At 65.6% G+C, this 56,661-nt stretch carries 53 protein-coding genes and 1 riboswitch (1 of these 54 only partly in view); of the genes, 26 read left to right on the top strand and 27 right to left on the bottom strand.

Features of this window, described 5'->3' with window-relative positions; genetic code table 11:
• A protein-coding gene (locus tag ACP15I_RS05000; protein WP_424974167.1) for a CRTAC1 family protein crosses the window boundary here: on the top strand, positions 1–147 show its 3' portion. The gene continues 1,347 nt to the left of window position 1, outside the view; the window shows 147 of its 1,494 coding nt (coding positions 1,348–1,494); its start codon lies beyond the left edge, outside the window; the stop codon is at positions 145–147.
• 12 nt (positions 148–159) lie between these two features.
• Here ACP15I_RS05000 and ACP15I_RS04995 read toward each other — a convergent pair whose 3' ends face one another.
• On the bottom strand, positions 160–1,482 hold the full coding sequence (locus ACP15I_RS04995; RefSeq protein WP_424974166.1) for a cytochrome-c peroxidase: 1,323 nt from the start codon (positions 1,480–1,482) through the stop codon (positions 160–162).
• A gap of 202 nt (positions 1,483–1,684) precedes the next feature.
• On the opposite strand from ACP15I_RS04995, the gene ACP15I_RS04990 reads away from it, so the two are divergent.
• Positions 1,685–1,948, top strand: a complete 264-nt coding sequence (locus ACP15I_RS04990; RefSeq protein ID WP_424968318.1) for a spike base protein, RCAP_Rcc01079 family — start codon at positions 1,685–1,687, stop codon at positions 1,946–1,948.
• Positions 1,949–2,037: 89 nt separating this feature from the next.
• Here the strand turns inward: ACP15I_RS04990 and ACP15I_RS04985 are convergent, their stop codons facing one another.
• The 6 genes from ACP15I_RS04985 to ACP15I_RS04960 all read right to left on the bottom strand — a co-directional run bounded on the left by ACP15I_RS04985 (position 2,038) and on the right by ACP15I_RS04960 (position 8,110).
• Complete coding sequence (locus tag ACP15I_RS04985; protein WP_424974165.1) at positions 2,038–2,922, bottom strand: MBL fold metallo-hydrolase; 885 nt, start codon at positions 2,920–2,922, stop codon at positions 2,038–2,040.
• Between the two features lie 25 nt (positions 2,923–2,947).
• The gene (locus ACP15I_RS04980) at positions 2,948–3,394 is read right to left on the bottom strand and encodes a DUF6691 family protein (RefSeq protein WP_424974164.1); all 447 of its coding nucleotides are present in this window, start codon (positions 3,392–3,394) and stop codon (positions 2,948–2,950) included.
• 3 nt (positions 3,395–3,397) lie between these two features.
• Complete coding sequence (locus ACP15I_RS04975; protein ID WP_424974163.1) at positions 3,398–3,829, bottom strand: YeeE/YedE family protein; 432 nt, start codon at positions 3,827–3,829, stop codon at positions 3,398–3,400.
• A 131-nt stretch (positions 3,830–3,960) separates the two neighbouring features.
• Positions 3,961–4,617: a VPLPA-CTERM sorting domain-containing protein gene (locus ACP15I_RS04970; protein WP_424974162.1), complete on the bottom strand. Its 657-nt coding sequence runs from the start codon at positions 4,615–4,617 to the stop codon at positions 3,961–3,963.
• A 156-nt stretch (positions 4,618–4,773) separates the two neighbouring features.
• Complete coding sequence (locus ACP15I_RS04965; protein ID WP_424974161.1) at positions 4,774–6,381, bottom strand: FMN-binding glutamate synthase family protein; 1,608 nt, start codon at positions 6,379–6,381, stop codon at positions 4,774–4,776.
• Between the two features lie 97 nt (positions 6,382–6,478).
• Positions 6,479–8,110 carry an alpha-D-glucose phosphate-specific phosphoglucomutase gene (locus tag ACP15I_RS04960; RefSeq protein WP_424974160.1) on the bottom strand — a complete coding sequence of 544 codons (1,632 nt, stop codon included), beginning with the start codon at positions 8,108–8,110 and terminating at the stop codon, positions 6,479–6,481.
• A gap of 224 nt (positions 8,111–8,334) precedes the next feature.
• Between ACP15I_RS04960 and ACP15I_RS04955 the strand changes: the two genes are divergently transcribed.
• Entirely contained in the window at positions 8,335–9,363 is a 1,029-nt protein-coding gene (locus ACP15I_RS04955) for an extracellular solute-binding protein (RefSeq protein ID WP_424974159.1), read from the top strand.
• 82 nt (positions 9,364–9,445) lie between these two features.
• Positions 9,446–9,859: a hypothetical protein gene (locus ACP15I_RS04950; RefSeq protein ID WP_424974158.1), complete on the top strand. Its 414-nt coding sequence runs from the start codon at positions 9,446–9,448 to the stop codon at positions 9,857–9,859.
• On the opposite strand, the gene ACP15I_RS04945 is transcribed toward ACP15I_RS04950, so the two are convergent.
• Positions 9,856–11,535 carry an ABC transporter permease gene (locus ACP15I_RS04945; RefSeq protein WP_424974157.1) on the bottom strand — a complete coding sequence of 560 codons (1,680 nt, stop codon included), beginning with the start codon at positions 11,533–11,535 and terminating at the stop codon, positions 9,856–9,858. The two genes, ACP15I_RS04950 and ACP15I_RS04945, sit on opposite strands and share 4 nt — an antisense overlap.
• A gap of 241 nt (positions 11,536–11,776) precedes the next feature.
• On the opposite strand from ACP15I_RS04945, the gene ACP15I_RS04940 reads away from it, so the two are divergent.
• The 3 genes from ACP15I_RS04940 to ACP15I_RS04930 are packed head-to-tail and all read left to right on the top strand — an operon-like array spanning position 11,777 to position 14,610.
• Positions 11,777–12,769, top strand: coding sequence for a TRAP transporter substrate-binding protein (locus tag ACP15I_RS04940; protein WP_424974155.1), 993 nt, complete (start codon positions 11,777–11,779; stop codon positions 12,767–12,769).
• Positions 12,766–13,296 (top strand): TRAP transporter small permease, encoded by a 531-nt coding sequence (locus tag ACP15I_RS04935; protein ID WP_424974154.1) that lies wholly within the window; start codon positions 12,766–12,768, stop codon positions 13,294–13,296. The genes ACP15I_RS04940 and ACP15I_RS04935 overlap by 4 nt, the downstream gene beginning before the upstream one ends.
• Before the next feature lie 9 nt (positions 13,297–13,305).
• Positions 13,306–14,610 carry a TRAP transporter large permease gene (locus tag ACP15I_RS04930; protein ID WP_424974153.1) on the top strand — a complete coding sequence of 435 codons (1,305 nt, stop codon included), beginning with the start codon at positions 13,306–13,308 and terminating at the stop codon, positions 14,608–14,610.
• Here the strand turns inward: ACP15I_RS04930 and ACP15I_RS04925 are convergent.
• The 12 genes from ACP15I_RS04925 to ACP15I_RS04870 form a co-directional block, all read right to left on the bottom strand.
• Positions 14,607–15,350, bottom strand: coding sequence for a TSUP family transporter (locus ACP15I_RS04925; protein ID WP_424974152.1), 744 nt, complete (start codon positions 15,348–15,350; stop codon positions 14,607–14,609). The two genes, ACP15I_RS04930 and ACP15I_RS04925, sit on opposite strands and share 4 nt — an antisense overlap.
• Positions 15,351–15,364: 14 nt before the next feature.
• The gene (locus ACP15I_RS04920; RefSeq protein ID WP_424968301.1) at positions 15,365–16,057 is read right to left on the bottom strand and encodes a D-lyxose/D-mannose family sugar isomerase; all 693 of its coding nucleotides are present in this window, start codon (positions 16,055–16,057) and stop codon (positions 15,365–15,367) included.
• 72 nt (positions 16,058–16,129) lie between these two features.
• Positions 16,130–16,900: a LamB/YcsF family protein gene (locus ACP15I_RS04915; protein ID WP_424974151.1), complete on the bottom strand. Its 771-nt coding sequence runs from the start codon at positions 16,898–16,900 to the stop codon at positions 16,130–16,132.
• Positions 16,897–17,907 carry a biotin-dependent carboxyltransferase family protein gene (locus ACP15I_RS04910; RefSeq protein WP_424974150.1) on the bottom strand — a complete coding sequence of 337 codons (1,011 nt, stop codon included), beginning with the start codon at positions 17,905–17,907 and terminating at the stop codon, positions 16,897–16,899. Before ACP15I_RS04910 ends, ACP15I_RS04915 begins: the two co-directional genes overlap by 4 nt.
• The gene (locus tag ACP15I_RS04905) at positions 17,904–18,641 is read right to left on the bottom strand and encodes a 5-oxoprolinase subunit B family protein (protein ID WP_424974149.1); all 738 of its coding nucleotides are present in this window, start codon (positions 18,639–18,641) and stop codon (positions 17,904–17,906) included. Before ACP15I_RS04905 ends, ACP15I_RS04910 begins: the two co-directional genes overlap by 4 nt.
• Positions 18,638–20,833, bottom strand: a complete 2,196-nt coding sequence (locus ACP15I_RS04900) for a thiamine pyrophosphate-dependent enzyme (RefSeq protein WP_424974148.1) — start codon at positions 20,831–20,833, stop codon at positions 18,638–18,640. The genes ACP15I_RS04905 and ACP15I_RS04900 overlap by 4 nt, the downstream gene beginning before the upstream one ends.
• An 85-nt stretch (positions 20,834–20,918) precedes the next feature.
• On the bottom strand, positions 20,919–21,419 hold the full coding sequence (locus ACP15I_RS04895) for a hypothetical protein (RefSeq protein WP_424974147.1): 501 nt from the start codon (positions 21,417–21,419) through the stop codon (positions 20,919–20,921).
• A complete protein-coding gene (locus ACP15I_RS04890) occupies positions 21,409–22,653 on the bottom strand; it encodes an agmatinase family protein (RefSeq protein WP_424968295.1) in 1,245 nt (414 codons plus the stop codon). Before ACP15I_RS04890 ends, ACP15I_RS04895 begins: the two co-directional genes overlap by 11 nt.
• A 43-nt stretch (positions 22,654–22,696) precedes the next feature.
• On the bottom strand, positions 22,697–23,524 hold the full coding sequence (locus tag ACP15I_RS04885; protein ID WP_424968294.1) for an ABC transporter ATP-binding protein: 828 nt from the start codon (positions 23,522–23,524) through the stop codon (positions 22,697–22,699).
• Positions 23,521–24,333 (bottom strand): ABC transporter permease, encoded by an 813-nt coding sequence (locus tag ACP15I_RS04880; protein WP_424974146.1) that lies wholly within the window; start codon positions 24,331–24,333, stop codon positions 23,521–23,523. The genes ACP15I_RS04885 and ACP15I_RS04880 overlap by 4 nt, the downstream gene beginning before the upstream one ends.
• A gap of 60 nt (positions 24,334–24,393) precedes the next feature.
• Complete coding sequence (locus tag ACP15I_RS04875) at positions 24,394–25,458, bottom strand: putative urea ABC transporter substrate-binding protein (RefSeq protein ID WP_424974145.1); 1,065 nt, start codon at positions 25,456–25,458, stop codon at positions 24,394–24,396.
• A gap of 87 nt (positions 25,459–25,545) precedes the next feature.
• Positions 25,546–25,659, bottom strand: a riboswitch (guanidine-I (ykkC/yxkD leader).
• 273 nt (positions 25,660–25,932) lie between these two features.
• Complete coding sequence (locus tag ACP15I_RS04870) at positions 25,933–26,988, bottom strand: LacI family DNA-binding transcriptional regulator (RefSeq protein WP_424968291.1); 1,056 nt, start codon at positions 26,986–26,988, stop codon at positions 25,933–25,935.
• Positions 26,989–27,167: 179 nt separating this feature from the next.
• Between ACP15I_RS04870 and ACP15I_RS04865 the strand changes: the two genes are divergently transcribed.
• The 15 genes from ACP15I_RS04865 (at position 27,168) to ACP15I_RS04795 (ending at position 41,419) form a co-directional block, all read left to right on the top strand.
• Complete coding sequence (locus tag ACP15I_RS04865) at positions 27,168–27,359, top strand: hypothetical protein (protein ID WP_424968290.1); 192 nt, start codon at positions 27,168–27,170, stop codon at positions 27,357–27,359.
• A gap of 12 nt (positions 27,360–27,371) precedes the next feature.
• Complete coding sequence (locus ACP15I_RS04860) at positions 27,372–28,520, top strand: TRAP transporter substrate-binding protein (protein ID WP_424974144.1); 1,149 nt, start codon at positions 27,372–27,374, stop codon at positions 28,518–28,520.
• A gap of 117 nt (positions 28,521–28,637) precedes the next feature.
• A complete protein-coding gene (locus ACP15I_RS04855; RefSeq protein ID WP_424974143.1) occupies positions 28,638–29,153 on the top strand; it encodes a TRAP transporter small permease in 516 nt (171 codons plus the stop codon).
• A 13-nt stretch (positions 29,154–29,166) separates the two neighbouring features.
• Positions 29,167–30,495, top strand: coding sequence for a TRAP transporter large permease (locus ACP15I_RS04850; protein WP_424974141.1), 1,329 nt, complete (start codon positions 29,167–29,169; stop codon positions 30,493–30,495).
• A gap of 9 nt (positions 30,496–30,504) precedes the next feature.
• The gene (gene hisD / locus ACP15I_RS04845; RefSeq protein WP_424974140.1) at positions 30,505–31,812 is read left to right on the top strand and encodes a histidinol dehydrogenase; all 1,308 of its coding nucleotides are present in this window, start codon (positions 30,505–30,507) and stop codon (positions 31,810–31,812) included.
• A complete protein-coding gene (locus ACP15I_RS04840; protein WP_424974139.1) occupies positions 31,805–32,572 on the top strand; it encodes an SDR family NAD(P)-dependent oxidoreductase in 768 nt (255 codons plus the stop codon). Before hisD ends, ACP15I_RS04840 begins: the two co-directional genes overlap by 8 nt.
• Positions 32,569–33,552 (top strand): alcohol dehydrogenase catalytic domain-containing protein, encoded by a 984-nt coding sequence (locus ACP15I_RS04835; protein WP_424974138.1) that lies wholly within the window; start codon positions 32,569–32,571, stop codon positions 33,550–33,552. Before ACP15I_RS04840 ends, ACP15I_RS04835 begins: the two co-directional genes overlap by 4 nt.
• A gap of 15 nt (positions 33,553–33,567) precedes the next feature.
• A complete protein-coding gene (locus tag ACP15I_RS04830; protein WP_424968283.1) occupies positions 33,568–33,858 on the top strand; it encodes a UxaA family hydrolase in 291 nt (96 codons plus the stop codon).
• 12 nt (positions 33,859–33,870) lie between these two features.
• Positions 33,871–35,052, top strand: coding sequence for a UxaA family hydrolase (locus ACP15I_RS04825; RefSeq protein ID WP_424968281.1), 1,182 nt, complete (start codon positions 33,871–33,873; stop codon positions 35,050–35,052).
• Between the two features lie 91 nt (positions 35,053–35,143).
• Positions 35,144–36,157: an Ldh family oxidoreductase gene (locus tag ACP15I_RS04820; protein WP_424974137.1), complete on the top strand. Its 1,014-nt coding sequence runs from the start codon at positions 35,144–35,146 to the stop codon at positions 36,155–36,157.
• Positions 36,154–37,197, top strand: a complete 1,044-nt coding sequence (locus ACP15I_RS04815) for a YeiH family protein (protein WP_424974136.1) — start codon at positions 36,154–36,156, stop codon at positions 37,195–37,197. The genes ACP15I_RS04820 and ACP15I_RS04815 overlap by 4 nt, the downstream gene beginning before the upstream one ends.
• Before the next feature lie 39 nt (positions 37,198–37,236).
• Positions 37,237–37,656 (top strand): universal stress protein, encoded by a 420-nt coding sequence (locus tag ACP15I_RS04810; RefSeq protein ID WP_424968278.1) that lies wholly within the window; start codon positions 37,237–37,239, stop codon positions 37,654–37,656.
• Positions 37,657–37,757: 101 nt separating this feature from the next.
• A complete protein-coding gene (locus ACP15I_RS04805; RefSeq protein WP_424968277.1) occupies positions 37,758–38,714 on the top strand; it encodes a glycine betaine ABC transporter substrate-binding protein in 957 nt (318 codons plus the stop codon).
• Positions 38,715–38,799: 85 nt separating this feature from the next.
• Positions 38,800–39,837 carry a quaternary amine ABC transporter ATP-binding protein gene (locus ACP15I_RS04800; protein WP_424974135.1) on the top strand — a complete coding sequence of 346 codons (1,038 nt, stop codon included), beginning with the start codon at positions 38,800–38,802 and terminating at the stop codon, positions 39,835–39,837.
• 13 nt (positions 39,838–39,850) lie between these two features.
• Positions 39,851–41,419: an ABC transporter permease gene (locus tag ACP15I_RS04795; RefSeq protein ID WP_424974134.1), complete on the top strand. Its 1,569-nt coding sequence runs from the start codon at positions 39,851–39,853 to the stop codon at positions 41,417–41,419.
• A 221-nt stretch (positions 41,420–41,640) separates the two neighbouring features.
• On the opposite strand, the gene ACP15I_RS04790 is transcribed toward ACP15I_RS04795, so the two are convergent.
• Together ACP15I_RS04790 and ACP15I_RS04785 are read right to left on the bottom strand one after the other, a co-directional pair.
• The gene (locus ACP15I_RS04790) at positions 41,641–44,085 is read right to left on the bottom strand and encodes a GcvT family protein (RefSeq protein WP_424974133.1); all 2,445 of its coding nucleotides are present in this window, start codon (positions 44,083–44,085) and stop codon (positions 41,641–41,643) included.
• Between the two features lie 11 nt (positions 44,086–44,096).
• The gene (locus ACP15I_RS04785; protein WP_424968273.1) at positions 44,097–45,482 is read right to left on the bottom strand and encodes an aspartate aminotransferase family protein; all 1,386 of its coding nucleotides are present in this window, start codon (positions 45,480–45,482) and stop codon (positions 44,097–44,099) included.
• A gap of 195 nt (positions 45,483–45,677) precedes the next feature.
• Between ACP15I_RS04785 and ACP15I_RS04780 the strand changes: the two genes are divergently transcribed.
• The 3 genes from ACP15I_RS04780 (at position 45,678) to ACP15I_RS04770 (ending at position 50,191) form a co-directional block, all read left to right on the top strand.
• Complete coding sequence (locus ACP15I_RS04780; RefSeq protein ID WP_424974132.1) at positions 45,678–47,144, top strand: PLP-dependent aminotransferase family protein; 1,467 nt, start codon at positions 45,678–45,680, stop codon at positions 47,142–47,144.
• A 98-nt stretch (positions 47,145–47,242) separates the two neighbouring features.
• Complete coding sequence (gene xsc / locus ACP15I_RS04775) at positions 47,243–49,021, top strand: sulfoacetaldehyde acetyltransferase (protein WP_424974131.1); 1,779 nt, start codon at positions 47,243–47,245, stop codon at positions 49,019–49,021.
• A 3-nt stretch (positions 49,022–49,024) separates the two neighbouring features.
• Positions 49,025–50,191, top strand: coding sequence for an acetate/propionate family kinase (locus tag ACP15I_RS04770; protein WP_424974130.1), 1,167 nt, complete (start codon positions 49,025–49,027; stop codon positions 50,189–50,191).
• Here ACP15I_RS04770 and ACP15I_RS04765 read toward each other — a convergent pair.
• The 5 genes from ACP15I_RS04765 to ACP15I_RS04745 form a co-directional block, all read right to left on the bottom strand.
• Positions 50,188–50,814: an ABC-type transport auxiliary lipoprotein family protein gene (locus ACP15I_RS04765; RefSeq protein WP_424974129.1), complete on the bottom strand. Its 627-nt coding sequence runs from the start codon at positions 50,812–50,814 to the stop codon at positions 50,188–50,190. The two genes, ACP15I_RS04770 and ACP15I_RS04765, sit on opposite strands and share 4 nt — an antisense overlap.
• Positions 50,815–50,816: 2 nt before the next feature.
• Positions 50,817–52,556 (bottom strand): MlaD family protein, encoded by a 1,740-nt coding sequence (locus ACP15I_RS04760; protein ID WP_424974128.1) that lies wholly within the window; start codon positions 52,554–52,556, stop codon positions 50,817–50,819.
• A gap of 2 nt (positions 52,557–52,558) precedes the next feature.
• On the bottom strand, positions 52,559–53,365 hold the full coding sequence (locus ACP15I_RS04755; protein WP_424974127.1) for an ABC transporter ATP-binding protein: 807 nt from the start codon (positions 53,363–53,365) through the stop codon (positions 52,559–52,561).
• 2 nt (positions 53,366–53,367) lie between these two features.
• The gene (locus tag ACP15I_RS04750) at positions 53,368–54,468 is read right to left on the bottom strand and encodes an ABC transporter permease (RefSeq protein ID WP_424974126.1); all 1,101 of its coding nucleotides are present in this window, start codon (positions 54,466–54,468) and stop codon (positions 53,368–53,370) included.
• A gap of 150 nt (positions 54,469–54,618) precedes the next feature.
• The gene (locus tag ACP15I_RS04745; protein ID WP_424974125.1) at positions 54,619–55,563 is read right to left on the bottom strand and encodes a GAF domain-containing protein; all 945 of its coding nucleotides are present in this window, start codon (positions 55,561–55,563) and stop codon (positions 54,619–54,621) included.
• 577 nt (positions 55,564–56,140) lie between these two features.
• Here ACP15I_RS04745 and ACP15I_RS04740 point away from each other — a divergent pair.
• Positions 56,141–56,608, top strand: coding sequence for a hypothetical protein (locus ACP15I_RS04740; RefSeq protein ID WP_424974124.1), 468 nt, complete (start codon positions 56,141–56,143; stop codon positions 56,606–56,608).
• The last annotated feature ends 53 nt before the right edge of the window (positions 56,609–56,661 follow it).

Below are 56,661 nucleotides of genomic sequence, written 5' to 3'. Positions count from 1 at the left end.
CATGCGGGCGGTAGCGCCCTGCCCCTGCATTTCGGACTTGGCCCGGCCACGCGCGCCCTGGTCGAGATCCGGGACGCCACGGGCAGGCTGCGCGCCCGGCGCGACGTAACCGCGAACCAGAGCCTGCAAATCCCCCTCGCGCCCTAGGCCGCGGAACTTTCAGGGCGCGGCCACCGGCAGCCCGCTGGGCACCGTCTCCGGCACGCCGAGCCGCCCGGTGATGGCGACGGGGTCCTCCAGCGCGGCGAGAAAGGCCAGAAGTGCTGCAAGCTCCGCATCACTGAGCGCCACACCGGGCGCACGGCGCGCGGCGCGGATCTCGGCGAGGTCCCCCCCCACCGCAAAGGCCCGGAAATCCGCAACCTCGAGCAGCGGCAGGGTCACGCCCGTCTGGTCATAGGTCCCGAGGCCACCCTCGGGTGACACGTGATCGCGCAGAAACGCGTCCAGATCGCGGTGCCCCCCCGCATGGCCATAGGGCCCGGTGAGGGTCACATTGCGCAAGGAGGGCGTACGGAACGCATAGGCATCCTCGCTCCGCCCTGTCACCCGCATCCGCCCCTCATCCCGGGCATGGCTTTCAAACCGCGCGGCCTTGCCCGGGCCAATCTGCGGTGCGGCCATGGCGTGGAAACCGTGGTCGGTCTGAAACGGGCCGGTATGGCAGGCCGCACAGCCCGCCGCCCCATAGAACAGCCCCATCCCTTCGGCTTGCGCAGGCGCAAGGCCCGCACCACTGCGCAGGTAGGTGTCAAAAGGGCTCGTATCCGAGCGCCACTCGAAGGCCATGAAGGCCGCAATCGCGTTCGAGATATCCGTGAACCCGATCTGCTCCGGCCTGTCGATTGTGGGATAGACCGCGACAAACGCCTCGGCATAGGCCGGGATCGCCGCCACGCGCCGCGAGATCAGATCCCAGGCACCGCCCTCGCCGGTCAGACGGCCTTGCCGGACGGCCTTGCTGATCTCGTTCTCGCCGTAATGCCCCGCCATCTCGTCCGGGCTGAGCACCGGGAACATGGTCTGCGCCGAGAGCAGCGAGGCAAAGCCCGCGACCATATCCTCGTCCAGCGGGGTGCGCAGTCCACCGGGGCGGTCGGGATCGACCTCGATCCGGCCATCATGAAAGAGCACGGTGAATTCATGGGCGCCGAGGTTGAACAGGGCGGGCGCATTGCGGGGAATACGCTGCTCGGGCGGGTTCTCGGGGTCGGCACGCCGCTTGGGTCCAAGGCCGATCCCGCCATCGCCGATCCCCAGCGACAAACCGTCCGACGTTCCATGCACCGGGTGATGGCAGGTCGCGCAGGACACCTCGCGATTGCCCGACAGGATCGGGTCGTAAAACAACAGCTGCCCCAGGCGCGCTTCTGCCGGGTCGACCGGGGCGTAATCCGCATCCGTCACCGCGGGCGGAAGGTCCAGAGCCGCCGCCGCGCTGCCATAGAAGGCGAGGCTCAGGGCGAGACAGGCTGCCTGCATGGGGTTCAAACCGTATCCTCCCGTTCCGGTTGCGCCCACACCCTGCCGCGCGCGCGCTGCAAGAACAAGCGGTTATGGACGGCTACCCCCCGCGCACAAGCGCCCGCGCCGTTGCGCGATGTGTGCAGGAGCGCGCGCAGGTCTCGGCAGATCTTCAGACTTCTCTGCGCCTATAGGCAGAAGTTTTCCTTGGAGCAGACACATGATCGACGACTACAAAGGCCACCAAAGCAGCCTGACCGGCCCGGCCACGGCCGGCGAAGCCATCACGCCCAGCAATTCCAACAACCTGCCCTTTGCCACGCGCGCCATCTATGTCGGCGAAGCCGGCGACATTTCCGTGGAACTGATCTCGGGCAATATCGTGAAACTGACCAACGTCGCCGCCGGGGTCATCTACCCTCTGCGCGTCAAGCGGGTGCGCTCGTCCGGCACCACGGCGGGCGGTTTGGTCGGCCTGCGTTAAGGCGCGATGCGCCTTTGGCTCCGTCCGGAGCCCGCGACCACGGCTTGACCCACGGGCCGTGGTCGGCCCCACCGCCGGGGCTTTTGCGTTCAAATCCCGCGCAACGGGACCTTGAGCATCGGGCGTCCGCTGGGATCCTTGGGAATCTCACCGGCCCGCATATTCACCTGCAATGACGGCAGGAGCAGCCTCGGCGCCGCCAGCGTCGCATCCCGCGCGGTCCGCAGCGCGACAAAGGCCTCGCGCGACTGGTCCTGCCCCACATGGATGTTGCGCTGCTTTTCTTCGGCGACCGTGGTCTCCCACTGGATCTCGCGCCCTTCCGGTCCGTAGTCGTGACACATGAACAACCGCATCTCGTCCGGCAGCGACAGCACCCGCCAGATGGAATCGTAGAGCTGCCCGGCATCGCCCCCGGGGAAATCCGCGCGGGCCGAGCCTCCATCCGGCATGAAGATAGTATCCCCCACGAAGGCCGCATTGCCGATGACATGGGTCATGCAGGCCGGAGTATGCCCGGGCGTCGAAAGCGCGAATGCCGGGATCTTGCCAACCTCATAGGTCTCGCCATCCTGAAACAACCGGTCGAACTGGCTGCCGTCGCGCTGAAACTCGGTGCCCTCGTTGAAAACCTTGCCGAAGGTGTCCTGCACCGTGAGGATCTCGGCTCCGATCCCGATACGCCCCCCGAGACACGCTTGAATATAGGGTGCCGCCGACAGGTGATCCGCATGGACATGGGTTTCGATGATCCAGTCCACACGGAGCCCCTCGGCGCGGATAAAGGCGATCATCCTGTCCGCATGGGCGTAGGTGATCCGGCCTGCGGCGTAGTCGAGATCCAGAACGCTGTCGATGACCGCGCAGATCCTGGTGGCCGGATCGGCAACCACATAGCTGATCGTATGGGTGGCCGGGTCGAAAAACGCGGTCACGTCCGGTGTGGCGTCAAGGCGTACGGGAAACTCGGTCATTGGTCCTCCTCCGCATCCGCTGGGTCTAGCGCGACCCGGGGGCGAGCCCGCGCGGGCCCGCACGCCGGTCCAATGTGAGACGGGTCAACAGGATCCCCGTGATCAGGGCGGCCACGAATACGGCGACCTCGACCCGCCCAGTGCCCAGAGCGGGCAAAGCCCCACCGGGACAGAAGCCGGCAATGCCCCAGCCCACCCCGAAGATCGCCGCCCCGGACAGAAGACTGGGATCGAGCCCAGTCCGGCTGGGAACTTGGAAGCGCAGGGCCAGCACCGGCGTCGCGCGGCGCAGGGCCAGTCGATAGCCCAGACCCGTCACGACCAGGGCACCGCCCATCACGAAAGCAAGGCTCGGGTCCCAGGCCCCGGCAATGTCAAAGAAGTTGAGGACCTTGGCCGGGTTGGCCATGCCTGACAGGGAAATCCCGACGCCGAAGACGAGACCGATGAGATAGAAGCTGAGCATCCGCATGGCTTATCCTCCGATCCCGTGACGGATCAGAAAGACCGTCACGCCGCAGGTTGTCATGAAGACCAGTGTCGCCGCAATCGACCGGGGCGACAAGCGCGCCATTCCGCAGACGCCGTGCCCCGATGTGCAGCCAGAGCCAAGCGTGACGCCGATCCCGACCAGCACACCGCCTATCAACAGCGCCGGGAGGCTCACCGGAACCTGAACCTCGGGCATGGACCCGCTCAGGATCCAGACCAGCACCGGCCCCGAGATCATTCCCGCCAACAGCGCGAGACGCCATCCGCGGTCTTGCGGGTCAGAGGGCAGAAGCGCGCCAGCCAGGATCCCGGTCGCGCCAAAGATGCGCCCGTGCAGCGCCATGAGCGCCACCGCCGCAAGGCCGATCAGCGCGCCACCGGCGAGTGACATCCAGGGTGTGAAAACGGTTTCCATCCGATCCTCCTGCAACCGTGGTGTCGGGACAGACTATCCCGACACCACAGAAGATACATTCGGAAACCGGAATGGATCAGTGACCAAGTCACAGAACCCTGCGGCGCAAACCCGCGCCGCAGGCCGCGGGCTCAGGCGCGGCGGCGACGGCGGCGGGAGACCAGCACAAGTGCCCCGAGGCCCGCACCAAGCAGGGGGACCGAGGCCGGCAGGGGGATCGGCGCGACCGAGGATCCGGCAAAGAACGCCATGTCAAACCCATCGGCGGCGGGCCCGGCGATATTCACGACCTGCGTCACAGGAGCGGCGAATTCATACAAGACCCACGTGGCCGCATTCGCCGTGGTGATCGAATACCCTGTACCGGTAGGCAAAAGGACGCCCTGCGCGTCGGCGGCCGCGAACTGCAGATCCAGCAGGACCCCATTGAGCGTGTTGTTGTTGTCGTTCTCGACAACGAAGAGCAGCTCATCAATCGCCTCGTCAAAGGTGATCGTGAACCCGTGGACATGCACATGCTCGTAGCTCTGTGCCGGGACCGTCCCGAAGCCCGAGAAACTCTGCGTGCTGGTCAGATCGCTCAGGGGAGAGAAGGCGTTCACGCTCCAGCCCACTGTGTCCCCCGGCGCAAAACCCGAGATACCCGTATAGGTCGAGACATCACTCGAAACGACGGTTTCAGTTTGAATATCGAAAGTCAGATCGGAGATCGCAAGCGAGGCGATCGAGCTGGCCTGTGCGCCTGTGGCACATGCGAGGGCCGCGGCGAAAACAACATGTTTGAGCATAAAGCACCTTTGTCCAAATCGTGAAAAACTGGAAAAAGGTTAACACGGGAGGCGGCAATTCGCCAAATACCCACCCGTTCGCGATTGGATTTCGGAAACAAACCCGGCGCGCTGGCGGGATTGCCAGCCGCCGGTTTGCCCGCGTCGCGCGCCGCGTCAGGTGCCCTTGCGCATATCCGTCGGCGCAAAGCTGCTGGCATCGGCCCGACGCCAGCGCCGCAGATAGCCGAACTCATCCGCCTCTTCGTCGAGAAGAAATCCTTCGGGCAGGTAAGGATAGACCTCATCCCCGGTCATCATCCCGCGATCCGTCTCGCGGACGATCAGGTGATAGGGAAGGAAATCGCGCGGATGTTCGAGCCCCGCCGCCCCGGTCATCTCGGCCAGAGATTTGAGCGTGTTGCGATGGAATTTCGCCACCCGCACGGATTTGCTGTCCACATTGAGCGCATGGGCGCGCAGCGGATCCTGCGTTGCCACGCCGACCGGGCACTGGTTCGTGTGGCAGGCCTGGGCCTGAATGCATCCGATAGCAAACATGAATCCGCGCGCCGAATTGGCCCAATCCGCGCCCAGTGCCAGCACCTTGGCCAGATCGAATGCCGTCACGATCTTGCCGGATGCGCCGATCTTGATCTGATCGCGCAGCCCCGCACCGCGCAGGGTGTTATGAGCAAAGGTCAATCCCTCGACCAGCGGCATGCCCATATGATCGGCAAATTCCAGGGGTGCGGCGCCGGTCCCGCCCTCCTTGCCGTCAATCACGATGAAGTCCGGCACGATCCCGGTCTCGAGCATTGCCTTGACGATGCACATGAATTCCCGCCGGTGACCGATGCACATCTTGAAACCCACAGGCTTGCCGCCCGAGAGCTCGCGCAGATCACCAAGGAATGTCATCATCTCGACCGGTGTCGAAAACGCGCCATGGGCCGCCGGGGACACGCAATCGCGCCCCATGGGCACGCCCCGCGCCTCGGCAATCTCGGGCGTGATCTTCGAGGCTGGCAACACGCCCCCATGCCCCGGTTTCGCCCCCTGAGACAGCTTCACCTCGATCATCCGGATCTGCGGGTTCTTGGCGGTTTCCCGGAATTTCTCCGGGTCGAACACGCCGTCCTCGGTCCGGCAGCCGAAATAGCCCGAGCCCACCTGATAGATCAGATCGCCACCGCCCTTGCGGTGATGCACACTCACACCGCCCTCGCCGGTGTCATGGGCAAAGCCGCCCTCCTTGGCACCGGTATTCAGGGCCCGGATCGCATTGCCCGAGAGCGCGCCGAAACTCATGGCCGAGATGTTGTAGATCGAGGCGTCATAGGGCTGGGCGCAGTCGGGTCCGCCGATCCGCACCCGGAAATCCGGATCCTCGATATGAATGGGCCGGACGGAATGGGTCAGCCACTGGTAGCCGGAATCGTAGACCCGCATCCGGGTGCCGAAGGGGCGTTTATCCTCCACCCCCTTGGCGCGCTGATAGATGATGGAGCGGGTGTCGCGCGAAAACGGCTCTTCGTCCTGATCGCTTTCGATCAGGTATTGCCGGATCTCCGGGCGGATCCCCTCAAACAAAAAGCGCATATGCCCGATTACCGGGTAGTTGCGCAGGATCGAGTGGCGCTGTTGCAGCAGGTCATACACCCCGAGCGCGGACAAGGCCCCGAACACCCCGAGCGGTATGAGGAACCAGATGCTCCACGCCAAGGCGATGAGCGACGCAACCGTCGCCCAGGCCACTATGAAAAAGATCGCGTAACGGCTCATGCGGGACCTCCCAATTTCGGCAGCATGCGCCGCCGTCCCTTGAGAAACCCTAAACTCCGAAATGCCTTTCTGTGAACCGCCTGTCTGAGCTTTCCGCTCAGGTGATCACATCCGGGGCCGCCCGGCCCGTGCGCGTGACGATCCCGGCCAGCCCATCGGCAGCGGCGATGACATCGGCCAGCGCGTCCTGCGGATCCCGGTCGAGCCCGTCGGGGCCCGGCGCGTAGCCCTCGAGATAGACCCGCAAGGTCGCCCCCACAGTGCCCGTCCCCGACAGTCGGATCACGATGCGCGCGCCACTTTCGAACCCGATGCGCAGGCCCTGCCCGGCGCTGTGGGAGTTGTCCACCGGATCGTCATAGCTGAACTCATCGGCGAAATTCACGATCTGGCCCGCGACCTCGGTCCCCGGCAGGTCCGCGAGACGACCGCGCAGGTCCTCCATCAGAGCGTTCGCGGCGGCCGCATCCACGGCCTCGTAATCATGGCGCGAGTAGTAGTTCCGGCCGTAGCGCGCCCAGTGATCCGCCATCAGGTCGGCCACGGAGCTGCGCGTTTCGGCCAGAATGTTCAGCCAGAACAGCACCGCCCAGAGACCATCCTTCTCGCGCACATGGTCCGAGCCGGTCCCGGCGCTTTCCTCACCGCAAAGCGTCGCGCGCCCCGCATCCAGAAGGTTGCCGAAGAATTTCCACCCCGTAGGCGTCTCGTAGCAATCGATGCCCAGCGCCTCGGCCACGCGGTCCAGCGCCTTGGAGGTCGGCATGGAGCGCGCAACACCTGCAAGCCCGCCCGCATAGGCCGGCACCCGGGTCGCGTTGGCGGCAAGGGCCGCCAGACTGTCGGAGGGGGTCACGTAGATCCCGCGCCCCATGATCATGTTGCGATCGCCATCCCCATCGGAGGCCGCACCGAAATCCGGCGCATCCTCGCCCATCATCGCGTCGACCAGTTCCTTGGCCCAGATCGGGTTCGGGTCCGGATGGCCGCCGCCGAAATCGGGGCTGGGCACACCATTGACGACACTGCCCTTGGGCGCGCCCAGCGTGTCCTCGAGGATCGCCGTGGCATAGGGCCCGGTGATCGCATGCATCGCGTCGAAATGGATGCGGAAGCCGCTGGCAAAAAGCGCGCGAATCCCGTCGAAATCAAAGATCTCGGCCATCAGCGCCGCGTAATCGGAGACCGGATCGACCACCTCGACCACCATATCGCCCATGACCGTCTCGCCCAGGGCCGAGAGATCCACGTCCTGCGCATCGAGGATCTGGTACTCGGTCAGGGTCTTGGTTGCCGCAAAGATCTTGTCCGTCACCTCCTCGGTGGCGGGGCCGCCATTGGGGCCGTTATACTTCACGCCGAAATCGCCCTTGGGGCCGCCGGGATTGTGGCTGGCCGAGAGGATGATGCCGCCATCGGTGCCACGCAGCCGGATCAGGTGCGACGCCGCCGGGGTCGAGAGCAACGCGCCCTGCCCCACGATCACCCGCGCCGCGCCACCGGCGGCTGCCATGCGCAGCACGACCTGTGCCGCCTCGGCGTTGAAATAGCGGCCATCCCCGCCCAGCACGAGCGTCTTGCCCGCAACACCGCCGATGCCATTCCAGATGGCCTGAATGTAGTTTTCCAGAAAATGCGGTTCCTGAAAGGTGGGTGTGGTCTTGCGCAGGCCAGAGGTCCCGGGCTTTTGACCGTCAATGGGCTGCGTCTGGACCGTATGGATGGACATGGCGCGCTCCTGATCTGTTGAAAGGCTTGACCCGTTGTTTCGGAAGCGCGCCTGCGCCGCAAGAGGCTTGGAGCGCAGCGCGTGTGTCTGTGGCTCCGGGGAAACGGCGGGCGCGCGACGGACCGCCGGTTTCCGACAAAAAGAGTCAAAAAAGACTTGATGCCACCGGCGAGACTGGTATCTGATTAATTCTATCGGGAATAGATAATCCTTCAGGAGTGACCATGCCGACGAAATTTACCCTGTCCGTAAGCGCCATGACCGCAGCTGCAACGCTGCTTGGATCGGCGGCCTATGCGGCTGGCGAGCTAAACCTGTATTCTTCGCGTCATTACGACACTGACGAGCGCCTCTACTCCGATTTCGAGGACATGACCGGGATCACGATCAACCGCATCGAAGGCAATGCCGACGAGCTGATCGCGCGGATGGAGGCCGAGGGCGTGAACTCCCCCGCCGATATCCTGCTGACAGTGGACACCTCGCGTCTCGAGCGTGCGAAGGCTGCGGGCGTGCTGCAATCGGTGGACAGCGCCGTGCTCGAAGCCCGCATCCCCGGCTATCTGCAGGATGCGGACAACCAGTGGTTCGGTTTCTCGCAGCGCGCGCGGATCATCTTCTACGACAAGGCCGACGTGGCCGAGCCGCCGATGTCCTATGTCGCGCTGGCCGATCCGAAATACAAAGGGCAGGTCTGCCACCGGTCCTCGACCAACGTGTATTCCCAGACGCTGCTGTCTGCGATCATCGAGAACCACGGCGAAGAAGCCGCCAAAGAGTGGGCCGCTGGCTTCGTCGAGAACTTCGCGCGTGAGCCCCAAGGCGGTGACACCGACCAGCTGCGCGGTCTGGTTTCGGGCGAGTGTGATATCTCGATCTCGAACACCTACTACTTCGCCCGCGCGCTGCGCAAAGACGTGAGCGGCCTTGGCGATGACGATCTGGGCAATATCGGCTGGGTCTTCCCCTCGCAGGATGCCGAAGGCGCGCATATGAACCTGTCGGGCGGTGGCATCGCCGCCAATGCGCCGAACCTCGAGAACGCCGTGAAATTCATGGAATACCTCGCCTCCGATCAGGCGCAGCAGTATTTCTCGGCAGGCAATGACGAGTATCCGGCCGTGCCGGGCGTCGGCCTGAGCCCCTCTGTCGCCGCTCTGGGCATGTTCAAGCCCGACGATGTGGACCTCTCCGCTGTCGCCAAGAACGTGCCCGTCGCGCAGAAGATCTTCAACGAAGCCGGTTGGAAATAAGGCCCCGGCCACTCACGACCTTTAAAGGGGCGCCAATGGTGCCCCTTTTTTTGTGACCTGTCCCAAGCCCGGAGGATTTGAAATGCGACGGCATGCACTGGCCTGTGGCCTCGCTCTCTGCCTGCCTGCATCAGCGGCCCTTGCGGAGTTCGACCTCGCCCTCGGCGAGATCGGGCAGCGGGAATACTACTGCACCGCCGAGATGACCCTGACCAATACCGGTCCGGATCCGGTGATGGAGGTGAGCGGGCATTTCTTTCTCTATGTGGGCGCGGACCGCGTGGGGCGCAGCAAGGGCACATGGTTCATGAACATCGCGCCCGGGGCCAGCGTCACGACCGTCTTCGAGACGCCGAACGCCCCGTGCACCGACGTGGATCGCTATGAGTTCGTGGTGGGCGCCTGCCGTATGGCCGGGCCCGGCTTTGATCCCGTGGACGCCTGCAGCACCCGGATCAACGGGACGGGCCCGGTGGAGGTCGCGCCCGGCTCCTAGCGCCGGCTGACCCGGCGGCAGAGCAGCAGCACCGGCAGAAAGCCCACCGCCACGATCACGAGGCTGGGCACGGCGGCCCCATCCAGCCGCTCATCCGCCGCAAGCCGGTGCGCCTGCACCGCCAGCGTGTCGAAGTTGAACGGACGCATGATCAGCGTCGCGGGCAGTTCCTTCATCACGTCGACAAAGACGATCAATAGCGCCGTCAGCAGGCTGGGCGTCAGGATCGGCAGATGCACCCGGCGCAGGGTGCCATAAGCGCTCTGGCCCAGCACGCGGGAGGCGAAGTCGAGATTGGTGTTGATGGTCGCCTGCCCGCCCTCATAGGCCCCAAGCGCTGCGGCGAGAAAGCGGATCATATAGGCCGCGACCAGCAGCCAGATCGACCCGGTCAGCAACAGCCCCGTTGAGATGTCGAACGTGGCCCGCATCCAGGCATCCAGCGTGTTGTCAAAAAGCGCGAAGGGCACCAGCAGCCCCACCGCGATCACCCCGCCCGGCACCGCATAGCCCAGCCGCGCGATATAGAGCGCCGCAGTGGCCGTATTGCCCGGGCGCACCCGGTGGAAATAGCCCAGCACGATGGCGGCCAGAACCGTCAGAACCGCAGCCGTGCCCGCCAACGTCAGGGAATTGCTCAGAAACCGCAGGTAACGACGGCTGAGCAGGTTCTGCTCGGACCCGACGCCCATCACCACCAGCGCCACGATGGGCAGGATCACACCGAACACGACCGGCGCGGCACAGAGCGCGGTCGCCCCCCATTTCGCCGCACCGCGCAGGGGCATGCGGGCCATGCCCTCCTGCCGCTTGCCGCCATGGTATTTCGCCTCGCCCCGGGTCGTCCGCTCCAGAAAGGCCAGAAGCAGGGCAAAGACCAGGAGGCCCATGGCCAGCTGCGCCGCCGCGACCCGGTCGGCCATGTTGAACCAGCTGGTATAGATGCCCGTGGCGAAGGTCTGCACCCCGAAATAGGACACCGTGCCGAAATCCGCGATCGTCTCCATGGTGGCGAGCAGCACGCCTGCGGCAATGGCCGGGCGGGCCATGGGCAGCGACACCTCGCGGAAGGCATGGAACGGCGTCCGGCCCAAGGCACGGGCCGCGAAGAAGGTCGTCGCACTCTGCTGCAGGAAGGCCGCGCGCGCCAAGAGGTAGACATAGGGATAGAGCACCAGCGTCAGCATCGCCGCCGCCCCGCCTAGCGAGCGGATCTCGGGGAACCAGTAGTCCCGCGGCCCCCAGCCCGTCACATCCCGCAACAGCGTCTGCACGATCCCCGGATGGTCCAGCACATGGGTATAGGCATAAGCCAGCACATAGGCAGGAAAGGCGAGCGGCAGCACGAGCACGATCTCGAGCCAGCGTCGCCCGGGGAACTCGGTCATTGACACGAGCCACGCCGCGCCGGTCCCGATGGCAAAGGTGCCCGCCGCCACGATCGCAACCAGCGCAACGGTCGTGCCCATATAACGCGGCAGCACCGTGTCCCAGAGATGGGACAGCGTCTCGACCCCGCCCGAGAGCGAGGTGATCAGCACCGCCACCATGGGCAGCAGACACAGCAGCGCCAGACCCAGCGCGCCCGTCCCCATGAGGCGGGCTTCGCGCCCGGCGGGCTTGGCCTTGCGCGGCTGCGCGCCGGCGCCGGATGTGGGATCGGTCAGGCTGCTCATGGGGGCATCTAGCGTTGGTTGCGAACCGGTGGCAAGGCGTCAGCCTTTCGCAGCCCGCCGATCGCGATGTGACGGGTCATCCTGACACAGCCGTGATCCAGCGCCCGCGCGAAAAAATCCCGCCGGGGGTTCAAAACTGTCCTGATCCTGCGCAAGCTGACCCAAGGGGGAGCGCGCCGCCGGACCAGAGGATCCCAAGATCCCGACCGCAGAGCGCTCTGGACATCAGGGAGGATGCACCGTGAAATCACTATTCGCTCTGGCCGCGACGGCGGCCCTGTCCCTTGGCGCGCAAAGTGCGACTGCCAAGGATCTCGCACTGGCCTATTTCATGGGGCCGACCCATCCGATGAACAAGGCGGTCTTCACGCCCTTTGCCGAGAAGCTCGCCGAGGTGTCGGGCGGGGCGCTCACGGTTTCGATGTTCCCGGGCGGCGCGCTGAACTCGGCCCCGCCCAAGCAGTACGCGATCCTGCTCGACGGGATCGCGGATGTCGCCTTTCACCTGCCGGGCTACACAGCACAGCTGTTCCCTGTGGCGACCTCGGTGACAACGCCGGGCATGTGCGCCGATGCGGTGGAATGCACCGAGGCCATGTGGCGCGCCTATGACCTGATCGAGAAGGAGTTCGACGCCAAGATCCTCGCGCTCTGGGCCAATGATCCGCAGGTGCTTTATACGCGGGACGCACCGGTCCGCACGCTGGAGGATATGAACGGGCTGGTGGTCCGCGTGACCTCGGCCCAGGACATTCCCTTCACCGAGGCGCTGGGGGCGAGTGCCGTCTCGCAGCCCGTGAGCGTGATCAACCAGAACCTTGCCAACGGGGTGGTGGATGCGGTCTCGATCGATCCTTCGGCCACCATGTCTTTCAAGATGCATGAGCCCGCGAATTACATGACCACGAACATCCCAGGCGCGGGCTCAGCCTTTGTGCTTTTGATGAACAAGACCGTCTATGGCGCTCTTTCCGAAGAAGAAAAAGGCTGGGTCGACGAGGCCTCGGGCAAGTGGCTGAGCCTTGAGGGCGGCAAGATGTACAAGGCCATTGCCCAGCGCGGCATCGATGTGGCCCGCGAGAACGGCGTCGAGATCATCGAGCTCAGCGACGACGAGCGCGCCCGCTGGGACGCCACCATCCAGCCCGCCATGGATGCCTGGCTTGCCAGCGAGGTCGGCCAGGGCAAGACCGGCGCCGAGATCACCGCGATCATGAAGGGCGATGACGGGTGAGCCCGCTTCCGGCCCCGCTCGGCACGGTTGAGCGGGGTCTGCAATGGGTCGCGGGGCTCTTTGCCCTGGCCGGGGGGCTGGCGCTGGCGGTGCTGGGCGCGGTCACGGGGGTGTCGGTCTTCTGGCGTTATGTGCTGCGCGATCCGATCTTCGGGATCGAGGATATCTCGACCATGGCCCTGACCGTGGTGGTGGCCGGAGCCGTGGCCTATGGCGCGGTGCACCAGTCCCATGTCAGCGTGAACGTCATCAAATATGCCGGTGGGCGCGGGCTGACGCGAGTGACGGATGTGGCCGCCCGGCTGGGCGGGATCGCGATCTGCAGCTTCGCGGCCTATGGCCTCGTAACCAAGGGGAGCTGCGGGATGCCCTGCGGGGCGATGACCTCCAATCTCGGGATCATCCACACGCCGTTTTATTACGGGCTGGCGGCGGCCATGGGGTTCTATGCGGTCCTTCTGGTGCTCCACCTGATCATCGGCCTGCTGCACTGGTCCGGCGCGGATCCGAACGAGATGCTGGACTAGGGCCGCCCCATGGACACGACCACCATCGCTCTTCTCGGCTTTCTCGCCCTGTTTGGCCTCCTGTTCATCCGGATGCCTGTGGGCACGGCGATGATGCTGGTCGGCGCGGGCGGGATCTATGCGATCCGGCCCCAAGCGAGCCTGCCGGTGGTCGCCGGAGAGATCTTTTCCGAGGCGTCGAATTACCCCCTGACCATCCTACCCCTCTTTATCCTGATGGGGAACCTCGCAGGGGTCTCGGGCATGTCGCGCGACCTCTATACGGCGGCTCATAGCTGGCTCGGGCATATGCGGGGCGGGCTGGCCTCGGCCACGATCGTGGGCTGCGCGGGATTCTCGGCGCTGTCGGGCTCGTCTCTGGCCGCCGCGGTTACCATGGGCCGCGTGAGCCTGCCCGAGATGCAGCGCTATCGCTACGATAACGGGCTGGCCACCGGCGCGATTGCCGCTGGTGGCACTCTGGGCATCCTGATCCCGCCCTCGGCGGGCTTTGTCGTCTATGCGATCCTGACCGAGGAAAGCATCGGGCGGCTCTTCATGGCCGGGGTGCTGCCGGGGCTGATGCTGACCGGGCTCTTCATCCTCGCGATCTGGCTCGTTGTGCTGCGCGACCCGAGCAAGGCCCCGCAAGCGACCGGCGCCGAGACCATGGCGGTCCGCCTCGCCGCCCTTGGGCGCGCGAGCTGGATCGTCGGGATAATCCTTCTGACCATTGGCGGGATCTATACCGGGGCTTTTTCTGCCGTCGAGGCCGCGGGGATCGGCGCGCTGCTGGCGCTGGGGGTGACGGTGCTACGCGGGCAACTGACCTGGCCCAACCTGCGCGAGGTGGTCACCAACACGCTGAAATCCACGGGCACGGTGTTCCTGATCCTGTTCGGCGCCTTTGTGTTCAAAACCTTCGTGGGCTTCACCGGCGTCACCTATGCCCTGACCCAATGGGTCGGCGCGCAGGGCTTCACGGCGATGCAGGTGGTGGTCGCGATCCTGCTGGCCTTTATCGTGCTGGGCACCTTCCTTGAGGGCTTCGCGATCCTCGTGCTGACCATTCCGCTGGTGCAGCCGATCCTGCAGAGCCTCGGCGTCGACCTGATCTGGTTCGGGGTCCTGATGGTGATCGTGCTGGAAATGGCGCTGATCTCGCCGCCAGTGGGGATCAATGTCTTCGTGGTCAAGGGCATCGCGCGGGAGGTGCCGCTGGGCACGATCTTTCGCGGGATCTGGCCCTTCTGGTTCGCCATGCTGGCGGCGGTCATCCTCGTGCTGCTGATCCCGGATCTCGCACTCCTGCTGCCGGACACGATGTTCGGCTAGCCGGTGAAGGCCACGTAGAACAGCCGCAGCGCCACCGCCCCCAGCATCAAGAGCACCAGCCGGTCGAACCCCGCAGGCGTGAGCGCGCGCGCGAGCCACGCGCCCAGCGGCATGAAGCCGAGGATCGGCAGCAAAGCAAAAATGCTCACCCCGAGAAGCGGCCAGCTCAGCAGCCCCGTGGCAAAGAGCATGGGCAACTGCACCGCCGCCATGGCGATGAAACAGGCCGAGATCGTCGCGATGAAGGCCGGGCGCGCCAGCCGCATGGCGTTGAGATAGCTCACCGAGACGGGCGCCGAGATCCCCGCCGCGCCCTGCAGCACCCCCGAGACCAGCGAGACCGGCCAGACGATCCGCTCTGCCGTCGCGAAGGCCAGCCGGAATTCGGGCCGCAAGAGGCGCAGGCCGATATAGGCCGCCACGCAGAGCGCCACGGTCAGCACCAGCCAACGCTCCGGCAGGCTCGCCAGCAAGAGCGTGCCGCCAATGCAGCCCAGCGCCGCCCCGCCGGCAAAGATCCACGGGAAGCTGCCCGGCAGGCGATGGGCCCGGAACTGCCAGAGCTGCCAGCAATTGGACAAAAGGTTCGGTGCGGCCATGACCATCACCGCAAGACGCACATCAAAGAAGGCGGCAATCACCGGGATGGCGGCCACGGGCGCGCCTGCGCCGGTAGCCCCCTTGACGATCCCGCCCATGGCCAGCGCGGTGAAGATGGCCAGAATGGCCAGCGGGTCCACCGCACCCATTGGGATCAGGCGGCCCCGAAGCGCGCGGCGTAGTCGCTCACCAGCAGATGGGTCGGGGCCTCATCCTCGTCGATCTCGGCAAAGCGCCCGATGGGCTCGCGAAAGATGTTGTCGGTCTCGTCATCATTGACCGTCGAGACCTCGCCGATCAGCACATCGCCCCCCTCGCCCCAGAAGGCATGCCAGTCCCCGGGCATCAGGGTCACGCTCTCGCCCGGCGCGAGCTTCAGCTTCTCGCCCGGGGCAAAGCTGCGTGTAACGCCGTCGCAGGCCACCTGCCCCCCGCGATCCTCGGCAAATCCGCCCGCATCATCCGACCCGAAAAGCTCCACCACCAGAGTGGCACCACCGCGATTGATGATATCCTCGGCCTTGAGCACATGGGTATGCATGGGCGACAGCTGATCCTGCCGCGAAATCAGAAGCTTCTCGGCATAGCACATGCCGCCCCCGCGCTGCAGGTCCGCCAGACGGCCATTGCGCAGGGTGAACAGGAACAGCCCCATCTCGTCAAAGCGCCCCGCGCCATAATCGGTGATATCCCAGCCGCAGCGCGCGTCGATCACATGGGCCGCGTCGCTGGCATTGGCCGCGAAGGCCTCAGGGGTCCAATAGGCGAAGGGCGGCAGGACGAAGCCATGCCGCCGGATGAAGGCATCGGCCTCTGCCATGATCTCGTTGATGCGCGACCGTTTCATGGGCTCCTCCGTCAAGCTGCCTTCGGCGTTCTCGGGCGGACCATGCGCGGGCCTGCGCGGGGTGTAAAGGGCTCAGCGCCGTCCCGGAAAGACCCCGAGCGTAATGCCCGCCGCCTCGAGCGCTGCGCGGGTGGCCCGGGCGATCCCAACGGCCTCGGCGGTGTCCCCATGCAGGCAGATGGTGTCGATCGGCGTGGGGATCTGCGCGCCACTGGCGGTGATGATCGCGCCCGCCTGCACCATCTCGACCATGCGTGCGCCTGCCTCAGCGGGGTCGTGGATCACCGCGCCGGGCAGACGGCGGTCGACCAGCGTGGCGTCGTCATTATAGGCCCGGTCGGCAAAGATCTCGGCCGCCCAGCGACAGCCCAGCGTCTGCACGGCCTCCTGCTGCGCGGTGGCGGCGAGCACCATGATGATCACATCCGGGTCTACCGCCAGCGCCCCCTCGTAGCAGGCTTGCGCCATGGCCGCGTCCTCGGAGGCCATATTGGCCAGCGCGCCGTGGAGCTTCACATGGCGCACGGTGCCGCCCACGCGCTGCGCCATGCCACGCGCCGCGCCCACCTGATAGGCCACGAGGTTGCGCAGGCTGTCATGGGGCATCTGCATCCGCCGCCGCCCGAAGCCCTGCAGGTCCGGAAAGCCCGGATGCGCCCCGATCCCGACCCCGCGTTCGGTCGCAAGCGCCATGGTCCGGGCCATCACATCCCAATCCCCCGCATGGGCGCCGCAGGCGATATTGGCCGATGTGATCGTTTCCAGCAGGGCGGCATCCTCGCCCATGGGCCAGGGGCCGAACCCCTCCCCCATATCGGCGTTGAGATCGACAGTCTGGGTCATGGGACCTCCCCGGCGGTGACGCCGCTAATGAGCTGGTAGGACAGAAGTTCCGCGATATCCGCCGGGTCGCGCAGGATCGGGCGCAGGCCGCGGGACAGGTCGCGCAGGCGCAGGGCCTCGGCGCGCTCGATGGCGATGGCCTCGGCGCGCGGGATCAGGGTCAGACGCAGGGGCGCACCGGGCGGGGCCTGCATCGCGCGCGGCAGATCCGCTGGGATCACGGTGGCGATCCGGGGATAGCCGCCGGTGGTCTGGGATTCGACGCCGAGGATATAGGGCGCGCCCTCGCCCGTGACCTGAATGTCGCCGGGCACGACGATCTCGGACAGGGCTGTCAGCCCGCCTTGGGCGAAAAAGCCCGGGCCCTTGTGGTCCAGCCGCACGCCCATGCGGTTGCCGCGCATGTCGCGGGTGAAGGCGGTCTGCGACAGGCGCAGCAGATCCGCCTCGGCAAAACGGTCGGATTGAAAGCTGCGCACGATCCGCAAACGGCCTCCGGCAAAGCGCTCCGGATCCGGCAGAACCTGTCCAACCGCCCCGCCCCCATCCGCGCCGAGCGGCAGCGTGTCCCCGGCGACCAGAAGCCTCCCGAGCCCCGCGACCAGATGGGTCGCACGCGAGCCGAGCCGTTGCGGCGTGTCGAACCCGCCGCCCACATGCAGGTAGCCATACACCCCCATCCGCGCGGCCCGGATGCTCAGCTCGGCCCCGGCGGGCAGGCGGTGACTGGCATTCCAGAGGATCGGCACCCCGTCCATTGTCGCCTGCATGGGCGCGCCGGTCAGCGCGATGCGGCAGTCCCGCGTGGCGCGAAACCGCCCGCCCCGCCCGGCCATCTCAAGCGCGGCGCGGCGCGGATCCTGCCCCAGCAAAACGCCCCCTTCGGCCAGCGCCCTCGGGTCGGCGGCCCCACCGGGCGAGAGCCCCTGCCCGATATAGCCGCGCCAGCCCGCATCCTGCAGGCTGAGCCCCGGGCCGGCCTCGAGGATCTCGAATTGCGCGATCATGACAGCGGCTCGCTGGTTGCGCCGCCAAGCCCGCTGGGATCGGCGTCGCACCGGTCCAGATAGGTCGCCTCATCCACCACCGGAAAGACCACCTCGTCGCCCGGGCGCAGGGCAAAGGGCTGCTCGGCCTCGGGCCGGTAGCCGCGAAAGGCCGTCTGGCCCACATGCCGCCAGCCCGTGGGGGCCGAGGTCGCAAAGAGCACGAATTGCCGGATCGCGAGGACCAGTGCGCCCACCGGCACGCGCGGCGTGAGCCCGGTCTGGCGCGGCAGGTCCCAAGCCTCGGGCAGCGTGCCGAGATAGGGCTGGCCCGGCGCAAACCCCAAGGTGAGCACCCGCACCCGCGCCGTGCTGAGCATCGCGACCGCCTCGTCCGGGGACAGGCCCGCCTGCACTGCAGCCTCCTCCAGCTGCGGAGCACGCGGCCCGCCGAACACACAAGGGATCTGCCAGAGCCTGCGCCCCTCCGGCGGGGCGGCGGCGTACCAGTCCCGCGCCGCCAGAAGCGCGCTCAGCCGCGCCTCCAGCGCGTCCGCATCCGCCGTCACCGGGTCAAACCGCACGAAACACGAAGCCAGCGTGCTGGAGGTTTCGGCCACCTCCGCCCAGCGCTCGGCCTCGAGGCTCGCGCGAAAGGCAAGTGCGGCGCGATTGGCGCGCTCGGTCAGGGTATCGCCAAAACTCACCAGCCAGCCGGTCACGCCCACGGGGCGAATGCAGGGCCAGTCGCTCACGCGGGCCTCCCGAGCAGGGCGCGCGCGGCGGCGAGGATGCTCTCGCGGCTGGGCAGGGTCGCGGCATAGGCGCGCCCGGTGGCAATGAAGCAATCCGTGGCGGTGTCGCGCGCGAGCCGCGCATCGGTCCGCTCGGCAAAGAGCGCCATAAGCCCCTCGGCCTGCCCGCCCGTGCGGCGGCATTCATCCACGATCAGGATGTGGGCGCAGTCCGCCACGGCCTCCAGCAGTGCGGCTTCGGGCAACGGCGCGAGCCAGCGCAGGTCGATGACCCGTGTGGCGATCCCGGCGGCCTCCAGCTCCGGCAGGGCCTGGCGGGACAGGTAATGCCCGTTGCCATAGGTGACGATCGCCAGATCGCGCCCGGTCCCGGTCACACCGATCTCCCCCAGGGCGATCCGCGCTCCGAGCTCCGGATAGGCGCGCATCCAGCCGCCATCCCCGGGGCTGTGCAGATCGCGCATCGGATAGAGCGCGATGGGCTCAACAAAGACCACCACGCGCTGCTCTTCGCGCGCCAGCCGCACGCATTCGCGCAACATCCGCGCCGCGTCATCGCCGGTCGACGGACAGGCGATCACCAGCCCCGGAATATCGCGCAGCACCGCCAGCGAGTTGTCGTTGTGGAAATGCCCGCCGAAACCTTTCTGATAGCCCAGCCCGGCGATGCGCAGCACCATCGGGTTCGTAAACTGGCCCTGGCTGAAGAAAGACAGCGTTGCCGCCTCGCCGCGCAGCTGGTCCTCGGCATTGTGCAGATAGGCGAGGAACTGGATCTCGGGGATCGGGGTGAAGCCGGTTTGTCCCAGCCCGATGGCCAGCCCGAGGATCGATTGCTCGTCAAGCAGCGTGTCGATCACCCGGTCCGCGCCAAACCGCGCCTGCAGCTTTTGCGTGACGCCATAGACCCCACCCTTGCGGCCCACATCCTCGCCCATCACGAGGGTTTCGGGATGGGCCAACATCAGATCCGTGAGCGCCCAGCTGATCAGCCGCGACATGGGCTGAGGGCTGTCCTGCCCCTTGAGGTCGCCCGCGAAACAGGCCGCCCGCGCCTCGGCGGACGGGGCGGCATGATCCGGCGCGGCCCGGCGCGGCGGCAGGAGCGAGGCGGCCACCGCCCCGGCATCGCCGAGGCTGGGTGCCTGCGCGGCCCGCCCGCTGAGCGCAGCGACCTCTGTGGTCACCTCGTCATACCGGGCCAGCGCCTCGGACGGCGCCAAGGCGCCCGCCCCCTGCAAGAGCCGCACGGAATGGAGCAGCGGATCATCCGCCTCCTCCCGCTCGACCTGCGCCTGCGGCAGATAGGTGGTGGGCAGATCCGCCCCCGCATGGCCATAGAGCCGCACCATGGTCAGGTGCAGGATCGCCGGTTTGCGCGTGCGCCGGACCCAGTCGGCGGCCTCGGCGGCCCTGGCGGCGGTCTCGCACAGATCCAGCCCATTGGCCGTGAAGTACCGCAGGCCGGGCCGCGCCGAGAGGCTCGCGGCGATCCAGCCCTTGGGCGTCGGGGTCGAGATCCCGATCCCGTTATCCTCGCAGACGAACAACAGCGGCAGCGGCACCGATTGGATCGCGGCCCAGCCGGCCGTGTTCAGCGCGCCTTGCGCCGTCGAATGGTTCACCGAGGCATCGCCGAAGGAACACATGGCAATCGCCGTATCGGGCACCAGCGGCCAGCCCGGCGCACGCCGCCGCGACAAGCCGATGCCATAGGCCGCCCCCACCGCCTTGGGCAGGTGGCTCGCAATGGTCGAGGTCTGTGGCGGGATCATCAGGGGGCGAGAGCCCAGCACCTTGTGTCGCCCGCCGCTGATCGGGTCCTCGGCGGCACAGGCAAAGCTGAGAAGCATATCCCGCGCGATCTCGTCCAGCGCCATGCCCGCCTGTTGCCCGCGCGCGATCTGGAAGGCCGCGTCGCGGTAGTGGAGAAAGGCGATATCATCCGCGCGCAGGGCATGGGCCACCGCCGCCATCCCCTCATGCCCGGAGGAGCCGATGGTGTAGAACCCCTGCCCCGCCTTCTGCATGGCCCGGCTCGTACGGTCGAGCGCTCGGCTCAGCACCTGCGCATCAAAGAGCCCGCGCAGCTCGCCCGGGCTCAGCCCCGCCGCAGGGTCCGCACCCGCTGGCAGGTCCTCCGCCGCCACACGGCGACGGAAATTCTCATGTACGATCTCGGCCCGGTCCATGGCGTGGTCTGCTCGCGCCGCGGCGCGCCCTCTCTCCTGCCGGGCCAGACTGCCTGCCTCCGCAGGCAGTTGCAATCAGCAGAATTCAGACCGCGCCCTTGGCCATGCGCTCGGCGAGCACATCGCGCAGGTCCAGCATCTCCTTGCGGTGGATCGAGACATAGACAAAGCCCAGATTCGAGCGCGGTTCGATCATGTCACCGGGAAAGGGCAGATAGGTCAGCTCGCGCGACCCGAAGGAGGGTGAGGCCGTTCCCACCTGCCATTCGGTGGTGAGCTGCACATCCACCAGCTTGAGCGGCGCGCCCCCGTCCCGGTCCGGGATCTCGCGCGGGATCCCGTTCAGGGTGAGATAGGCCGCCTTGTCCTGGGCTGCCTGAAAGCTGCTGATGAACTCGGTGGCGAGCGCCTGGATATCCTCTTCGGGGCGGTCCTCATGGGGATGGCTGTGCAGGTGCCGCGCCGGGCGGGCATTGTGATCCCCCCGCACATGGTCGTGGTCCTGCGCATGGTGGTGATGTCCATGACTATGCCCGTGCGCATGATCATGGCCATGGTCGTGGTCATGGTCGTGATCATGTGGCATTGGACCACCGCTTTCCTTCGAACTCCCCGGCGGGGATGGTGACCGGCTTGTCGATATGGCGCTTGTGCTTGCCGAGCGTGCCCGCCGAAACCATGGCCCCCAGAACATCGACGATCACCCGCGTGCCCATCAGGGCCGTGATGTCCGAGGTGTCATAGGGCGGGCTGACCTCGACCAGCTCCATCCCGCAAATCCCCTCAGCCGCAACCTTGGAGGCCAGCGCCAGCGCCTCGCGCGGCAGGAAGCCGCCGGGCTCGGGCCAGCCGGTGCCGGGCACGAAGCCGCAATCGATGCTGTCGATGTCGAAGGACATGTAGACCATGTCCACCCCGTCCCACGCCATCTCGAGCGCCATCTCCGCGGTCTTGTCGACGCCCATCCGCTCCATATCCGACATGGTGATGATGTTGGTCTCGCGCTCGCGGGCGACTTTCACAGCCTCGCGGGGCACCTGCCAGCCGCCGATGCCCACCTGAACGAGGTTCTTGGCCGGGACATTGGGCATGTTCGTGGCATGGAACCACGGGGTGGTGTGCATCCGCTCGTCGAGATCTTTTTCCTGAATGTCCGCATGGCGGTCGAAATGGACGATCCCGATCTTCTTGGAGGTGCAGTCCGCAATCCCGCGCACGCAGGGAAACCCGATCGAATGGTCGCCCCCGATCATGATCGGCAAGGAGCCTGATGAGGCCACATGGCTGACGGCCCGGGTGATCTGGTCGAAGGATTTCTCGAGATTGGCCGGGATGGTGAACACGTCCCCCGCATCGCAAAGTGTCATCTGCTCGCGCAGATCCACGCCCAGCTCGTAATTGTAAGGCGTGTAAAGCGCCGAGATCTTGCGCACGCCCTGGGGCCCGAAGCGCGTGCCGGGCCGATACGTGGTGCCGCCGTCAAAGGGAATACCGAGCACGGTGGCATCGTAATGCTGCACCTCCGCGACATCCTCGGCATAGGGCGCCTTGAGAAAGGTGTTGATGCCCGCGTAATGGGGCAGCTCGCCCCGGGCAAAGGTCGGGATCGACTTGTCCTCGATGCTGTCCGCCCCGGTCAGACCCATCTTCAGCGCCCAGCGCCGCTCCTCGTCCCAGCGCCCCTCGGGCAGGTCCGCCTCGGCCTTCATCGCCTTCCAGCCCTGAAGCCGGCTCAGATCCGGATGGTGATAACGCCGCGCGTCATGGCGCTGATCCGCCGGGTGGTGAGAGCGCGTGCGCGCCTCAGGTGCGATGAGCATGAGATCCTCCAGTCTCGGTATCCGAGATGTCTTGCAGTCGTGGTTAGGTCGTAAGGTCCGCAGCGCCCGGGTCGGACGGCGCGGGGGTGGGTGGGCGGGCCGTGACGTCCGGGCCGGGCGCTGCGGACCCGAGCCCGCTCTGAAACGGGATCCCGCCATCGCGGGCCTCGAAGTCATAGGTGATGGTGGCGCCGAACGCCTCTGGATCATGGGGGTCCCAGCGCGGCTTGTCGAACACCCAGACCCGGTCGCCCAGCTTGAACCCCTCTTCCAGATCATGGGTCACCATGAACACGGTCATGTTGGTCTCGGCCCGCAACTCCATCAAGAAGGCATGCATCTGCAGCCGCGTCCCCGGATCAAGCGCCCCGAAAGGCTCATCCAGCAACAGGATCCGGGGCCGTGCCGCCAGCGCCTGCCCGATGGCCAGCCGCTGCTGCATCCCGCCCGACAGGGTCGCGGGATAGTTCTGCGCCACATGGGCCAGCCCGATCCGGTCCAAAGCCTCATCCGCGCGCGCCCCGGCGGCCCGCTTGGCCCCGGGCGACAGGATCCCGAAGAGGTTCGCCCCCAGCCCCTCGGCAGCGATCAGGTTCTCACGCACGGTCATATGCGGAAACACGGAATAGCGCTGAAACACGATTCCCCGGCTCTGGGTCGGCTCCCCCGCGAGCGGCTCGCCATCCACATAGATCTCGCCGCGCGTCGGCTGCTCCTGATCGAGCAGCAAGCGCAGAAAGGTCGACTTTCCGCAGCCCGACGCCCCGACGATCGAGATGAACTCCCCCTCATCGGCGGTGATGTTGATCCGTTCCAGAATGGGCCGCTGGCCATAGCTCTGGAACAGGTTCTCGGCGCGCACGAAACTCATAAGGACGCCTCCATCCACGGGTAAAGCCGCCGCGACAGAGTCTTGAGTGCATAATCGATCGCGAAGGCCAGGATGGTGATCCAGACCACGTAGACAAGGATCACATCCATCGCCAGAAAGCGCCGCACGAGAAAGATCCGGTAGCCCAGCCCATCCTCCGAGGCAATCGCCTCCGCCGCGATCAGGAACAGCCATGCGGGCCCGAGCGACAGACGCACCGCCTGAATGAGGCGCGGCATGATCTGCGGCAGGGCCACCCGGATCGCGATGGCCAGCGACGAGGCCCCCAGGGTCTGGGCCTTGATGATCTGCTCGCTCGGCAGCTCCAGCGTGCGCGCCGACATGTCCCGGATCAGAAACGGCGTGATCCCGATCACGATCAGCGCGACCTTGCTGACCTCGCCAAGGCCGAAAACGATAAACAGGATGGGCAGGATCGCCAGCGGCGGCACCATGGAAACCACGGCCACAAACCCTGCGAGCGTGGCCCGCATATAGGGCAGCAACCCAATCGCAAGCCCCGCCATCAACCCGATGAACGAGGCGATGCCCACGCCGAGCCCGAGCCGCGTCAGGCTCGACCACGTGTCTTTCCAGAACAGGATCTCGCCGGTGCGCCGGCTGCCCTCGCTCACCAACCGCTCTGCGGTCGCGCTCAGGGTCGAAAGCGCCGGCAAAAGCTTGTCCTGCGGGTTCACCGCAAGCCGCGCATCCGAGCCCATCTTATAGGCCAGAAGGATGCCCAGAAACGGCAGCAGCAGCAAAAACAGCGCCAGCACCCGTCCGGGTTTTCGATTGATCAGCCGCATGGGACCTCCTCACCGGGGTCTGGCCGGGCGCGCACGGCGCCCGACCAGGGGTCGGATCGCTCAGAGCGCGCCGTCCGCGGCCATCTGCATATAGGTCGTGTCAAAGCGGAACTGGACATTGCCCGCATCGCCCGTAGTCGACCCGTCCGGATAGGCCACGCCCACGAAATCCGCACTCGGCGCGCCCTCGCCCAGAATGCCCTTGTCGAACAGGAACTCCGCCACATTCACCATGGTCTCGGGCAACTCGGCACTGGTGGTGAAGGCGACCGCATCGGCGGGGGTATAGAACATCTCCGTGGACGCCAGCTGCGCCTTGTACCCGGCCAGATCCGTGCCCGAGGCCTCGGCCATGGCCGTCAGCGCGGCCTCATCTCCGGACGCCATGAGCCCCATCACCTCGTACCATGCCCCGACCAGCGCCTTGCCGAAATCCGGGTTCGCCTCCAGCGTGTCGGTATTCACCACCATCAGGTCGATGATTTCACCGGGGATGTCCGAGCTGTCGAAAAGCTTGGTGGCCCCCGGCTCCTCCAGAATGGTCGAGACCAGCGGGTTCCAAGTGACGACCGCCTCCACATCATCCGTGGCAAAGGCCGCGATCATATCCGCGTCGGAGGTGTTGATCACCCCGTCCAGATCCGCCTCGCTCAGCCCCACGGAATCGAGCCCCCGCGCCAGCAGGTAATGGCTGACCGACAGCTCCACGAGGTTCACCGGCTTGCCCGCCAGATCCGCGAGGCCGCCCTCGCCCTTGAGGATCACCGCGTCATTCCCGTTGGAGTAGTCCCCGACGATCAGCGCCGTGGTATCGACCCCGCCGCCCGAGGGAATGGACAGCGTATCCATATTGGTCGCCGACACCCCGTCAAAGGCCCCCGCCGTGTATTGGTTGATCGACTCGACATAATCGTTGATCTGCACGATCTCGACATCGATGCCGTATTTCTCGGCCCATTTGTCCATGATGCCCGAGTCCTCAAGATAGCCCCATGGCATCCAGCCCACATAGATCGACCAGGCGACCCGGAACTCGGATTTCTCCATCGCGGAGGCCGGCGCGGCGAGGGCCAGACCCAGTGCGGTGGTCAAAAGCGCTGTCTTGAGCGTGACTGTCTTGAGCATCAAATTTCCCCATTCTCTGTTCTGTCCAAATGGAAAATCGGTCCGCTGACAGAACTAGAGATGAGGCGCGGGCGAACCGACGCAGTAATCTCCCGGGATTTTGGCCCGCCGTGTACCCTTGCGGAATTTGCCGCCTGGGCGGTGCTTCTCGGACCAGCCTTCACGCGCTGCGCGCAAAGCGGAACCCTAAGCCCCCTGCACCTGAAAGCGTAGAAAGCCCGAGGCGTTCGGCAAACAGCGAAGGCGTGGAATTCCCGACATGCCGGGGCAACGCCTAATTTCTAGGCGCAAAAACGGTGCGCCTGATGCATTTCACGGCGCGCGATGCAGGGCTGTTTGGGCGATGAAGGACGGTGCCGCGCGAAACGCCTCGAAGACGCGAGCCCTACCCGTCAGATCACCCCAAGGATGATAAGCACTTTTTATCAGACAGATAAGGGACAAAGCTAATGTATTGACTGAGAAAGCCCCGGCTCAGTCCGGCGCAACCCCGAGCGACGCGCGAGAAATGATCTCGGTCTGCAACCGGACCGGCGCCCCGGGTTTGGCCCCGCCCAGCAGCGCGCTCAGGACTTGCGCCGCCTGCTTGCCCATCTGCCGATGCGGGACATGCACCGTGGTCAGTGGAGGGGTCACGATCCCGGCAATCTCGATATCGTCGAACCCGGTGATCGAAATGTCCCCCGGCACCGAGCGGCCCATGCTTTGCGCCTGCCCCATGGCGCCAACGGCCAGAACATCATTGCCGCACATCACCGCCGTGGTCCCCGGGGCGCGCTCCAGCAGCGACTTCATCGCGGCGGCCCCGTTCTCGATGGAGTACGGCGTTTCGATCAGGACGATCTCATCGGGCGAAAGCCCCACCTCGCGCGCCGCGTCCCACACCCCCGAGACACGGTCGCGCGCCCGGTCATTGGGCGCAAGCGGGGCGGTGATGATGGCCACCTCGCGATGGCCCAGATCGAAGACCTGCCGGGCCAGCGCCTGCATCGCCTGGCGGTTGTCAAAGCCGATCGCGGGATGCTGCGCGGCCTCGTCAAAGGCCCAAGCCACGACATAGGGCACGGAACGCTGATCCAGCAGCTCATAGACCCGCGCCGCCCGCTCGAACCCGATCAGCAGCAACGCATCCGCCCCGCGCGCCAGCAGCGTGCGGATCTGCTCTTCTTCCAGATCCGGCCGATAGGACGAGCTTGCCACCAGCAGGGTCAGGCCATGACCCGCCAACTCCTCCTGAAAGGCCTGCAGGCCCCGGGCGAAGATCGCGTTTTCCATGGTCGGGATGATGGCGCCGATCGTGTTGGTGCGTTTGGCCGCCAAAGCCCGCGCGCCGAAATTCGGCGCATAGCCCAGCTTGTCGACCACGGCCAGAACCCGGTCGCGGGTCTCTTTCACCACGCGCTGGGGCGAGTTGAGACAGCGCGACACGGTCGCCGTCGAGACCCCTGCCGCCTGCGCCACGTCCTGCAAGGTCGGGGCATCGCTTGCGGCCTTACGCGCCGGGGGCTTCTGCCTTTGGCGTTCTGTCATGATCCTCCCAACCGCGCTGCAGCCGCCATTCTATCGCGCGGCTTCTACGGTCTGTGCGCCACCCTACCCGCAGAGCGGGCGCGGGAAAAGAACCTTGTCCGAGATCAATGTATGCGCTTGCCTGCCGGTATGTAAGCGCTTACATTGATTTCGAATCGAAGCGCTGGGAGGTCGAGTCGATGGCATTAATCGTCGCAATCATTTTGTTCGGGCTTTACGTGGGCAACGTCGTTCTCGGCGCTGTTTCAGGTGCCCCGATCCTCGATGACGTTCAGGAAATGGTGCTGCTCTTTGCGGCCGCCATCGCCTTCACCGCTGCCATTCTGCAGCGCGAAGCCGCCGAACAGAACAGACAAGACAAGAATCCATAAGGGAGGAAGACTATGGATCGTGACATGAAAGAAATCGCCTCGGTCGAGCGCAGGAACTTTCTGAAACTGGCGAGCACGGGCAGCTTCACCGCTGCGCTTGTGGCCGGTGCCGGGGGGCTTTTGTGGTCTGATGCGGCCGTGGCCCAAAGCGCGCGCGAAGAGCGTGAGCGCGAAGCGGCTGCCGATCACACCATGACGCTGGCCACCGCCTATGTGCTCGGCGCGTCGCGCAGCTATCCGATCATGCAGCTCGACCTGAAGGAAAACATCCAGAACGCCACCAACGGCAAGGTCTATGTCAAGCTCGCCCCGGGCGGGCAGCTCGGCGCGGGCGGCGCACTGGTGCAGGCGGTTCAGGGCGGCACGATCCAGTGTGCACAGCACTCCCTGTCCAACTTCGCGCCCTATGCGAGCGCGGCTGACCTGATCAACATGCCGTATTTCTGTGGCTCCAACCAGAAATTCACCAACCTGGTGAGCTCGGACGCCTGGAAGACCGAGGTCCACCCCAAGGTCGAGGCCGCAGGCTTCAAGGCGCTGTTCTATGTCGTGATCGACCCCCGCGTTGTCGCCATGCGCGCCGGTGGGGCCGGTCCGGTCCTGACGCCGGGCGATCTGGACGGGGTGAAATTCCGCGTGCCGGGATCTGCCATGCTGCAGCAGTATTACCGTCTGGTCGGCGCGAACCCGACGCCGGTGGCCTGGGGCGAAACCCCCTCGGCGATCAAGCAGGGCGTGGCCGATGCGCTCGATCCGTCGGTTGGTGCGCTTTACGTGTTCGGCTTTGCCGACATTCTCAGCCACGTGACCTTCACCCAGGCGGTGCCGGACAGCCAGGTCTTCTCGATGAACCTCGAATGGTTCAACTCCCTGCCTGCCGATGTGCAGGAAGGCATCGAGTTTGCCGGCGAGATGACCACGCATCAGAACCTCGCCAAGGTGCCCTCTGCGCGCGCCTACGCGATGTCCGAGCTGACCAAGGCCGGTGTCCAGTTCCACTCGCTGAACGACGACCAGCTGGCCGAATGGCAAGAGGCAGGCGGCTACCAGCGTTCCGAATGGGACCAGTTCAAGGTCGAGCTTGCCGGCTCCATGGAGACCTTCGACAAGCTGGCCGAAGCCGCAGAAACAAGAGGAAAGTACTACGTACACGACGCGTAACTCACGGAAGACCATTCGGGACCGGCGCCTTGGCGCGCCGGTCCCTCACAACCGTTTCAAAAAAGCACGGACCAGCCCGAACCAGGGCAGGGCCCTATTGGGGTCGGGGAGGGACTCATGCAAAATATCTTGAAAGCGATAGACAAGAACGGGGAGAGATGGGCGCTGCTTTTGTTCTACGTGATGCTCGTCGCCACCATGTTCATCGAGGTGCTGCGGCGTGAAATCATGTCCTACTCCTCGATCTGGGGAGAAGAGATTGTCCGTTATTCCTTTATCTACCTCGCCTGGATCGGCTGCGCCGCAGCAGTGAAGGAGCGCGGCCATATCCGCATCGACGTGATCATGCAGTATGCGGGCCGCAAGGTGAAAACCCTGCTCTATATCTTTGGCGATCTGGTCATGTTCGTGGTCGCGATCATCGCGCTCTACTGGTCCTTCGAAACCGTCCTCGTCTCGGCCAAGTTCGGCTCGGTCACCCCGGGTCTGCGGATCAGCCAGGTCTGGTTCCTGATGGCTGTGCCCATCGGCTTCACCCTCGTCATTTTCCGCCTCGTGCAGTCCTTGCGGCGAGATGTGAGCGACCTTCGTGCGGGACGTCCCGTTTACGAAGGCGACAAGCTGTTTGACTGAGAGGACCGGATAAATGCTTTGGCAACAAATGGAACAATCCGTGATCCTGGGCTGGGATTTCTATGGCCCCGTGATCATGTTCGTCGTCCTCGTGGCACTGGCCGTTCCGGTCTGGGCCGCCATCGGCGCCTCCGCGATCCTCATGCTGGTCTGGTCGGGCGCCCTGCCCCTCAGCCTTGTGGGCGAACGCCTCTTTTCCGGGATCGACGCCTTCGCGCTGACGGCGGTTCCGCTCTTCATCCTGACGGGGGATGCGCTGGTCCGGACGGGCCTGTCGCGCAAATTCCTCGACGTGGCAGAAGCGCTCACGCAATTCGCCAAGGGCGGCTTCGGTTCGGCCACGGTGCTGGTCTGCGGGATGTTCGCGGCCATCTCGGGCTCTGACGCGGCGGGTGCTGCGGCGGTGGGCCGGATGACCATCGACCGCCTCGTCGAGAGCGGCTACCCCCGGCCCTATGCCTGTGCGCTGGTGGCGGCGGGTGCCTGTACCGGGATCCTGATCCCGCCCTCGATCGCCTATATCATCATCGGCCTCGTGCTGGGGATATCGGCCTCCACCCTGTTCCTCGCAGCGGTGATCCCGGGGCTCGCGATCCTGGTCTCGATCCTGGTGACCAATATCATCATGAACCGGCTCAACGGCTGGGAAGGTGGCGGCAATATCAGTGCGGGTGAGTATTTCTCGCGCCTCGGCAAGGCCCTGAAATCCGGCTGGTACGCCTTCATCGTGCCCGGCATCATCTTCTACGGGATCTTCTCGGGGCGTCTGACCCCGACCGAGGCCGGGGCCACGGCGGTCGTCGTGACCATCCTGATGGGCTTCATCCTCGGCACCCTGAAGCTGAGCGATTTCCCGGCCATGCTGGTCAGCTCGGCCAAGGTCAACGGTGTGATCCTGCCGATCATCGCCTTCTCGGTGCCGCTCGCCGAAGCGCTGGCGATCATCGGGGTGCCGCAAGGCTTCGTCGCAGTGGCCACGGGCCTGAGCGAAGAGCCCTGGGTGCTGATCCTGCTGATGGTGGGGATCCTCGTGGCCGCAGGCTGCGTGATGGAGACCACGCCGAACATCGTGATCCTCGCACCGATCCTGCTGCCGCTGGCCGAAGAGATCGGGATGAACGAGATCCAGTTCTGCATCATGATGATCACCGCCCTCGGCGTCGGGTTCATCACGCCACCGCTGGGACTGAACCTCTTCGTGGTCTCGGGCATAACGGGGGAGTCGATCTTGAAAATTGCCTATCGCGCCGTCCCGTTTGTGTTCTTCATGCTCATCGTGACGCTGATGATTGCCTATATCCCGGCGATTTCCACAGCGCTCCTTCCAGATATCTTCAAGTAGGACTGATCCATGCCGAGAGAATATCTCAAAAAAGCAACCCTCACCCCCAAGAGCGATGCCTCTGACACGCAGGAAATCGTGCGCGGCATCCTCGACGAGATCGAGGCCGGCGGGGATGACGCCGCCCTCGCCTATGCCAAGAAGTTCGACAATTACGAGGGGTCGATCATCCTGAGCCAGGAAGAGATCGACGCGGCAATCGCCGTGGTGCCGGAGAAACTGAAGCAGGACATTCAGTTCGCCCATGCCAACGTCAAGAAATTCGCCGAGGCCCAGAAGGCCACTGTCGCGAATTTCGAGACCGAGGTGGTGCCGGGTCTGATCGCGGGTCAAAAGGCGATCCCGGTCTCGGCGGCGGGCTGTTATGTGCCGGGCGGGCGCTACAGCCACATCGCCAGCGCGATCATGACCGTGACCACCGCCAAGGTGGCGGGCTGCAACCACATCGTGGCCTGCTCCCCGCCCCGGCCCGAGGTCGGCATTGCCCCTGCCATCATCTATGCGGCGCATATCTGCGGCGCGGACACGATCCTCGCCATGGGCGGGGTGCAGGGTGTGGCGGCCATGACCTTCGGGCTTTTCGGGCTGCCCAAGGCCAACATCCTCGTGGGTCCAGGCAACCAGTTCGTGGCCGAGGCCAAGCGGATGCTCTTTGGCCGGGTCGGGATCGACATGATCGCCGGGCCGACCGACAGCCTTATCCTCGCCGATGCCTCTGCCGACCCGATGGTGGTGGCGGCGGATCTGGTGGGTCAGGCCGAGCATGGCTACAACTCGCCGGTTTGGCTGGTGACCGATGACCGTCCCCTCGCCGAAGAGGTCATGCGCCTTGTGCCCGACCTGATCGCAGATCTGCCGGATGTGAACCGCGACAATGCCACGGCCGCCTGGCGCGACTATGCCGAGGTCATCCTCTGCGCCGACCGCGAAGAGATGGCCGCCACGTCGGATGACTACGCGCCCGAGCACCTGACGGTGCAGGCCGAGGATCTGGATTGGTGGCTCGACCGGCTGTCCTGCTATGGCTCGCTTTTCCTGGGCGAAGAGACCACCGTGGCCTTTGGCGACAAGGCGTCGGGCACCAACCACGTGCTGCCGACCTCGGGGGCTGCGAATTACACCGGGGGCCTGTCGGTCCACAAGTACATGAAGATCGTGACCTGGCAGCGCTCGACCCGCGAAGGCGCCAAGCCCGTGGCCGAAGCCACCGCCCGGATCGCGCGTCTCGAGGGGATGGAGGGCCATGCCCGCACGGCCGATATCCGCCTCAAGAAGTACTTCCCCGACCAGACCTTCGACCTGACAGCCAATGGCTGACGGGACGCCTGCCTCCCTGCTCGACCTCACCGGTCGGGTGGCCTGCGTGACCGGCGCGAGCTCCGGGCTCGGTCGGCGCGCGGCCACGATCCTCGCGCAGGCGGGGGCGTCCGTCGTGGGCGTCGCCCGCCGCGCCGAGGCGCTGGCCGCATGGGAGGCTGAGACCAAGGGCCAGACCGCAAGCGTGGTCTGGGACGTGGCCGACCGTGACAGCCTGCAAGACATGGTCGAGGCCATCGCCGCCCCGTTCGGTGCGCCGGACATCCTTGTGCTGGCCGCGGGCATCAACAACCGTGAGCGCGCCGATGCGGTCACCGCCAAGGGGTGGGACCAGACGCTTGCCCTGAACCTGACCGCGCCGTTCTTTCTGGCGCAGGCACTTGTGCCGGCCATGTCCGAAAAGGGCTGGGGCCGGATCGTGAATTTCGCCTCGCTGCAGACGACCCGGGCCTTTCCGGGCGGCGTCGCCTACGGGGCCACCAAGGGCGGGATCGCCCAGCTCACCCGCGCCATGGCCGAAGCCTGGTCGGCGCAGGGGATCAACGCCAATGCCATCGGCCCGGGCTTTTTCCGCACCGAGCTGACGGCCCCCGTCTTCGACAACCCCGCCCTCGCCCAGGAGCTTGCCGACAAGACCTGCATCGGGCGCAATGGTACGCCCGAGGATATCGACGGCCCGCTCCTCTTTCTGTGCTCAGAGGCCTCGGCCTATGTCACCGGGCAGGTCCTGATGGTGGATGGAGGGTTCACGGCCAAATGAAGGCACTTGTTTACACCGGGCTAGAAGAACTCGAGTTTCGCGACGTCGCGGATCCGACGCCCGCCGATGACCATCACCTTATCCGCATCGACAGTGTCGGGATCTGCGGGTCGGACTTGCATGCCTATCTGGGCCATGATGACCGCCGCCCCGCGCCACTAATCCTCGGCCATGAGGGTGCGGGCAAGATCGTCGGCGGGCCCCGGGACGGCGAGCGGGTCACGATCAACCCGCTGGTGACCTGCGGCACCTGCCCTGCCTGTGTCTCGGGGCGCGACAACCTGTGCGCGACGCGCCAGATCATCTCGATGCCGCCGCGCGAAGGCGCCTTTGCGCAATACGTGACCATGCCCGGACGCAATCTGGTGACCGTGCCCGATGGGTTCAGCCTCGAGAAGGCCTCCCTGGCCGAGCCCGTCGCCGTCAGCTGGCACGCGATCCGGCTGGGTCTGCACTCCATGGCCGATGACCGCCGCGACACCGCGCTGGTGATCGGGGGCGGTGCCATCGGCGTGGCCGCGGCGATCAGCCTGATCGCGCAAGGGGTGCGCGACGTGACGTTGGTCGAACCCAATTCGATCCGGCGCTCGTATCTGAACCTCAACGAGAATTGCAACGTGGTCGCCCCGGAGGATGTCGAAGGCCAGATCTTTGACATCACCGTGGACGGGGTCGGCTATGATGCGACCCGCGCAGCCGCCAGTGCTGCGACCCGGCCCGGCGGTCTGCTGCTGCATATCGGGCTGGGCGGCGGGGCCGCCGGGCTCGACATTCGGCGCATCACCCTGCAAGAGATCACTGTGATCGGGACATACACCTACACAGCACAAGACTTTCGAGACACCTGCGCGGCCATGTTCGATGGCCGTCTGGGTGCGCTCGACTGGACAGAGACCCGCCCCCTTGCCGAGGGGGCGGCGGCCTTTGCCGATATCCGCGCGGGCCGCGTGCCCGCCCCCAAGATCATACTCAAGCCGTAAAGACAGGAGACATACATGTCTGAAATCCCGCACCTTCTGGTCCACGAGCAAGCCGACAATGTCGGCGTCGTGGTGGTCGAGGGGCTGACCGCTGGCACGGATATGCTGTGCTGCATCACCCATGACAATTCCACCTTCCGCCTGACCGCCAAGCACGATGTGCCGATCGGCCACAAGGTCGCGCTCACCGACCTCAAGTCCGGCGACACGGCCATGAAATACGGCGAGGACATCGGCAAGATCATCGCCGATGTCGGCCAGGGCGAGCATCTGCACACCCATAACTGCAAAACGAAACGCTGGTAAGGAGCCACTCTCATGGCATCGAAATACTCCAATCTGACGGTCAAGGGTTACCGGCGTGAAAACGGCCGTGTGGGCGTGCGCAACCACGTCATCATCCTGCCGGTCGACGACATCTCGAACGCGGCCTGCGAAGCAGTCGCGAACAACGTCAAAGGCACCATGGCGATCCCGCACGCCTATGGCCGCCTGCAGTTCGGCGAAGACCTCGAGACGCATTTCCGCACCATCATCGGCACGGGCGCGAACCCGAACGTGCATTCGGTCGTGGTGATCGGGATCGAGCCCGGCTGGACCAAGCGCATCGCCGATGGCATTCGCGAGACCGGCAAGGAAGTGGCCGAATTCTCGATCGAGCAGAAGGGCGACTTCGAGACGATCCGCGCGGCCTCCTGGGCGGCGAAGGATTTCGTCCACAAGGCGACCGAGATGCAGCGCGAGGAATGCTCGATCAACGAGCTCTGGGTCTCGACCAAATGCGGCGAGAGCGACACGACCACCGGTCTGGGCTCCTGCCCCACGGTCGGCAACATGTATGACAAGCTCCTGCCCGAAGGGATCACCGGCTTTTTCGGCGAGACCTCCGAGATCACCGGCGCCGAGCATATCTGCCAGAAGCGTGCGATCAACGAAGAGGTCGGCGAGCGCTGGTACAAGATGTGGAAGGCCTATCAGGATGACGTGATCTTCGCGCACCAGACCGATGACCTGAGCGACAGCCAGCCCACCAAGGGCAATATCGAGGGCGGTCTGACCACCATCGAGGAAAAGGCCCTCGGCAATCTCGAGAAGATCGGCCGGACTTCGCAGTTCATCGATATCCTCGAGCCCGCTGAGGCGCCCAAGTCGGGCAATGGCCTCTACTTCATGGACAGCTCCTCGGCGGCGGCGGAATGCGTCACGCTGATGGCGGCGGGCGGTGCGGTGATCCACACCTTCCCCACCGGTCAGGGCAACGTGGTCGGCAACCCGATCGTCCCGGTGATCAAGATCACCGCCAACCCGCGCACCGTCCGGACCATGAGCGAGCATGTGGATGTGGACGTCTCGGGCATCCTGCGCCGCGAGATGACCATCGACGAAGCGGGCGACGCGCTGATCGAAATGATCTGCCGCACGGCCAACGGGCGCAATACCGCCGCGGAGGCTCTCGGACACCGGGAATTCTCCATGACAAAGCTGTATCGGAGCGCGTAAAGATCAGGCGGGCGCGCGAGTCCCTTCGCGCGCCCGTTCGCCTTTTTGACGCCTGCCGGGCGGGCGTCCCTACTTCCTGACAAGGACTCCGATGTCAGCCACTGAGACACTCTCGCTCGCCGATGCGCGCGACCTCATGTACCGGGCCTTCACGGCCAATGGTGTCCCCGAAATCGCCGCGCGCAGCACCGCAAACGCCCTCGTCGCCGCCGAAGCCGAAGGCCAGGTCGGCCACGGGTTTTCCCGGCTCGAGGATTACGTGGCCCAGGCCCGCACCGGCAAGATCCAGGCCGCGGCCGAGATCGCCGTGCACCGCCCGGCGCCGACCACCCTGCTGGTGGATGCGGGCTATGGTTTTGCCTATCCGGCCATGGACCGCGCCCTGACCGAAGGTGTTGAGATCGCGCAGGAATATGGCACCGCCGCCCTTGCGATCACGAACTCGCACCATTGCGGGGCGCTCTCGGTGCAGGTGGACCGGGCCGCGCGTGCCGGGCTGGTGGCGATGATGGTCGTAAATGCCCCCGCCGCGATTGCCCCCTGGGGGGCCAAGACCCCGCTTTACGGCACGAACCCCATCGCTTTTGCCACGCCGCGCGCGGCGGCGGCCCCGCTGGTGATCGATCTGTCCCTGTCCGTGGTGGCCCGCGGCAAGGTGATGAACGCCAAGAAGGCCGGCAAGCCGATCCCCGAGGGCTGGGCGCTGGATGCAGACGGCAACCCGACCACCGATCCCGAGGCGGCTCTTGCGGGCACCATGGTGCCCATCGGGGACGCCAAGGGCACCGCGCTGGCGCTGATGGTCGAGATCCTCTCGGCGGTCATGACCGGCGCGACGCTGAGCACCGATGCCGGATCGTTCTTCACCGCCGACGGCCCCCGTCCGGGCGTTGGGCAGTTCCTGACACTCTATCGGCCACCCGAGGGGGCCGAGGCCTTCACCGCGCGGCTCGAAACCCTGCTCGGTCATATCGAAGAGATGGACGGCGCGCGCCTGCCCGGCACCCGCCGCCTCGCCGCCATCGCGGCCGCCGAGGCCGAGGGCATCGCCGTCCCGCTGCATTATATCGAAGGCGCACGCCGCCTCGCCGGAGACGCGGGATGACACTGGACGGCGGACAACCCGCGGCAAACGGCTGGGGCCAGCGCGCGCTGGCCTTTGCCAATCTGCACGGGCCCGGCATCATGCTGGCTATTCTGATCGCCCTGGCCAGCCGGTTCGTGGCCGAGCATTACGGCGCTCCGGCCATGCTGATGGCGCTCCTCTTCGGGATCGCACTGAACTTTCTGTCCGAGACCGGACGCGCCGTTCCCGGGATCAACTTCGCCGCCCGCACCGTCCTGCGGGCGGGTGTCGCGCTTCTCGGGCTTCAGATCAGCTTTGCCATGCTCGGCGATCTGGGCCTGCCCATCGTGCTGGCCATTCTGGGCAGTGTCGGGGCGACCATCGCCTTCGGGATGCTGATCGCGCGGTTCTTCGGGTTCCGCTACCGCTTTGCGTTTCTCTCGGCCGGATCCGTGGCGATCTGCGGGGCCTCTGCCGCGCTTGCGATTGCCGCCGTGCTGCCAAAGGATGAACGCTCCGAGGACCGGCTGGTCTTCACGGTGGTCGGGGTCACGGTGCTCTCGACCCTGGCGATGATCCTGTATCCGATCCTCGTGCAGATGATGGGCATGGATGACAGGACCGCCGGGATCTTCCTCGGGGCCACGATCCATGATGTGGCCCAGGTGGTCGGCGCGGGCTTCTCGATCTCGGACACGACCGGCGAGACCGCGACCATGGTCAAGCTGCTGCGGGTCGCCCTGCTGGCGCCGGTGGTTCTGACGGCGGCCATCGTGCTGCGCCGCATGGGACAGTCCCCCGACGAGCCGGGCAAGGCCAGCAGCATCCTGCCCGGGTTCCTGATCGTCTTTGTGGTGCTCTGCACCCTGTCCTCCTTTTCGCTGATCCCGGCCCCGGTGATCGAGATCTCGGGCGAGGCCTCGCGCTGGATGCTGCTCGCGGCCATCGGCGCCGTCGGGCTGAAGACCCGGCCCGCCGATATCGTCAATGTCGGCATGCCCGCCGTCTGGCTGATCCTGGCGGAAACCCTCTTTCTCGCAGGTCTGATCCTGCTCACCCTGACCTGGCTGGGACCCTGATCCCGGCCGGTCTCGTTCCGCGCCTGCAAAGGAGACGCCATGTACAGCAAGATCCTCGTCCCGGTCGAACTCGACCACGAAGACCTGATCCCCCAGAAACTGGCGCAAGCCCGGGGCCTGCTCTCGCCCGGTGGCGAGATCCTTGTGCTGACGGTACTTGAAAGCGTTCCCGGCTATGTGTCAGAGTTCGTCACACACAAGCCGCCCAATCACCTGACTGCTGAGGTGGAGGGCCGACTCAAAGCGCTCATCGGAGAGGCCAAAGACGTGGCAATCCATGTAGGCACCGGCAAGCCCGGCGTAGAAATCCCGCAATTTGCCGAGGATCATGGCTGTTCCCTCATTATTGTGGGTAGCCATCGCCCCGGAATTCGTGATTACTTTTTAGGCAGCACCGCCGCACGAACGGTGCGCCGTGCAGCATGTTCGGTGATGGTGGTCCGTCCGGATCCCGCATGACCGAAACAGGCTGACAAGGAACAGGAATTCTCGAATATCGAGATCATCAAGGGGCGCGAGCAAACAGCGCCCCGTTAACAGGGAGTAAGAACCTAATGGGAATGACCAGAACCAAAGCGCTTCTGTCAGCCACCTGCGCCGCAGCCGTTGCTGCGGGATCCGCGCATGCCGCGGATATCGTGATCGGTGTGCCGAACTGGGCGTCGGTCAATGCAACTGCGCATGTTCTTGAGATCGTGATCGAGGAGAACCTCGGCCTCGACGTGGAACTGCAGAACGGCACGAACCCGATCGTCTTCGAGGCGATGGACAAGGGCTCGATCCATGCGCACCCCGAAGTCTGGATGCCGAACCAGCAGAACCTGCACAACAAGTATGTGCAGGAGAACGCGACTGTCGTCATGAACGAAAACCCGGTGCAAGCCGAGCAGGGCATGTGCGTGCCCCGCTATGTTGCCGAAGAGATGGGCGTGTCCTCCATCGAGGATCTCACCGATCCCGAGAAGGCCGCATTGTTCGACCGCAACGAGGATGGCACCCCCGAAGTGTATATCGGTGCACCCGGCTGGGCGTCGACCGTGATCGAACAGATCCGTGCGAAGTCATACGGCTATGATGCTGTCTTCGAGCTGGAGCAGTATGAAGAAACCATCGCCTATGCGAACCTCGCAAACGCGATCCAGGCCAAGGAACCTTGGATCGGTTTCTGCTACCGGCCGCACTTCCTGTTCGTCACCTACGACATTGTCATGCTGGAAGAGCCGGCACATGACCCGGCCACCTGGAACATTGTTCAGCCGACGGATGACCCCGATTGGCTCGCGAAATCCGAAGCTTCCACGGCCTGGAATGGTGCCACCCTGCACCTGCACTATGCCAAGGAACTGGAAGAGTCCTACCCCGAGGTCGCGTCCCTGTTCGCCAACTACCAGATGCAGGGCGATGCGCTCAGCGCCATGGGCAAGGCCCTGTCGGTCGATAACCAGGACCCTGGAGAATTCGCCCGCGCCTGGGTCGACGCGAATGAGGAAACAGTCCTCAACTGGTTGAGCAACTAAGCCCTCCGAACACCTGGCCGCCGCGACACACTCGCGGCGGCCTTTTTGTATTGCAAGACGGCCTCAGGGCATATCGGGGGACAACATGGAAGACACTGTCGTTAAACTGGACGGCGTGTGGAAAATATTCGGTGCTCAAGCAAATGACGCGATGAAAGCGGTGCTGAGCGAGGGGCTCACGAAGCCACAGGTTCTGGATAAATTCGGCTGCGTGGTCGGGGTGCAGAACGCCACATTCGAAGTTTCCCGCGGCGAGATTTTTTGCATCATGGGTTTGTCCGGATCGGGCAAGTCGACACTGGTCCGTCACATCAACCGGCTGATCGAACCGACATCGGGCACGATCGAGATCATGGGGCAGGACGTCTCGTCGATCTCGGAAAGCGAGCTGCGGCGCATCCGGGCGCAGCAGATCGGGATGGTGTTCCAGCACATGGCGCTGATGCCGCACCGCTCTGTGCGCGAGAACGTCGCCTATCCGCTCGAGATCCGCAAAGTCCCGAAATCCAAACGCTGGGCGGTCTCGGATCACGCGCTGGGTCTGGTGAACCTCAACGGCTACGAGGACCGGCTGCCCAAGGAGCTTTCGGGCGGCATGCAGCAGCGGGTGGGCATTGCCCGCGCTCTGGCCTCTGACCCGGAAATCCTGCTCATGGACGAGCCCTTCTCGGCGCTCGACCCGCTGATCCGCCTGCAGCTGCAGGACCAGTTCAAGGCGCTGGTGGCCCAGCTGAAGAAGACCACGCTCTTCATCACCCATGACCTCGACGAGGCGATCCGCATCGGCCATCGCATCGCGATCATGAAGGATGGTGTGATCGTCCAGATCGGCACCCCCGAAGAGATCGTCATGAACCCCGCCGATGATTACGTGCGCGAATTCGTGCAGGGCATCTCGAAGCTCAAGCTCGTGAAGGCCAGCTCGATCATGCAGCCGCTCGAGAGCTATTCCGGCTCCCTCGACGGGGCGCCGCGGGCCGATCACGGGGCCGATCTCGACCAGCTGATCGATCTTGCGGTCACGACAGAACAACCGGTCGTCATCACCGATGGCGGCACCGATGTGGGCCTGGTGACGAAACCGCGCCTGCTCCGCGGCATCCAGGGGGGCAAAGATGAGTGATCCTGCTACAGAAATGAAGGTAACCGCCGCCTCGGATATCCAGGTGGATACCGACGCGCTGGACGCGTCGATCAAGGAATTCGCAGGCCCCAACGGGGAGTATTACTGCGAGGCCTTTCACAAGATCCATGACAGCACGAGCCCCCTGCCCAACACGTTCAACAAATGGGCGGCGGCTCTGGGGCCCCTCTGGGCGGCCTCCCGGGCGATCTGGGGGATGTTCTGGGCCTTCCTGATCCTTGAGATCATCGCCTGGGTGCAGATCGGACGCGGGGCCTGGGGCAACCCGGGCGCAGAGCTCTTCGAGCGCGCCGCCGGCCAGCAGGCCCGGGCGCAGGAATTTCTCGACCGCGCGGCGGCCTCCACCGAACAATCCGATATCGACCGGTTCGAACGGCTGGCCGACAATATCGGGCGGGCGGCCCAGAACACCATCGCCCAGGCCGAGGCCGCGCAGGCCGAGACCACGGGGATCCTGATCACGGGTCTGGTCATGCTGGTCGTGGTCAAGCTGATCCAGGGACTTTATGCCAACCAGGTCTATGAAAAGCAGTATTCGCGCTGGCGGATCGATCCCGAGACCACGGAGAGCGGGCAGAACAACCGCAACACTGCGCTCGGGGCGATCCTGACGGCGGCGATCGCGCCTCTGATCATCTTCAAGTTCACCGCCTCGCGCGCGCTGCCTTTCCTCGACGAGTTCCCCGAAGACCAGGCCTCGGCGCTGTTTCTCGGCGAAGGCAATGGACGGTTGTTTTCAGCTCTGGCGAGCTGGATGGAGGCCAAGATCGACGCGGCGGCCATTGCCGGTGCGGATGTGTTCGATGGCATCGTGGCCACCGTGCGCGCAGTGCTCGATGCCCTGACCGTGGCGTTGATCGATACGCCCTGGCCGGTGGTCATGCTGGTGATCTGCGTGGTGGCCTGGCGTTCCGCCGGACCGCGGGTGGCGATCTTCACCGCTGCCTGTCTGGCCTATATCGCGCTGCTCGGCTACTGGGCGCTCGCGATGGAGACCGTGGCCCTTGTGGGCTCGGCGGTGATCCTCTGCGTGGTGATCGGCATTCCGCTGGGCATCTGGTTCGGCAAGTCGCGCCGGGCTTACCGTTTCGCCGAGCCGGTGCTCGACCTGATGCAGACCCTGCCGGCCTTCGTCTATCTGATCCCGATCATCGCCTTCTTCGGCACCGGCAACCCGCCGGGCATTCTGGCCACGATCATCTTCGGCATGCCGCCGGTGATCCGCCTGACGGCCCTGGGGATGCGCGGTGTGCCCGAGAGCATCAAGGAGGCCGCCGTGGCCTTCGGGGCATCGAAATGGCAGCTCCTGAAGGATGTGGAGGTGCCGCTCGCGCTGCCCTCGATCATGACCGGGGTGAACCAGACGATCCTGATGTGCCTGTCGATGGTGGTGATCATCTCGCTGATCGGCGGCGGGGGCCTCGGCAAGGAGATCCTCGAAGCGCTGCAATTCGCAGCCAAGGGTCCCGGCCTGCTGGGTGGTTTCGCCATCCTCTTCGTCGCCATGGTCATGGACCGCATCGTCCAGGGCGCGTTCCGCCGCAAAGACCAGGAGGCCTGATCGCCCAGGGAAGGTGGCGGCCTTCGGGCCGCCCTGCCCCGCCCCGCGCGGCGCCCATGGGCCCCGCAGCGCCGACAAAAAAACACCGCCACGCTCCTCCGCATGGCGGTGTTTTCTTTTGACCTTGCGGCCAGCCTCCCTTGGAGGGAGGGACGCAAGCGCTCGATCCCCCGAGCGTCGCCTTACGTCCCCATCCTCCCGGATCCTCCCTGTCGGATCGCTCAGGCGCGGATGCGCTCGTTTTTCGGGTCCCAGAACGGCATGTCCGAGACGACCGCCGCCACGCGCTTGCCGAAGATTTCAACCTCGAGCGTGGTGCCGGTCTCGGCCGCACCGGTCTCGATCATGGCAATCGCCAAGAGACCGCCGACACGGTGGCCATAGGCACTGCTGGTGGTTTCACCGACCAGACGGTCCCCGTCCCAGACGAGCGACATATAGGGCGCGTCCTGCGGGCAATCATCGAGCCGCAGCCCGACCGCCTGCTTGGCCACCCCGCGCTGCTGCTCGGCGAGCAGGGCCGCGCGCCCCGGGAAGTCCTCTTTGGTCAGATCGACGAAGCGGTTCAGCCCGGCCTCGAGCAGCGAGTAGTCCGACGACAGATCCCCCTTCCACGAGCGGTAGCCCTTCTCGATCCGCAGCGCGTTGAGCGCGTACATCCCGAAGGGCTGCGCGCCCGCTGCGGTGACCGCATCCCAGATCGCCGGGGTGTCGGCGATCGGGCAGTGGATTTCCCAGCCCAGCTCTCCGGCAAAGCTCACGCGGAAGAGGCGGCAGGGCTTGCCCGCGACCGTGCCCTCCAAGCTGCAGGTCAACCATTTGCCGCTCAGGTCATGGCCTTCGGTCAGTGGCGCGAGGATCTCGCGCGCCTTGGGGCCGGTGACAAGCAGGCATTCGGACTCTGCGGACACATCCTCGACCGTGATCCCCTCGGGCGCCTGACGCCAGAGCAGCTCGGCATCATGCCACTGGGCGAAGGCCGCCGTGATCAGGTTGACCTCGGTCTCGGACACGACGGTCACGGACATCTCGGTCACGATCCGCCCGCGACTATCGGCGAAATAGGCCAGACCCACGCGGCCCGGGCTGGGCAGCTTGGAGGCGGTCAGGCTGTCCACATAGTCCCGCGCGCCGGGGCCCGTGACCCGCATCCGGCTGAAGCCCGAGATCGCCAGCACACCGCAGCCATCGCGCACGGCGGCGCATTCCTCTTCGACGCGCTGCTGCCAGGGACCGTCACGCTCCCATGTCTCGGTGGCCGCCTCGGACGTGTCATCGCCGTCCTTGGCGAACCAGTTCGCCCGCTCCCATCCATTATAGGCGCCGAATTGCGCGCCTGCGCCCTCGAGCCGGGAATGCAGCGGCGACAGGACCTTGTTCCGTCCGGCGGGCCATTCATGATGCGGGAAGTGCATGGCGTATTCGTGGCCATAGGTTTCCAGCGCCTTGGCGCGGCTGAAGCTCTCGTCGGCGCAGCCGGTATAGCGGCGCGGATCGACGGCCCACATGTCCCACTCGGTCTCGCCCTCGGTGATCCACTCGGCCAGCACCTTGCCCGCGCCCCCGGCCTGCACAATCCCGAAGGTAAAGGCATGGGCCTCGAATGCATTGGGCACGCCGGGCATCGGCCCGATCAGGGGCAGCCCGTCCGGCGCGTAGGGGATCGGGCCGTTGATGACCCGGCCCACGCCGGAGGTGCCCAGCAGCGGCACCCTTTCCATCGCGTCCTCGATATACCACTCGAGCCGATCGAGATCGTCCGGATAAAGCTGGAAGCTGAAATCCTCGGGCATCGGATCATCGTCCGAGATCCAGTGCGCCTTGCAATTGCGCTCATAGGGCCCGAGGTTCAGGCCATACTTGTCCTGCCGCAGGTAATACGAGCTGTCCACGTCGCGGATCATCGGCAGCTTGCGACCGTTCTCCTTGCTCCAGGCTTCGATCTCGGCCACCGGCTCGGTCAGGAAATACTGGTGGGACATGACCGTCACCGGCACGTCGCGCCCGCCGAAGGGGCGGAACCACTCGCCAATGCGCCGCGCGTAGTAGCCACCACAGTTCACAACGAACTCGCAGCGGATATCGCCCTTCTCGGTGTGGACGATCCACTCATTGCCCTCGCGGCTGACGCCGGTCGCCGGGGTGAAGCGGTGGATCTGGCCGCCGAGCTCACGCGCGCCCTTGGCCATGGCCTGGGTCAGCTGCGCGGGGTCGATATCGCCGTCAAGCTCATCCCAGAGACCACCGGCCAGATCATGGGTCTCCATGAAGGGATAGTAGTCCTGCATCTCCTTGGGGGTGAGCATCTGCATCTCGAGCCCCTGATAGCGCGCCATGGAGGCGACGCGCTCGAATTCCTGCATGCGTGTCTTGGAATGCGCCAGACGCAGGGCGCCGGTCACATGGTAGTTCATCGGGTAATCGACCTTGTCGGCCAGCCCGCGATACATCTCCAGCGAGTAGCGCTGCATGTTCATCACCGCCCAGGAGGCCGAGAAGTTCGGGCAGTTGCCCGCCGCATGCCAGGTCGAGCCTGCGGTCAGCTCGTTCTTTTCAAGCAGGACGCAATCGGTCCAGCCCGCCATCGCCAGATGGTACAAGGAGGAGACGCCAACGGCGCCCCCTCCAATGATCACAACACGCGCGGTTGTTGGAAACTCGCTCATCTCAAGCCTCTTCAGTGCTGGCCAAAGACGCGGGTGAGTGCGCCATCGACCGCATCGGTGATTTCGTCGATATCATCTGCGCTGGCGATCAGCGCGGGGCTGAAGCACAGGGTGTTGTTGAAGCCCGGCAAGGAGCGGTTGGTTGCCCCGACGATGACACCCTGGGCCATGCAATCGGCCACGACCGCCTGAACCTTGGCCTCGGCGGCGGGCTCTTTGGTGAGCCGGTCCGCCACCAGCTCGGCGCCACAGAACAGGCCCTTGCCGCGGACATCGCCGACCACCCGGTGCTTTTCCATCAGGTCGCCGAGATTTCCCATCAGACGCTCATGCATCGCATTGGTGTTCCCGAGCAGATCCTCTTCCTCGATGATCTTCATGTTCTCGATCGCGGCGGCCGGACCGGCGGTGCAGCCCCCGAAGGTGGAGATATCGCGGAAGTAGTCCAGCGGCGCGCCGGCTTCGGATTTGAACATCTCGAACACCTTCTCGGTGGTCACCATGCAGGAGATCGCCGCATAGCCCGAGGCAACCCCCTTGGCCATGGTCACGAAATCGGGCTCGATGCCGTATTGCTGATACCCGAACCACTTGCCCGTCCGCCCGAGGCCGCAGACCACCTCGTCGATATGCAAAAGCACGTCATACTTGCGGCAGATTTCCTGCACGCGCTGCCAGTAGCCCTCGGGCGGGGTGATGACGCCACCGCCTGCGGTCACCGGCTCAAGGCAGAGGGCCCCGACCGTGTCCGGCCCCTCGCGCAGGATGACCTCTTCGATGGCATCGGCAGCACGCTCGCCATAATTCTCGCAATCCCACTGGGCGCGATATTCGAGGCAATGGGGTACTTCGACGAAATCCGGGGCGAAGGGGCCATACTGCGCCTTGCGCTCCCACTGGCCGCCGGCGGACATCGTCGCCAGGGTCGAGCCGTGGTAGTCACGCTCGCGGTAGAGGATCTTGGTCTTGCGGCCGCCATGCACCTTATGTGCAATCTGGCGCACCATTTTGAACGCTTTCTCATTCGCCTCGGAACCGGAGCTCGCATAGTAGACGCGGCTCATGCCGGGCATCTTGTCGATCAGCATCTCGGCGAAGGTCGCGCCGGGGATGGTGCCCAGCGAGTTCGAGAAAAAGCACATCTGCATCAGCTGATCGCGCACCGCATTGGCGATCCGCTCGCGGCCATAGCCGACATTGACGGTCCACAGACCGCCAGAGACCGCATCGAGATGCTCTTTGCCCTTGGCGTCCCAGACGCGCAGGCCCTTGCCCTCGACGATGATCCGCGGGTCCACGGTCTCGAAAGGCTTGTGGTTCATCAGGTGGTGCCATTGATGAGCGCGATCCGCTTCGATCACGTGGCTCAGGTCGTTCGGCGCAACATGCGTGGTCATCGGAAAATCCTGTCGTGAGAGGACGCGCAAAATGCGCACTGACGAGACCCTGCCGAGACAGACTGCCGAGCGATAGGGCCAGCTTGCACCGGCCTATAAGGCCAGAGCTGGGTGCGTCCCGAAAATCCGCGCGGCACAGGCTGTTGCCTCTGGACCTAGCGCCCTGACCAATTCTGCGGCATTATGAGTCCAGAGATGGACCTGTTGCCCGAGACCTTTGCCTTTGACCCGGATGGGGAAGGCACCCACCAACACCGGATTCGCCGCCTCGTGGTGGACGGGATCCTGTCGGGCCGTTTCCAGCCCGGCGACCGGATGCCGTCGAGCCGGGGGCTGGCCAAGCAAATCGGGGTGAGCCGGATCACCGTGACCATCGCCTATACGGATCTGGTGGCGGACGACTATCTCGTCTCGCGCGGGCGCTCGGGCTACTATGTCTCGGACACCGCCCCCATGGCGCCGAGCCTGACCCAGAGCCGCCGGAGCTATGAGAGTGTGGTGGACTGGTCGCGCCTGATGTCCCATCGCGAGACCGCGCCCGACCGCATCTCGCGCCCCGTGGATTGGCAGACCTATCCCTACCCGTTTCTGTACGGCCAGACCGATCCGACCCTGTTCGACCATCAGAACTGGCGGATCTGCGCGGTCGAGGCCCTGGGGCGCCGCGAATTCGACAGCCTCACCGCCGACCATTACGAGAGCGACGACCCCAAGCTGGTTGAGTATATCCAGCGCCATATCCTGCCCCGGCGCGGGATCGCGGCGCGCCCGGACCAGATCCTGATCACCATGGGCGCGCAGAACGCCCTGTGGATCTGCGCCCAGCTTTTGCTGACACAGAGGCGGCGCGCGGTGCTTGAGAACCCGGGCTATCCGAGCCTGCGCCAGATCCTCGGTGACACGCGCTGCCATATGGAAAGCGTGGATATCGACGCCGAGGGCCTGCCGCCCGAGAACCTGCCCGAGGCGCTCGATGTGCTCTTTACCACCGTCAGCCACCAATGCCCCACCAACGCCGCCATGCCGCTGGCCCGGCGCAAAGCGCTGCTGAAGAAAGCGGCCGAGGGCGGGTTTGTCATCGTCGAGGATGACTATGAATTCGAGCTTGGCTTCGGACGCCCCGTGACCCCCTCGCTCAAGGCCTTGGACACCCATGGCTCGGTCATATATGTGGGCTCGTTTTCGAAATCGCTATTTCCGGGCCTGCGCCTGGGCTATCTCGTGGCGCCCGAGGCCTTCGTGTCGGGCGCGCGGCGGCTGCGTGGCACGATCCTGCGCCATCCGCCGGGACTGATCCAGCGGACTACGGCGAATTTCCTGTCGCGCGGCCATATCGAGGCGCAGGTCAACCGGATGCGCAAAACCTATGAGCAGCGCCGCCGGGTGATGGAGGAAGCGATCACCGAAACGGGGTTGATGATCGCCTCGCCGCCCATGAACGGGGGATCGGCCCTGTGGATGCGGGCGCCGGACCATGTGGACACCGAAGTGCTGGCCCAGCAGCTCCATAGCCGGGGCGTGGTGATCGAGCCGGGGGCGGCCTTCTTTGACCCAGCGCGGCGGCATCGGAACTTCTACAGGCTGGCCTATTCCTCGATTCCCGCGGACCGGATCCCGCAGGGCATTCGCATGATCGCGGACGGGATTGCGCAACTGGACTGATATGGCCCGATCATCTGGCCCTATGAGCGGGGGCCGTTCCCGACCAAATTGCGGCCAAACTTGTCGCAGGTGCGATAGCCATCATGAGGGAGAAAACCATGCAGATGACGACGGAAGAAGCATTCGTAAAAGTGCTCCAACGCCATGGGATCTCCCATGCGTTCGGGATCATCGGCTCGGCCATGATGCCGATCTCGGACCTGTTTCCCCAGGCGGGCATCACGTTCTGGGACTGCGCCCATGAGGGCTCAGCGGGGATGATGGCCGACGGCTTCACCCGCGCCAGCGGCAAGATGTCGATGATGATCGCCCAGAACGGGCCGGGCATCACCAATTTCGTGACGGCCGTGAAAACCGCCTATTGGAACCACACGCCGCTGTTGCTGGTCACGCCCCAGGCGGCCAACAAGACCATCGGTCAGGGCGGCTTCCAGGAAGTCGAGCAGATGGCACTCTTCCGCGACATGGTCGCCTATCAGGAAGAGGTCCGCGACCCGACCCGTGTGGCCGAGGTGCTGACCCGCGTGATTTCCAAGGCCAAGACCCTCTCCGGTCCGGCGCAGCTAAACATCCCGCGCGACTACTGGACCCAGATTGTCGATATCGAGATCCCCGATCCGATCGAATTCGAACGCTCCCCCGGTGGCGAAACCTCTGTGGCACGCGCGGCGGCCCTGCTGTCGGAGGCCAAGAACCCGGTGATCCTGAACGGCGCGGGTGTCGTCCTGTCCGAGGGCGGGATCGCCGCAAGCCAGGCTTTGGCCGAGCGTCTCGATGCGCCGGTCTGCGTGGGCTACCAGCACAATGACGCCTTCCCGGGCTCGCACCCGCTCTTTGCCGGGCCGCTGGGCTATAACGGCTCCAAGGCCGCCATGGAGCTGATCAAGGAGGCCGATGTCGTCCTCGCCCTCGGCACCCGCCTGAACCCGTTCTCGACCCTGCCCGGCTACGGGATGGAATACTGGCCCGCCGATGCCAAGATCATTCAGGTCGACATCAACCCCGACCGGATCGGCCTGACCAAGAAGGTCAGCGTCAGCATCGTGGGCGACGCGGCCAAGGCGGCCAACGGGATCCTATCGCAGCTCAGCGAGGATGCGGGCGATGCCGGCCGCGCCGAGCGCAAGAACCGGATCGCCGAGATGAAGTCCCGCTGGGCGCAGCAGCTCAGCTCCATGGATCACGAGGATGACGATCCCGGCACCAGCTGGAACGAGCGCGCCCGCAGCGCCAAGCCCGACTGGATGAGCCCCCGCATGGCCTGGCGCGCCATTCAGGCCGCCCTGCCCCGCGAGGCCATCATCAGCTCGGATATCGGCAACAACTGCGCCATCGGCAACGCCTATCCGAGCTTCGAGAAGGGCCGCAAATACCTCGCCCCCGGTCTCTTTGGGCCCTGCGGCTACGGCCTGCCGGCGATTGTCGGCGCCAAGATCGCCTGCCCGGATGTGCCCGTGGTCGGCTTTGCAGGTGACGGCGCCTTCGGGATCGCGGTGAACGAGCTGACGGCCATCGGTCGCGGCGAGTGGCCGGGGATCACGCAGATCGTCTTCCGCAACTACCAGTGGGGCGCGGAAAAGCGGAACTCCACCCTGTGGTTCGACGACAACTTCGTGGGCACCGAGCTCGACGAGGAAGTCAGCTATGCGGGCATCGCCAAGGCCTGCGGCCTGAAAGGCGTCGTGGCCCGCACCATGGAGGAGCTCACCGAGGCGCTGAACACCGCCATCAAGGAGCAGATGGAAAACGGCACCACGACCCTGATCGAGGCCATGCTGAACCAGGAGCTGGGCGAGCCCTTCCGTCGCGACGCCATGAAGAAACCGGTCAGCGTGGCCGGGATCTCGGCGGACGACATGGTTCCGCAGGACGCCTGAGCCATGGCGGGGACGCACCCGGACGATCTGATCCTTGTGGTCAATGCCGGGTCGTCCTCGATCAAGATCGCCCTCTTCGACGGGACCCTGTCGGAGAGGCTTTCGGGCGCGGTCGAGGCCATTGGCGGCGACGCGGTCCTGAAGATCGGCGATATGAAACAGGCCACGGCGCTGCCCGATCATGGGGCGGCGCTGTCGGCCATCCTAGATGCGCTCAAGGCGCGCGGGATCTCTCCCCACAACTTGCGGGCGGTGGCCCATCGCGTGGTGCATGGCGGCACGGTATTGACGCGACCGGTGCGTGTGACGCCCGAGACGCGCGCGGAGATCGCCCGCTGCATCCCCCTCGCGCCGCTGCACAATCCCCATAACCTCGCGGCAATCGACACGCTCTCGGCGCTGGTGCCGGACCTTCCTCAATGCGCGAGCTTTGACACGGCGTTCCACGCCACCGCTCCGGAGGTTGCGCAGCGCTACGCCCTGCCCGCGATTGCGGAGACCGAGAGCCTGCGCCGCTACGGCTTCCACGGCCAGAGCTACGCGGCCATGGTCTCGGGCTGGGAAGACGTCACCGGCACCCCCCTGCCCGCGCGCCTGCTGGCGTTGCATCTGGGCAATGGCGCCTCGATCTGCGCGATCCGTAACGGACACTCGGTGGCGACCACCATGGGCTATTCACCGCTCGATGGGTTGACCATGGGCACGCGCTGCGGGGCGATTGACGGCAACGCGGTGCTGGCCCTCGCGGACCGGGTCGGGATCGAGGCTGCGCGCAAGGTTCTGAACAATGAAAGCGGGCTCAAGGGCCTCTCGGGCGGGTTGACGGATATGCGCGCCCTGCTCGCGGATGAGGCCGAGGACAGCCAGTTCGCGGTCGATCATTTCTGCTACTGGGCGCAGCGCCATGCGGGCTCGCTCATGGCGGCGATGGGCGGGCTGGATGCGATCGCCTTCACCGGCGGGATCGGCGAGAACGCGACCGAGATCCGCGCGCGGATCATCGCGGGGCTGGAATGGGCCGGGGCGCAGATCGCACCCGAGGCCAATGCCGCGGGACAGACGCGCCTGCACCCAGAGGGGGCGGCCTGCGGGGTCTGGATCATCAAGGCCGAAGAAGAGCGGATGCTGGCGGCCGATGCCCTGCGCGTGCTGGACGCCGACCGCGCCTAGCGCAGCACCGACAGGACCCAGGCCGCATGCTCGGACAGAAGCTGCGAGGCGGCCTGATCGAAGCCCGCAATCACGGCAGCCTCCTCCACCGAGGGCAGGATCGCCCGGGCGGCGAAGGTCCGGGTGCCGAGGATGCGGATATCGCTTTCGCGCACCACACGCGAAATCAGCCGCAACTCCACCGTGCCGGTCTCGCCATCGGGCGCGACCTCGGCCTGGAAATCCACCAGCTCGGTCAGCACCGCGACATCACCACTGATCCCCAGCGGCGTGCGCCCGACATAGCGCAGGGCCTGGCTCTGCTCGAGACTGCGGAGCATCAGGGTCTGGAGCATGACCGGGGTCGTCTCGCTCCACCGCACACCGGGGAGGTATTGCGCCTGCAAGGGGTCGGGGCGGATCATGATCCGGTCGGTCTGCAGCGCGCCGCTCGTCGTCGGCTCCTCGATCACCACGTCCAACCCAAAGGACCGGCCCGCGGGCTGGATCTCGGGCGCGCGCAGCTCATAGACCTCCAGCGTCTTGGAGGCATCGCTGATCGCGGTAATTGCCGAGCAGCCCGACAGCGCGAGCGCCAGCCCGAGGCCAAGCGCCGAGGCGCGGATCTTCTGCGGTCTGGCCATGGTTATCTCCTGAATTCCGGGGCGTTCTGGTCGAAGAAGAACCGGGTCGGGTTCCTTTCCAACTGCAAGGTGAGCTGATCGAGATTGCGGATCAGCACCCGCGCATCCTGCGCCAGCCGCGTGTAAAGCGGCAGCGCGGTCTCTGTGAACTCGGCCACATCCGGGGCCGAGGTCTCAGCCAGCGATTGCAGCGCGGCAAAGGCCTCCGCCGCTGCCGCACTGGCCGCACGCAGATCGCCCGAGATCTCGGGCAGCTCGTCCGAGACCTGGTCGACCGCCCCGGTGAGCGCATCCAGCGTCGCCTCGACCGAGGCGAAGATGCCCGAAAGCTCCGTATCGAGCACACGGTCCGCAGAGGAGAACGCCGCCTCCGCCGCAATCATCGCCTGATCCCCGATCTCGAGCGCTTCGTTGAACTCGCTCAGGGTCTCGTTGGCGTTGCGGAAGGTCAGCGAGACATCGGCCAGCGTGGTCTCTGCCAATGCGACAAGTGTATCCGTGCCCGCCGCAGCGGAAGAAAGGTCAGCACCCACTTCCGCAATCACACGGGTCGCCGTCTCGGTCGCGCTGCGCACATCCGCAACGATCGCCGGCAGATCCACCGTGGCGGCTGCATTCAACGCATCCAACGCCTGGGTGGCCGTGGCGACCATTGCGCGGGTCTCGGTCACGAGCGGCGCGCCCTCCTCCTCGATCAGCCCGTCGATCCGGCGCACGGCGGTGCCCACATCGGTGCTGGTGGTCTGCAGGGTCGCGACAAGGCGTTCGACGGCGACGATGGTCTGGGCCAGCTCTTCGAGCCGCGCGGTGGCCTCGGCCCCGGTCCCGCCCGCCGTGACCATCAGGGCCTGCGCCTCGGTGCTGAGCGCCTCGGCATCCGCGCGCAGCTCGTCCATCAGGCCCCGCGCGGCTTCGGTCGCGGCCACGAGGTCATTGGCCACATAGGTCTCGGCGGTCCCGAGGCTTGATTGAAGGGTGACCAGCGTGTCGGACCCCTGGTCGACCAGCCCCTTGGTCTCTTCGGCCAGCTCGCCGATGGACAGCAGCGTGGTATTGGCCGAGGAGAGCACATCCGTCAGCTCCCCCGAGAGGGTCGTGAGCGTGGTGTTGAACCGGCTGATCTCATCGGCGAATTGCGTGACCGTATCGGCCATGCCCGTGAGATTCTGGAGCGAGTCCAGAAAATCCTCGGAGGCGGTCTCGGCGTTTTCGAGGATGTTCCGCACCAGCTCCCGATTGTCATCGGAAAAGAGCGACCGGACCTCCTGCACGATCTCGAGCGAGCCGGTCAGGATCTGCGGCGCTTCCTCCGACAGGGTTTGCAGGATCGAGCGTCCGGCGGTGATCTCGGGGATCACGTCCCCGGAGGCCACGCGCAGCAGGGCCGCATCGGACGTGCCCGCATCGATCCCCACGAAGGACACCCCGGTCACGCCCTGCGCCTCGATGGTGGCGACACTGTCCACCCGCACGGGCGTGTCGGCATTCACCTCGATCCGCACCCGGATCGTGCCGTCCTGATCCGGCGAGAGGCGCACATCGACCACCTGCCCCACGGGCAGACCGCTGAACCGGACATCGGACGCGTTGCTGAGCCCCGAGACGGAGGCAAAGTTGATGTCGTAATAGGCGAATTGCTTGTCCAGCTCGACCCGCGCGAAGAACAGGAAGAACGCCATGATGCCGAGGATGCCCGCAAGGGTGAAGGCCCCGATCAGGATGTAGTTGCCGCGCGTTTCCAAGTTCAGCCCTCAGTTTGGTCCTGGCGCGCGTCCAGCGTGTCCTGTGCCGCGCGCGCCCGAGGGCCGTGAAAATACTCGTGCACCCAAGGGTGATCCACATCCATCATCTCTTGCATGGTCCCGGTGATCAACACCTTGCGCTCTGCCAGCACAGCAATCCGGTCGCAGGCCGCATGCAGCGTGTCCAGATCATGGGTCACGAGGAATATGGTCAGGCCCAGCACATCGCTCAGCCCCCGCACCAGCGTGTCGAAATCTGCCGCCCCGATCGGGTCGAGCCCCGCCGTGGGCTCGTCGAGAAAGACGATCTCGGGGTCCAGCGCCAGCGCCCGGGCAAGCCCCGCGCGCTTGCGCATCCCGCCCGACAGCTCGGACGGGTACTTGTCCCCGGCAATTGGCGGCAGCCCCACCATGGAAATCTTGAGATCTGCCAGCGCCCGCCGGTCCTGTGCGGCCAGCCCGGGCACCGCCCTCAGGGGCACCTCGACATTCTCGCGCACCGTCAGCGACGAGAAAAGCGCTCCATCCTGAAACATCACGCCCCAGCGACTCTCAAGCGTGGCGCGGGTCTCTTCATCGGCGGTCAGGACATCGACGCCCAACACCTCGACCTTCCCCGCCGCCGGGCGCTGCAATCCCGCGATGGTACGCAGCAGAACCGACTTGCCCGTGCCCGAGCCCCCGACCACGCCCAAGATCTCGCCCCGCCGGATATCGAGATCGAGATCTTCATGGACAACATGGCTGCCGAACTGGTTCCGGATGCCCCGCAGGCGAATGACGATATCCTGATCCGACCCCGGCGCCATGGTCACATCCCCATCTGCGCAAAGAAGATCGAGAAGGCGGCATCGGTCACGATCACCGCAAAGATCGCCGTGACCACCGCGCTGGAGGTCATGCGGCCGAGGGATTCCGCATTGCCCTTGACCTGCATCCCCGCATGGCAGCCCACCAGACCGATGATCACCGCAAAGAACGGTGCCTTGATTACGCCGACGGTCAGGTGGCTGATATCGGTCCCCTCCATCAGGCGAATGCGGAACATCTCGGGCGAGATCCCAAGCTCGACCCAGCTCATCAGCGCGCCGCCCAGAAGGCCCGAGAGGTTTGCGATGATCCCGAGGATCGGCAGGGTGATCAGCAGTGCGAGGATCCGCGGCACGAAGAGCAGCATCACCGGGTCGAGCCCGAGGGTGCGCATGGCGTCGATCTCTTCGCGCATCTTCATGGAGCCGATGGCCGCCGTGAAAGAGGAAGCCGTCCGCCCCGCCACGATGATCGCCGTCAGAAGGATGCCGAGCTCGCGCAGGATCGAGATCGCGATCAGGTCGACCACGAACACCTCGGCGCCGAATTGCTGCAGCTGGCTCGCGCCCTGAAAGGCCAGCACCACGCCGATCAGAAAGGCCATGAGGGCGACGATGGGCACAGCCTTGACCCCGACCTCTTCGCAATGGTGAACAAGCGGGGTGAGCCCGAACTCTCGAGGATGGCGCAGGGTGCGCATCAAACGCGACAGGAACATGCCGAGATAACCTAGCAGCCCGCCGAGATAGCCCACCGACCCGGCCACGCGCTTGCCCAGGGCCGCCACCCGGTCCAGCAAACTGGTCGGCGGGGCCGCTTCAGCGGGCTCTGGCGCGGGCATGGATTTCGTGACGCTGGTCAACAGGGCCATGACCTCGTCCCGGGCGCCGGCCAGATGCATCTGCGCGCCCGCCTCGGTCATACGCTGATGCAGGCGCGCGAGCATCCAGGCCCCGGCCGTGTCGATCCGACCGACCCCGGCAAGATCCACCGTAACCGCACCCTCCGGGATGGTTTCGGTCTGGCGCGCCAGCTCGGACACGCTGTAGACCGTGAGATCCCCCGACAGCACCACATGCATGCCCCCATCCTGCGGCGTCATCGAGATCCGCGCGGGCCGGGAAGTCGCGGTGTCAGGTGTGATGGGGGCGGGTGTGGCCAAGGTTGCGTCCACCGGGCTGGCGATTTGCGTCCCCTGAGCGGTAGCGGACAACACAGGGCTTGTCACGGCCCCCGTCGCGCCACGGGTGGCTCAGGCGGGCCGCAGGTCCAGATCGCCGGGCGAGAGCGCCACACGCTTCATCCGGCGATAAAGAGTGGCCCGGCTGACCCCGAGCGCCCGCGCCGCGGCGGAGGCGTTCCCCTCGGCCTCGATCAGTGCGGTCTTCAGGGCTGCATACTCGGCCTTCTCGAAGCCCGAACGCGCGCCGTCCTGTCCCAATGTGTCCTGGAGCGCGCGCGGCGCCAGCACTCCGCGCGGTGCGAGGCCAAAGCTCCGGCGCGCGCCATGGGTCGCCCCCAGCACGATGTCATCGGCATCCACCGCCAGAAATCCCGAGCGCAGGCATTGCGGGTCCGCCAGCACCATCCGCGCCTCTGGATAGGCGCGCTGGAACAGCGCCAACTCGATCTGCTGGGCAGTCTGCTCCACCAGCGCACCGAGCAGGCCATTGGCCACCGGGCTCTGATCCTCGCGCGCCGAAGAGACATCGACCACCGCCAGAAGGTCCCCCTGCGCCCCGTGGATCGGTGCGCTGAGGCAGGTCATGGCGATATTGCGGGCTGAAAAATGCTCATCCCGGTGGATGGTGATCGGGCGCGCCTCGCTCAGACAGGTGCCGATCCCGTTGGTGCCCTCTGCCGCCTCGCTCCAGTCCCCGCCCGAGACGAGCCCCGCCGCGTCAAAGACATCCGCATCGGCCCTCTGGCAGCGATGGTCGAGGATCCGGCCCTTGTGATCCGCCAGAAGCACCACGCAGCCCGCATGGCGCACCGCCTGTGTTAGGTGGTCGAGGGAGTGAGCCGCCGCGCGCAAAAGCGCCTCCTGCTGCGCCCGCAGGTCCGCGAGATGCCGCGCGGTCAGCCTGTCGGGGCGCTGCCGCCGGGACGGGTCGAGGTGATGTGTTTGCATGGACCGGGTCCAGGAGGCGGCCAGCCGCGACCGCGCCGCCGCCGTTCCGTTTCCGACGGTCGCCATGACATACGCCGCATGTGCATCAAAATTGCAGCCCATAACCCCCTCCATGGTCCGCTCCGCGCCGTGCCGGGCCTGAAACGTGTGTCCCCTCCCGGCTTTGCGCGCTGTGATGTCAGTTTACACTTGCCGCGGGCCGCTCCGAATGCGGCCTTGGTCGCGGTTTCGCGCGAATTTGGGGTGAATCTTGTCGCAGGGGGCGCGTGACACTGCGGGATTTTCCCGGGCCAAGGGGTCTTGTGCGTTTTTTTCGGTGTTTTTTCTGTCACGCGTGGCGTGAGGTTTCGGGCTCTGGGCGGGCGGTGTTGGAAACATCACCGGGGCGTGAGGGGGTGTTTTGGGGTAAGTCTCTGGAATGGTTTCGTTTTCCCGACAGGCACCGGCGCCCCGCGCAGAAGGCCTGATCGCGCGAGCGTGATGTGCGTCAGCGCGCAACAGCCTCTCTCATCATCGCCATTTCATTCCCGGCCCAACCGCCCCAAATCCAACTCATCGGCAGCGACACACACCGCCGACACACACAACACCGCGGCTCGCAACGCACATTCAGGCCGCGTAACACACTGAAAGGACTACTGAAATGAAACTCGCTCTGACATCCGCCCTCGTGATCGCCCTGACCGCTCCGGCCTTCGCCTCCTCCCAGCTCGAGCGTCAGCTCGGCGTCGAGCCCGGCGCTTACAGCTTCTCCGAACTGGCCGCGATCAAAGGCTCCTTCGACACCGACAATGGCTACAACATCCCGCCCCGCGGCGACGTGGTCTCGACCCAGTCGGTCGGCATCTCCCCGGCCCATGCACAGCTGGCCGCGACCTTGGGCCTGGACACCAATGACTACAGCTTCGGCGAACTGGCCGCCATCAAGGGCAGCTTCGACACCGACACCGGCTATAACGTGGCCGAGCGCGGCGCAGTCGTCTCGACCCAATCCGTGGGCGTGACCGGCGCAAGCGCACAGCTCGCAGCCTCCCTCGGGCTGGACGCAAACGACTACAGCTTCGCCGAGCTGGCCGCGATCAAAGGCGCCAAGGGTTCGTCTAACGAGTAATCCTTAACATCCCCCAAACCCCGCCCGGCCTCCTCCCGCCGGGCGGGCGTTTC

This window comes from Dinoroseobacter sp. S124A (assembly GCF_049801015.1).
Taxonomy (GTDB): Bacteria; Pseudomonadota; Alphaproteobacteria; order Rhodobacterales; family Rhodobacteraceae; genus Dinoroseobacter.
The sequence above is the reverse complement of the archived record's forward strand: the minus strand, read 5'-3'. Positions and strand labels throughout refer to the sequence as shown.

Bases quoted from the DNA above. Each gene is read 5' to 3' on its own strand.
- ACP15I_RS04995 (WP_424974166.1), bottom strand. From the start codon at position 1,482: ATGCAGGCAGCCTGTCTCGCCCTGAGCCTCGCCTTCTATGGCAGCGCG.
- ACP15I_RS04990 (WP_424968318.1), top strand. From the start codon at position 1,685: ATGATCGACGACTACAAAGGCCACCAAAGCAGCCTGACCGGCCCGGCC.
- ACP15I_RS04985 (WP_424974165.1), bottom strand. From the start codon at position 2,922: ATGACCGAGTTTCCCGTACGCCTTGACGCCACACCGGACGTGACCGCG.
- ACP15I_RS04980 (WP_424974164.1), bottom strand. From the start codon at position 3,394: ATGCGGATGCTCAGCTTCTATCTCATCGGTCTCGTCTTCGGCGTCGGG.
- ACP15I_RS04975 (WP_424974163.1), bottom strand. From the start codon at position 3,829: ATGGAAACCGTTTTCACACCCTGGATGTCACTCGCCGGTGGCGCGCTG.
- ACP15I_RS04970 (WP_424974162.1), bottom strand. From the start codon at position 4,617: ATGCTCAAACATGTTGTTTTCGCCGCGGCCCTCGCATGTGCCACAGGC.
- ACP15I_RS04965 (WP_424974161.1), bottom strand. From the start codon at position 6,381: ATGAGCCGTTACGCGATCTTTTTCATAGTGGCCTGGGCGACGGTTGCG.
- ACP15I_RS04960 (WP_424974160.1), bottom strand. From the start codon at position 8,110: ATGTCCATCCATACGGTCCAGACGCAGCCCATTGACGGTCAAAAGCCC.
- ACP15I_RS04955 (WP_424974159.1), top strand. From the start codon at position 8,335: ATGCCGACGAAATTTACCCTGTCCGTAAGCGCCATGACCGCAGCTGCA.
- ACP15I_RS04950 (WP_424974158.1), top strand. From the start codon at position 9,446: ATGCGACGGCATGCACTGGCCTGTGGCCTCGCTCTCTGCCTGCCTGCA.
- ACP15I_RS04945 (WP_424974157.1), bottom strand. From the start codon at position 11,535: ATGAGCAGCCTGACCGATCCCACATCCGGCGCCGGCGCGCAGCCGCGC.
- ACP15I_RS04930 (WP_424974153.1), top strand. From the start codon at position 13,306: ATGGACACGACCACCATCGCTCTTCTCGGCTTTCTCGCCCTGTTTGGC.
- ACP15I_RS04920 (WP_424968301.1), bottom strand. From the start codon at position 16,057: ATGAAACGGTCGCGCATCAACGAGATCATGGCAGAGGCCGATGCCTTC.
- ACP15I_RS04915 (WP_424974151.1), bottom strand. From the start codon at position 16,900: ATGACCCAGACTGTCGATCTCAACGCCGATATGGGGGAGGGGTTCGGC.
- ACP15I_RS04910 (WP_424974150.1), bottom strand. From the start codon at position 17,907: ATGATCGCGCAATTCGAGATCCTCGAGGCCGGCCCGGGGCTCAGCCTG.
- ACP15I_RS04900 (WP_424974148.1), bottom strand. From the start codon at position 20,833: ATGGACCGGGCCGAGATCGTACATGAGAATTTCCGTCGCCGTGTGGCG.
- ACP15I_RS04895 (WP_424974147.1), bottom strand. From the start codon at position 21,419: ATGCCACATGATCACGACCATGACCACGACCATGGCCATGATCATGCG.
- ACP15I_RS04890 (WP_424968295.1), bottom strand. From the start codon at position 22,653: ATGCTCATCGCACCTGAGGCGCGCACGCGCTCTCACCACCCGGCGGAT.
- ACP15I_RS04885 (WP_424968294.1), bottom strand. From the start codon at position 23,524: ATGAGTTTCGTGCGCGCCGAGAACCTGTTCCAGAGCTATGGCCAGCGG.
- ACP15I_RS04880 (WP_424974146.1), bottom strand. From the start codon at position 24,333: ATGCGGCTGATCAATCGAAAACCCGGACGGGTGCTGGCGCTGTTTTTG.
- ACP15I_RS04875 (WP_424974145.1), bottom strand. From the start codon at position 25,458: ATGCTCAAGACAGTCACGCTCAAGACAGCGCTTTTGACCACCGCACTG.
- ACP15I_RS04870 (WP_424968291.1), bottom strand. From the start codon at position 26,988: ATGACAGAACGCCAAAGGCAGAAGCCCCCGGCGCGTAAGGCCGCAAGC.
- ACP15I_RS04865 (WP_424968290.1), top strand. From the start codon at position 27,168: ATGGCATTAATCGTCGCAATCATTTTGTTCGGGCTTTACGTGGGCAAC.
- ACP15I_RS04860 (WP_424974144.1), top strand. From the start codon at position 27,372: ATGGATCGTGACATGAAAGAAATCGCCTCGGTCGAGCGCAGGAACTTT.
- ACP15I_RS04855 (WP_424974143.1), top strand. From the start codon at position 28,638: ATGCAAAATATCTTGAAAGCGATAGACAAGAACGGGGAGAGATGGGCG.
- ACP15I_RS04850 (WP_424974141.1), top strand. From the start codon at position 29,167: ATGCTTTGGCAACAAATGGAACAATCCGTGATCCTGGGCTGGGATTTC.
- hisD (WP_424974140.1), top strand. From the start codon at position 30,505: ATGCCGAGAGAATATCTCAAAAAAGCAACCCTCACCCCCAAGAGCGAT.
- ACP15I_RS04840 (WP_424974139.1), top strand. From the start codon at position 31,805: ATGGCTGACGGGACGCCTGCCTCCCTGCTCGACCTCACCGGTCGGGTG.
- ACP15I_RS04835 (WP_424974138.1), top strand. From the start codon at position 32,569: ATGAAGGCACTTGTTTACACCGGGCTAGAAGAACTCGAGTTTCGCGAC.
- ACP15I_RS04830 (WP_424968283.1), top strand. From the start codon at position 33,568: ATGTCTGAAATCCCGCACCTTCTGGTCCACGAGCAAGCCGACAATGTC.
- ACP15I_RS04825 (WP_424968281.1), top strand. From the start codon at position 33,871: ATGGCATCGAAATACTCCAATCTGACGGTCAAGGGTTACCGGCGTGAA.
- ACP15I_RS04820 (WP_424974137.1), top strand. From the start codon at position 35,144: ATGTCAGCCACTGAGACACTCTCGCTCGCCGATGCGCGCGACCTCATG.
- ACP15I_RS04815 (WP_424974136.1), top strand. From the start codon at position 36,154: ATGACACTGGACGGCGGACAACCCGCGGCAAACGGCTGGGGCCAGCGC.
- ACP15I_RS04810 (WP_424968278.1), top strand. From the start codon at position 37,237: ATGTACAGCAAGATCCTCGTCCCGGTCGAACTCGACCACGAAGACCTG.
- ACP15I_RS04805 (WP_424968277.1), top strand. From the start codon at position 37,758: ATGACCAGAACCAAAGCGCTTCTGTCAGCCACCTGCGCCGCAGCCGTT.
- ACP15I_RS04800 (WP_424974135.1), top strand. From the start codon at position 38,800: ATGGAAGACACTGTCGTTAAACTGGACGGCGTGTGGAAAATATTCGGT.
- ACP15I_RS04795 (WP_424974134.1), top strand. From the start codon at position 39,851: ATGAAGGTAACCGCCGCCTCGGATATCCAGGTGGATACCGACGCGCTG.
- ACP15I_RS04790 (WP_424974133.1), bottom strand. From the start codon at position 44,085: ATGAGCGAGTTTCCAACAACCGCGCGTGTTGTGATCATTGGAGGGGGC.
- ACP15I_RS04785 (WP_424968273.1), bottom strand. From the start codon at position 45,482: ATGACCACGCATGTTGCGCCGAACGACCTGAGCCACGTGATCGAAGCG.
- ACP15I_RS04780 (WP_424974132.1), top strand. From the start codon at position 45,678: ATGGACCTGTTGCCCGAGACCTTTGCCTTTGACCCGGATGGGGAAGGC.
- xsc (WP_424974131.1), top strand. From the start codon at position 47,243: ATGCAGATGACGACGGAAGAAGCATTCGTAAAAGTGCTCCAACGCCAT.
- ACP15I_RS04770 (WP_424974130.1), top strand. From the start codon at position 49,025: ATGGCGGGGACGCACCCGGACGATCTGATCCTTGTGGTCAATGCCGGG.
- ACP15I_RS04765 (WP_424974129.1), bottom strand. From the start codon at position 50,814: ATGGCCAGACCGCAGAAGATCCGCGCCTCGGCGCTTGGCCTCGGGCTG.
- ACP15I_RS04755 (WP_424974127.1), bottom strand. From the start codon at position 53,365: ATGGCGCCGGGGTCGGATCAGGATATCGTCATTCGCCTGCGGGGCATC.
- ACP15I_RS04750 (WP_424974126.1), bottom strand. From the start codon at position 54,468: ATGACGCCGCAGGATGGGGGCATGCATGTGGTGCTGTCGGGGGATCTC.
- ACP15I_RS04745 (WP_424974125.1), bottom strand. From the start codon at position 55,563: ATGGCGACCGTCGGAAACGGAACGGCGGCGGCGCGGTCGCGGCTGGCC.
- ACP15I_RS04740 (WP_424974124.1), top strand. From the start codon at position 56,141: ATGAAACTCGCTCTGACATCCGCCCTCGTGATCGCCCTGACCGCTCCG.